General features: G+C 71.4%; 60 protein-coding genes and 3 tRNA genes (2 of these 63 only partly in view). 50 read left to right on the top strand and 13 right to left on the bottom strand.

From position 1 onward, the window contains the following. Window positions 1–29, bottom strand: the 5' portion of a protein-coding gene (locus NP048_RS13640; RefSeq protein WP_227576166.1) for a hypothetical protein. Its footprint begins 403 nt before the window's first position; 29 of the gene's 432 nt are visible here — the first part of the coding sequence; the start codon lies at window positions 27–29; its stop codon lies beyond the left edge, outside the window. A 160-nt stretch (window positions 30–189) separates the two neighbouring features. Between NP048_RS13640 and NP048_RS13635 the strand changes: the two genes are divergently transcribed. From NP048_RS13635 to NP048_RS13615, 5 genes are all read left to right on the top strand, one after another. Beyond that, window positions 190–262 (top strand) — tRNA-Thr (locus NP048_RS13635). Between the two features lie 57 nt (window positions 263–319). Continuing rightward, window positions 320–396 (top strand) — tRNA-Met (locus tag NP048_RS13630). A 94-nt stretch (window positions 397–490) separates the two neighbouring features. Beyond that, a complete protein-coding gene (gene rpmG / locus NP048_RS13625; protein WP_046529021.1) occupies window positions 491–661 on the top strand; it encodes a 50S ribosomal protein L33 in 171 nt (56 codons plus the stop codon). A 31-nt stretch (window positions 662–692) separates the two neighbouring features. Further along, window positions 693–1,145, top strand: a complete 453-nt coding sequence (locus NP048_RS13620) for a MaoC family dehydratase N-terminal domain-containing protein (RefSeq protein WP_227576165.1) — start codon at window positions 693–695, stop codon at window positions 1,143–1,145. Next, window positions 1,142–1,576, top strand: a complete 435-nt coding sequence (locus NP048_RS13615) for a MaoC family dehydratase (RefSeq protein ID WP_227576164.1) — start codon at window positions 1,142–1,144, stop codon at window positions 1,574–1,576. The genes NP048_RS13620 and NP048_RS13615 overlap by 4 nt, the downstream gene beginning before the upstream one ends. Before the next feature lie 10 nt (window positions 1,577–1,586). Here NP048_RS13615 and NP048_RS13610 read toward each other — a convergent pair whose 3' ends face one another. Further along, on the bottom strand, window positions 1,587–2,654 hold the full coding sequence (locus NP048_RS13610; protein ID WP_227576643.1) for a LacI family DNA-binding transcriptional regulator: 1,068 nt from the start codon (window positions 2,652–2,654) through the stop codon (window positions 1,587–1,589). Between the two features lie 166 nt (window positions 2,655–2,820). Between NP048_RS13610 and NP048_RS13605 the strand changes: the two genes are divergently transcribed. The 4 genes from NP048_RS13605 (at window position 2,821) to NP048_RS13590 (ending at window position 8,672) form a co-directional block, all read left to right on the top strand. Further along, window positions 2,821–4,242, top strand: coding sequence for an MFS transporter (locus NP048_RS13605; protein WP_227576163.1), 1,422 nt, complete (start codon window positions 2,821–2,823; stop codon window positions 4,240–4,242). Beyond that, window positions 4,239–5,507 carry an MFS transporter gene (locus NP048_RS13600; RefSeq protein WP_372456795.1) on the top strand — a complete coding sequence of 423 codons (1,269 nt, stop codon included), beginning with the start codon at window positions 4,239–4,241 and terminating at the stop codon, window positions 5,505–5,507. Before NP048_RS13605 ends, NP048_RS13600 begins: the two co-directional genes overlap by 4 nt. Before the next feature lie 9 nt (window positions 5,508–5,516). Further along, window positions 5,517–6,662 carry a UDP-N-acetylmuramate dehydrogenase gene (locus NP048_RS13595; protein WP_227576161.1) on the top strand — a complete coding sequence of 382 codons (1,146 nt, stop codon included), beginning with the start codon at window positions 5,517–5,519 and terminating at the stop codon, window positions 6,660–6,662. A gap of 198 nt (window positions 6,663–6,860) precedes the next feature. Continuing rightward, window positions 6,861–8,672 (top strand): alpha/beta hydrolase, encoded by a 1,812-nt coding sequence (locus tag NP048_RS13590; RefSeq protein WP_256769298.1) that lies wholly within the window; start codon window positions 6,861–6,863, stop codon window positions 8,670–8,672. A gap of 61 nt (window positions 8,673–8,733) precedes the next feature. On the opposite strand, the gene NP048_RS13585 is transcribed toward NP048_RS13590, so the two are convergent. The 8 genes from NP048_RS13585 to NP048_RS13550 form a co-directional block, all read right to left on the bottom strand. Then, window positions 8,734–9,762, bottom strand: a complete 1,029-nt coding sequence (locus NP048_RS13585) for an adenosine deaminase (RefSeq protein ID WP_227576642.1) — start codon at window positions 9,760–9,762, stop codon at window positions 8,734–8,736. 63 nt (window positions 9,763–9,825) lie between these two features. After that, window positions 9,826–10,500: a response regulator transcription factor gene (locus NP048_RS13580; protein WP_227576160.1), complete on the bottom strand. Its 675-nt coding sequence runs from the start codon at window positions 10,498–10,500 to the stop codon at window positions 9,826–9,828. Next, window positions 10,497–12,038, bottom strand: coding sequence for a sensor histidine kinase (locus tag NP048_RS13575; protein WP_227576159.1), 1,542 nt, complete (start codon window positions 12,036–12,038; stop codon window positions 10,497–10,499). The genes NP048_RS13580 and NP048_RS13575 overlap by 4 nt, the downstream gene beginning before the upstream one ends. A gap of 78 nt (window positions 12,039–12,116) precedes the next feature. After that, window positions 12,117–12,746 (bottom strand): response regulator, encoded by a 630-nt coding sequence (locus tag NP048_RS13570; RefSeq protein WP_284439705.1) that lies wholly within the window; start codon window positions 12,744–12,746, stop codon window positions 12,117–12,119. Continuing rightward, entirely contained in the window at window positions 12,743–14,035 is a 1,293-nt protein-coding gene (locus tag NP048_RS13565; RefSeq protein ID WP_227576158.1) for a sensor histidine kinase, read from the bottom strand. Before NP048_RS13565 ends, NP048_RS13570 begins: the two co-directional genes overlap by 4 nt. 43 nt (window positions 14,036–14,078) lie before the next feature. Continuing rightward, the gene (locus NP048_RS13560) at window positions 14,079–14,918 is read right to left on the bottom strand and encodes an ABC transporter permease (RefSeq protein WP_227576157.1); all 840 of its coding nucleotides are present in this window, start codon (window positions 14,916–14,918) and stop codon (window positions 14,079–14,081) included. Continuing rightward, complete coding sequence (locus NP048_RS13555) at window positions 14,915–15,820, bottom strand: ABC transporter ATP-binding protein (RefSeq protein ID WP_227576156.1); 906 nt, start codon at window positions 15,818–15,820, stop codon at window positions 14,915–14,917. The genes NP048_RS13560 and NP048_RS13555 overlap by 4 nt, the downstream gene beginning before the upstream one ends. A 93-nt stretch (window positions 15,821–15,913) precedes the next feature. Next, complete coding sequence (locus NP048_RS13550) at window positions 15,914–17,149, bottom strand: pyridoxal phosphate-dependent aminotransferase (protein ID WP_227576155.1); 1,236 nt, start codon at window positions 17,147–17,149, stop codon at window positions 15,914–15,916. Between the two features lie 242 nt (window positions 17,150–17,391). Between NP048_RS13550 and NP048_RS13545 the strand changes: the two genes are divergently transcribed. The 5 genes from NP048_RS13545 to rplA all read left to right on the top strand — a co-directional run bounded on the left by NP048_RS13545 (window position 17,392) and on the right by rplA (window position 20,172). Then, a tRNA-Trp gene (locus NP048_RS13545) sits at window positions 17,392–17,464 on the top strand. A gap of 160 nt (window positions 17,465–17,624) precedes the next feature. Then, complete coding sequence (secE, locus tag NP048_RS13540; RefSeq protein ID WP_227576154.1) at window positions 17,625–17,906, top strand: preprotein translocase subunit SecE; 282 nt, start codon at window positions 17,625–17,627, stop codon at window positions 17,904–17,906. A gap of 98 nt (window positions 17,907–18,004) precedes the next feature. After that, window positions 18,005–18,826, top strand: a complete 822-nt coding sequence (nusG, locus tag NP048_RS13535) for a transcription termination/antitermination protein NusG (protein WP_227576153.1) — start codon at window positions 18,005–18,007, stop codon at window positions 18,824–18,826. An 82-nt stretch (window positions 18,827–18,908) separates the two neighbouring features. Beyond that, window positions 18,909–19,340, top strand: coding sequence for a 50S ribosomal protein L11 (gene rplK, locus NP048_RS13530; RefSeq protein WP_227576152.1), 432 nt, complete (start codon window positions 18,909–18,911; stop codon window positions 19,338–19,340). Between the two features lie 115 nt (window positions 19,341–19,455). After that, the gene (gene rplA, locus NP048_RS13525; RefSeq protein WP_227576151.1) at window positions 19,456–20,172 is read left to right on the top strand and encodes a 50S ribosomal protein L1; all 717 of its coding nucleotides are present in this window, start codon (window positions 19,456–19,458) and stop codon (window positions 20,170–20,172) included. Between the two features lie 155 nt (window positions 20,173–20,327). Here the strand turns inward: rplA and NP048_RS13520 are convergent, their stop codons facing one another. From NP048_RS13520 to NP048_RS13510, 3 genes are all read right to left on the bottom strand, one after another. Beyond that, window positions 20,328–20,852 carry a hypothetical protein gene (locus tag NP048_RS13520; protein WP_227576150.1) on the bottom strand — a complete coding sequence of 175 codons (525 nt, stop codon included), beginning with the start codon at window positions 20,850–20,852 and terminating at the stop codon, window positions 20,328–20,330. Continuing rightward, the gene (locus NP048_RS13515) at window positions 20,833–21,474 is read right to left on the bottom strand and encodes an RNA polymerase sigma factor (protein WP_227576149.1); all 642 of its coding nucleotides are present in this window, start codon (window positions 21,472–21,474) and stop codon (window positions 20,833–20,835) included. The genes NP048_RS13520 and NP048_RS13515 overlap by 20 nt, the downstream gene beginning before the upstream one ends. Before the next feature lie 73 nt (window positions 21,475–21,547). Then, window positions 21,548–22,990: a S8 family peptidase gene (locus tag NP048_RS13510; protein ID WP_227576148.1), complete on the bottom strand. Its 1,443-nt coding sequence runs from the start codon at window positions 22,988–22,990 to the stop codon at window positions 21,548–21,550. Window positions 22,991–23,076: 86 nt separating this feature from the next. On the opposite strand from NP048_RS13510, the gene NP048_RS13505 reads away from it, so the two are divergent. The 36 genes from NP048_RS13505 to NP048_RS13330 all read left to right on the top strand — a co-directional run. Then, complete coding sequence (locus tag NP048_RS13505; protein WP_227576147.1) at window positions 23,077–25,812, top strand: CHAT domain-containing protein; 2,736 nt, start codon at window positions 23,077–23,079, stop codon at window positions 25,810–25,812. 295 nt (window positions 25,813–26,107) lie between these two features. Beyond that, the gene (rplJ, locus tag NP048_RS13500; RefSeq protein ID WP_227576146.1) at window positions 26,108–26,638 is read left to right on the top strand and encodes a 50S ribosomal protein L10; all 531 of its coding nucleotides are present in this window, start codon (window positions 26,108–26,110) and stop codon (window positions 26,636–26,638) included. A 94-nt stretch (window positions 26,639–26,732) separates the two neighbouring features. Next, on the top strand, window positions 26,733–27,122 hold the full coding sequence (rplL, locus tag NP048_RS13495) for a 50S ribosomal protein L7/L12 (RefSeq protein WP_227576145.1): 390 nt from the start codon (window positions 26,733–26,735) through the stop codon (window positions 27,120–27,122). Between the two features lie 500 nt (window positions 27,123–27,622). After that, the gene (gene rpoB, locus NP048_RS13490; RefSeq protein ID WP_227576144.1) at window positions 27,623–31,129 is read left to right on the top strand and encodes a DNA-directed RNA polymerase subunit beta; all 3,507 of its coding nucleotides are present in this window, start codon (window positions 27,623–27,625) and stop codon (window positions 31,127–31,129) included. A 118-nt stretch (window positions 31,130–31,247) separates the two neighbouring features. After that, entirely contained in the window at window positions 31,248–35,117 is a 3,870-nt protein-coding gene (locus NP048_RS13485; RefSeq protein WP_227576143.1) for a DNA-directed RNA polymerase subunit beta', read from the top strand. A gap of 143 nt (window positions 35,118–35,260) precedes the next feature. After that, window positions 35,261–36,715, top strand: coding sequence for a C2 family cysteine protease (locus tag NP048_RS13480; RefSeq protein WP_227576142.1), 1,455 nt, complete (start codon window positions 35,261–35,263; stop codon window positions 36,713–36,715). Further along, window positions 36,712–37,068 (top strand): hypothetical protein, encoded by a 357-nt coding sequence (locus NP048_RS13475; RefSeq protein ID WP_227576141.1) that lies wholly within the window; start codon window positions 36,712–36,714, stop codon window positions 37,066–37,068. The genes NP048_RS13480 and NP048_RS13475 overlap by 4 nt, the downstream gene beginning before the upstream one ends. A gap of 4 nt (window positions 37,069–37,072) precedes the next feature. Beyond that, on the top strand, window positions 37,073–37,426 hold the full coding sequence (locus tag NP048_RS13470; protein WP_227576140.1) for a hypothetical protein: 354 nt from the start codon (window positions 37,073–37,075) through the stop codon (window positions 37,424–37,426). A gap of 112 nt (window positions 37,427–37,538) precedes the next feature. Next, the gene (locus NP048_RS13465; protein WP_227576139.1) at window positions 37,539–37,889 is read left to right on the top strand and encodes a hypothetical protein; all 351 of its coding nucleotides are present in this window, start codon (window positions 37,539–37,541) and stop codon (window positions 37,887–37,889) included. 411 nt (window positions 37,890–38,300) lie between these two features. Further along, window positions 38,301–38,669 carry a 30S ribosomal protein S12 gene (gene rpsL, locus NP048_RS13460; RefSeq protein ID WP_013117883.1) on the top strand — a complete coding sequence of 123 codons (369 nt, stop codon included), beginning with the start codon at window positions 38,301–38,303 and terminating at the stop codon, window positions 38,667–38,669. Between the two features lie 5 nt (window positions 38,670–38,674). Beyond that, window positions 38,675–39,145 carry a 30S ribosomal protein S7 gene (rpsG, locus tag NP048_RS13455; protein WP_227576138.1) on the top strand — a complete coding sequence of 157 codons (471 nt, stop codon included), beginning with the start codon at window positions 38,675–38,677 and terminating at the stop codon, window positions 39,143–39,145. Window positions 39,146–39,238: 93 nt separating this feature from the next. Continuing rightward, window positions 39,239–41,341 (top strand): elongation factor G, encoded by a 2,103-nt coding sequence (fusA, locus tag NP048_RS13450; RefSeq protein WP_227576137.1) that lies wholly within the window; start codon window positions 39,239–39,241, stop codon window positions 41,339–41,341. A gap of 121 nt (window positions 41,342–41,462) precedes the next feature. Then, the gene (gene tuf / locus NP048_RS13445; protein WP_227576136.1) at window positions 41,463–42,656 is read left to right on the top strand and encodes an elongation factor Tu; all 1,194 of its coding nucleotides are present in this window, start codon (window positions 41,463–41,465) and stop codon (window positions 42,654–42,656) included. A gap of 393 nt (window positions 42,657–43,049) precedes the next feature. After that, window positions 43,050–43,358 carry a 30S ribosomal protein S10 gene (rpsJ, locus tag NP048_RS13440; RefSeq protein ID WP_013117879.1) on the top strand — a complete coding sequence of 103 codons (309 nt, stop codon included), beginning with the start codon at window positions 43,050–43,052 and terminating at the stop codon, window positions 43,356–43,358. A gap of 25 nt (window positions 43,359–43,383) precedes the next feature. Further along, complete coding sequence (rplC, locus tag NP048_RS13435) at window positions 43,384–44,043, top strand: 50S ribosomal protein L3 (RefSeq protein ID WP_191782349.1); 660 nt, start codon at window positions 43,384–43,386, stop codon at window positions 44,041–44,043. A 5-nt stretch (window positions 44,044–44,048) separates the two neighbouring features. Next, window positions 44,049–44,735: a 50S ribosomal protein L4 gene (gene rplD / locus NP048_RS13430; RefSeq protein ID WP_208195833.1), complete on the top strand. Its 687-nt coding sequence runs from the start codon at window positions 44,049–44,051 to the stop codon at window positions 44,733–44,735. Continuing rightward, window positions 44,732–45,034, top strand: a complete 303-nt coding sequence (rplW, locus tag NP048_RS13425) for a 50S ribosomal protein L23 (protein ID WP_227576135.1) — start codon at window positions 44,732–44,734, stop codon at window positions 45,032–45,034. Before rplD ends, rplW begins: the two co-directional genes overlap by 4 nt. Before the next feature lie 25 nt (window positions 45,035–45,059). After that, window positions 45,060–45,896 (top strand): 50S ribosomal protein L2, encoded by an 837-nt coding sequence (gene rplB, locus NP048_RS13420; RefSeq protein ID WP_227576134.1) that lies wholly within the window; start codon window positions 45,060–45,062, stop codon window positions 45,894–45,896. 15 nt (window positions 45,897–45,911) lie between these two features. Further along, complete coding sequence (gene rpsS, locus NP048_RS13415) at window positions 45,912–46,193, top strand: 30S ribosomal protein S19 (RefSeq protein ID WP_013117874.1); 282 nt, start codon at window positions 45,912–45,914, stop codon at window positions 46,191–46,193. A gap of 55 nt (window positions 46,194–46,248) precedes the next feature. Further along, window positions 46,249–46,617 carry a 50S ribosomal protein L22 gene (rplV, locus tag NP048_RS13410; protein WP_227576133.1) on the top strand — a complete coding sequence of 123 codons (369 nt, stop codon included), beginning with the start codon at window positions 46,249–46,251 and terminating at the stop codon, window positions 46,615–46,617. Continuing rightward, the gene (gene rpsC / locus NP048_RS13405) at window positions 46,617–47,450 is read left to right on the top strand and encodes a 30S ribosomal protein S3 (protein WP_227576132.1); all 834 of its coding nucleotides are present in this window, start codon (window positions 46,617–46,619) and stop codon (window positions 47,448–47,450) included. Before rplV ends, rpsC begins: the two co-directional genes overlap by 1 nt. 3 nt (window positions 47,451–47,453) lie before the next feature. Further along, window positions 47,454–47,870, top strand: coding sequence for a 50S ribosomal protein L16 (gene rplP / locus NP048_RS13400; RefSeq protein WP_013117871.1), 417 nt, complete (start codon window positions 47,454–47,456; stop codon window positions 47,868–47,870). Beyond that, complete coding sequence (gene rpmC, locus NP048_RS13395; protein ID WP_227576131.1) at window positions 47,870–48,106, top strand: 50S ribosomal protein L29; 237 nt, start codon at window positions 47,870–47,872, stop codon at window positions 48,104–48,106. Before rplP ends, rpmC begins: the two co-directional genes overlap by 1 nt. Window positions 48,107–48,113: 7 nt before the next feature. Beyond that, on the top strand, window positions 48,114–48,404 hold the full coding sequence (rpsQ, locus tag NP048_RS13390) for a 30S ribosomal protein S17 (RefSeq protein ID WP_227576130.1): 291 nt from the start codon (window positions 48,114–48,116) through the stop codon (window positions 48,402–48,404). A gap of 163 nt (window positions 48,405–48,567) precedes the next feature. Continuing rightward, window positions 48,568–48,936: a 50S ribosomal protein L14 gene (gene rplN, locus NP048_RS13385; protein WP_013117868.1), complete on the top strand. Its 369-nt coding sequence runs from the start codon at window positions 48,568–48,570 to the stop codon at window positions 48,934–48,936. A 2-nt stretch (window positions 48,937–48,938) separates the two neighbouring features. Further along, window positions 48,939–49,280, top strand: coding sequence for a 50S ribosomal protein L24 (gene rplX, locus NP048_RS13380; RefSeq protein ID WP_203671262.1), 342 nt, complete (start codon window positions 48,939–48,941; stop codon window positions 49,278–49,280). Then, on the top strand, window positions 49,280–49,852 hold the full coding sequence (gene rplE, locus NP048_RS13375) for a 50S ribosomal protein L5 (protein ID WP_227576129.1): 573 nt from the start codon (window positions 49,280–49,282) through the stop codon (window positions 49,850–49,852). The genes rplX and rplE overlap by 1 nt, the downstream gene beginning before the upstream one ends. A 1-nt stretch (window position 49,853) precedes the next feature. After that, window positions 49,854–50,039, top strand: coding sequence for a type Z 30S ribosomal protein S14 (locus tag NP048_RS13370; protein ID WP_046528982.1), 186 nt, complete (start codon window positions 49,854–49,856; stop codon window positions 50,037–50,039). 90 nt (window positions 50,040–50,129) lie between these two features. Continuing rightward, window positions 50,130–50,528, top strand: a complete 399-nt coding sequence (gene rpsH / locus NP048_RS13365) for a 30S ribosomal protein S8 (RefSeq protein WP_191782362.1) — start codon at window positions 50,130–50,132, stop codon at window positions 50,526–50,528. A gap of 25 nt (window positions 50,529–50,553) precedes the next feature. Further along, window positions 50,554–51,093 (top strand): 50S ribosomal protein L6, encoded by a 540-nt coding sequence (gene rplF / locus NP048_RS13360; protein ID WP_227576128.1) that lies wholly within the window; start codon window positions 50,554–50,556, stop codon window positions 51,091–51,093. A 2-nt stretch (window positions 51,094–51,095) separates the two neighbouring features. Beyond that, the gene (rplR, locus tag NP048_RS13355) at window positions 51,096–51,467 is read left to right on the top strand and encodes a 50S ribosomal protein L18 (protein WP_227576127.1); all 372 of its coding nucleotides are present in this window, start codon (window positions 51,096–51,098) and stop codon (window positions 51,465–51,467) included. Window positions 51,468–51,501: 34 nt separating this feature from the next. Next, window positions 51,502–52,143: a 30S ribosomal protein S5 gene (rpsE, locus tag NP048_RS13350; RefSeq protein WP_227576126.1), complete on the top strand. Its 642-nt coding sequence runs from the start codon at window positions 51,502–51,504 to the stop codon at window positions 52,141–52,143. Then, window positions 52,143–52,325, top strand: coding sequence for a 50S ribosomal protein L30 (gene rpmD / locus NP048_RS13345; protein ID WP_191782373.1), 183 nt, complete (start codon window positions 52,143–52,145; stop codon window positions 52,323–52,325). The genes rpsE and rpmD overlap by 1 nt, the downstream gene beginning before the upstream one ends. Before the next feature lie 2 nt (window positions 52,326–52,327). Continuing rightward, entirely contained in the window at window positions 52,328–53,029 is a 702-nt protein-coding gene (gene rplO / locus NP048_RS13340; protein ID WP_227576125.1) for a 50S ribosomal protein L15, read from the top strand. A 409-nt stretch (window positions 53,030–53,438) separates the two neighbouring features. Beyond that, window positions 53,439–55,634, top strand: coding sequence for a CshA/CshB family fibrillar adhesin-related protein (locus tag NP048_RS13335; RefSeq protein ID WP_227576124.1), 2,196 nt, complete (start codon window positions 53,439–53,441; stop codon window positions 55,632–55,634). Window positions 55,635–55,752: 118 nt separating this feature from the next. Further along, window positions 55,753–55,870 carry the beginning of an alternate-type signal peptide domain-containing protein gene (locus NP048_RS13330; RefSeq protein ID WP_227576123.1) on the top strand. Its footprint extends 515 nt past the window's final position, so the window shows 118 of its 633 coding nt (coding positions 1–118); it begins with the start codon at window positions 55,753–55,755; its stop codon lies beyond the right edge, outside the window.

Genomic DNA, 55,870 nt, shown 5'->3' with positions numbered 1-55,870 from the left:
CGGCCGGGACGGTGACGGGGGGTGCGCATGCGCCGGATCGTGGCACGTGACGCCGGGCGCCGCGACGAACTGAAACGCTTCGGCTGCCTCTCGTGGCACCCGCTCCCGCGGGTGCGGACGGGCTCCGCGCGGGCCGCGGCGGAGACGATTTCACGGGCACCCCGCGGCGCGTGTACTCTGGTCCGCGCTGCCCCGATAGCTCAGTCGGCAGAGCGTCTCCATGGTAAGGAGAAGGTCAAGGGTTCGATTCCCTTTCGGGGCTCTGTGGTGTGTCGCGGGTCGATCGTCCTGGACGATCGACCCGGGGCATGACCGCTGTGGCGGGATAGCTCAGGTGGTTAGAGCACACGGCTCATAATCGTGGTGTCGCGGGTTCGAGTCCCGCTCCCGCTACCACGTCCGGCGAACATCCGTCCCAGCAGCGCGCGTCGGCCGGCGCGCGCCAGGAGAAGAAACGCAGCCCCCGCGGGGCGCGAGAGGTGACATAGACATGGCCAGCAAGAGCGCGGACGTCCGCCCCAAGATCACTCTCGCCTGCACGGAGTGCAAGGAGCGGAACTACATCACCAAGAAGAACCGTCGGAACACCCCCGACCGGCTCGAGATGAAGAAGTTCTGCCCGCGTGACAACAAGCACACGGTGCACCGCGAGACCCGCTGACGCGGTTCGCGAACACGACTGACCTGCTGACGTGCCGGTCGACACCACTTTCGCCGGGCGGGTCTACCCGCCCGGCGATGTGTATGTGGTCGCATCCGAGAAGGTGCGGGAGTTCGCCGAGGCGACGGGTGCCACGCACCCGGCCCACACGGACCCCGACGCCGCCCGCGCGCTGGGCTACCCGGACGTCGTCGCGCCGCCCACGTTCGCCGTGGTGATCGCCCAGCGGACCGAGGCCCAGTACGTCGAGGACCCCGCAGCGGGCGTCGACTTCAGCCGCGTCGTGCACGCCGACGAGCGCTTCACCCACCACCGGCCCATCTGCGCCGGTGACCGGCTGCGGACCGCGCTGCACGTCGACGCGGTGACGCAGCGCGCAGGCCTGTCGATGATCACCACCCGGTGCGAGATCGCCGACGAGGACGGGGCACCCGTCGCCACGGTCGTCTCCACGCTCGCCGTGCGGCCCGAGGACGCGGCGTGAGCGGCGAGGTCCGCCCCGCGCCGGCCGACCTCACGGTCGGCCAGGAGGTGGCCCGCCGCACGATCACCGTCGACCGTGCGCGGCTGGTGCGGTACGCCGGTGCGTCGGGCGACTTCAACCCCATCCACTGGAACGAGCGCGTGGCCACGTCGGTCGGCCTGCCGGGTGTGATCGCGCACGGCATGTGGACCATGGGCGCTGCCGTCACCGTGGTCGTGGACTGGGTCGGCGACCCCGGGGCCGTCGTCGACTACCAGGCGCGGTTCACGCGGCCCGTGCCCGTGCCGGACCCGGGGGAGGCGTCCCTGGAGGTCGTCGCCACGGTCGGCTCGGTCGACGTCGACGCCGGGACGGCGCGGATCGACCTGACGGTGACGGTCGAGGGCGTCCGCGTCCTGGGCAAGGCGCAGGCGGTCGTCCGGCTGGTCTGACGCGGTCGCGTCAGCCGCGCTGCGGGACCGGCCCGGTCGTCGTCCCGGTGCGCAGCTGCACGGGCAGCACGCGCGGCTCGGGCATGCGGCCCGCGAGCAGCTCGGCGACGGCCTCGCCGATGGCGGCACCCTTCTGCGCGAGCGGCTGCGACACGCTCGTCAGGACGTCGGGTGCGAGCCACGGCAGGTCGAGACCGTCGAACCCGGCGACGGAGACGTCCTGCGGCACGCGCAGCCCGAGCTCCCGTGCGGCCAGCACCACGCCCGAGGCGAGCAGGTCCGACTGGCACACGATCGCGGTGGGACGGTCGGCCGTCGACAGCAGCGCGCGGCCGGCGGCAGCGCCGTTCTCGACGAGCGACGCCGGCGTCTCGTAGACGACGGTCGGGGTGACGCCCGCATCGGTGACCCCGGTGAGCCGGCGCCGGGTGATCTCCCAGGAGATCCGGGCGAGGCGGACCGGGTCGGCCGGGCCCTCGGAGCGCTCCCGGTCGAACGGCAGGGTCACCGTCGCGATGCGCGTGTGCCCGAGAGCGAGCAGGTGCTGCGTGAGCTCGGTCATCCCGCCGTGGTCGTCGATCCCGATGGCCGCCACGTCGGGCTGGGGCGTGCCCTCGACGAGGACCGTCGGGGTGCCGCGCCGTCGGAGCATCTCCAGGACCGGGTCGTCGGTGGTGCCGCCCCACATCTGCACGGCGACGTCCATCGCGGCGGACTCCAGCAGTGGGTCCACCGCGGGCTGCGACGGGTCGTCCGGACCGGGGATGAGGAGCACGCCGAGGCCGAGCGGTCCGAGCGTGGAGGTCAGGCCGTCGAGCACCTGGACGGCGACGGGGTCGCGGAACGCGCGGCGCAGCGCGTCACCCATGATGACGCCGACGATGCCGGATCGACCGCGGCGCAGCTGGCGTCCGAGAGGGTTGGGCCCGGCGTACCCGAGCTCGCGGGCCGCCTCCAGGACGCGCGCGCGGGTGGCGTCGGCGATGGGGCCGGAGCCGGAGAAGGCCAGGGAGGCGGTCGAGACCGACACGCCTGCGGCGGCGGCGACGTCGGCCAGGGTGGTGCGCTGCGCGGACAGGGCGGACCTCCGGGGCCGACGAGGCAGGCGAGGGGTGACGTTTGACGTCGCGGTCAGCGTACCCGCACTATGGACGGGCCCCCTCGAATCGATTCGAGACGCGCATGGACAGCCACTGACGCGCAGCGGGCCGTATCCCGGTTCCCCCTTGACACGGAGCTCTGCTGTGACCACCCCCGACCCGTCCGTGGTCGCCCGAGCCCGACTCCTGCTCGTCGGCCTCTTCGCCCTCGCCGGTGTCGCCTTCGCGAGCTGGCTGGCACGCATCCCGACGGTGCGGGACCTCCTGGACCTGAGCACGGCCGACCTGGGTCTGCTCCTGCTCGTCGGCTCGGTCGGGTCGCTGCTGACCGTCACGTCGTCCGGCATCGTGCTCCAGCGGCTCGGCACCCGCCGCGTCCTGCTCGTCTCCACATTCGTCCTCGCGACGGCCTTCGTGCTGCTCGGGGTCGGGCCGACCGTCGGGTCGCGTGCCCTGCTCGCCGCGGGCATCTTCCTCAACGGCGTCGCCGTCGCCCTGGGCAACGTCGCGATCAACGTCGAGTCGGCACGGATCGAGCGCGCGCTGGGGCGGACGGTCATCCCGCAGTTCCACGCGGCCTTCTCCATCGGTGCGGTCGCCGGCTCCGGAGCCGGAGCACTGGCGTCCGCCGGTGGCGTGCCGCTGGTCGTGCAGCTCCCCTTGACGGCTGCGGTGGTCATCGTGTGGCGGCTCGCCTCGCTGCGCGGTGTCGTGCTGCCGGTGTCCGCCGTCGAGGCGGGGGAGCGGCCCGTCACCCCCGCCCGCTCGGTGCGCACGGCCGCCGAGTCGCGCACCCGACGGGGCGCGCGGCGCCTCGCGACCGCACTCGACGCATGGCGCGAGCCGCGCACGCTGCTCGTCGGGGTCGTCGTGCTCTCTGCCGCGTTCTCCGAGGGCGCGGCCAACAACTGGCTCTCGCTCGCGGTGGTCGACGGCTTCGCACGGTCCGAGTCGGTCGGCGGTGCGGTGCTGGGGCTGTTCGTCGCGTCGATGACGGTCGTGCGTCTGCTCGGGACCCGGCTCATCGACCGGCTCGGGCGGGTCGCCGTCCTGCGGGCGTCCGGCGCGTCGTCGATCGTCGGGCTGCTGCTGTTCGGGTTCGCCCCGAGCTTCGTCCTCGCGTGCACCGGCGTCGTCCTGTGGGGCGTGGGTGCCGCCCTCGCGGTGCCCATCGGCATCGCCGCCGCGTCCGACGACCCCGTGCGTGCCGCCGGGCGCGTCGCCGTGGTCTCCGCCTTCGCGTCCATGGCGTCGCTCGTGGCTCCGCCCGTGCTCGGCCTGGCCGCGGAGTCGGTCGGCGCGCGCCACGCCCTCGTGCTCATCGTCGCCGCCATGGTCGCGAGCGTCGTCGTGGCGCCGGCGGTCGCCCGTGAGCAGCCCGACGTGCCCACGCGCGCCGCCGTTCGCGACCCCGCGGTCGGCGCACCGGCCGCCACGGCCGAGGTCGTCCCCGTGGTCGACCTCGAGGAGCTCGTCCACGCGCGTCACCACCACGCCCGGTCGGGGCGTGCCGGGAGGCGGCACGGACGCGAGGACCGACCCGTCGCACGCGGGGGCGCACGATGAGCGGCGTGACCGACGTCCGACCCGCCGCCGGTGCGCGGGACGTCCGGATCGCGTCCGCGGCGGTCTTCACCGTCTTCCTGCTGTCCGGCGTGAACTTCGCCTCCTGGGCCGCCCGCCTCCCCGCCGTGCGTGACGCTCTGGGGCTGACGCCCGAGCGGATGGGCGTGCTGCTCCTCATCGGGGCTCTGGGCTCGCTCGTGTCGTTGCCCCTGTCGGGCCTCGTCGTCGAGCGCTGGGGCGCGCGGCGCACGGTGCTGGCCTTCGCCGTCGCCAACGCGTCGGGCTTCGCGCTCGCGGCGCTGGGCGTGGCTCTCGGCCACGTCGTCCTCGTCGGTGCCGGGCTCGTCCTCGCGGGCATCGGGGCGGGGGTGTGGGACGCGGCGATGAACATCGAGGGTGCGGTCGTCGAGCAGCGGCTCGGGCGCACCGTCATGCCGCGTTACCACGCGGGCTTCTCCTTCGGGACGATGGCAGCAGCCGGGGTCGCCGCCGGTGCAGCGGCGCTGCACGTGCCGGTGCAGGTGCACCTGCCTGTCGTCCTGGTGCTCTCCACGGTCGCCGTCGCGGTGGCGGTGCGCGCGTTCGTCGACCGTCCCGCCCCGCGCGGCGTCGACACCGAGCACCCCGCGCCGCGCGACGGCGCTCGGGGGGCGCTCGGTGCGTGGCTCGAGCCGCGGACGCTGCTCATCGGCCTCGTGGTGCTCGCCGCAGCGCTCACCGAAGGCGCAGCGAACGACTGGGTGAGCCTCGCGGTCGTCGACGGCTTCGGCACCGCGCACGCGACGGGCGCGATCGCGTTCGGGCTCTTCGTCACGGCGATGACCGCGATGCGGCTGCTCGGCACGGCGCTGCTCGACCGCTTCGGGCGGGTCGCCGTGCTGCGGCTGTGCGCCGGTCTGGCGGGGGCCGGGCTGCTCGTCTTCGGCCTGGCCGACCAGCTGTGGCTCGCGATCATCGGGGTGGCCGCGTGGGGTGCGGGTGCGGCACTGGGCTTCCCCGTCGGGATGAGCGCCGCGGCTGACGACCCGCTGCGCGCCGCGCAGCGCGTCGCGGTCGTCTCGACGGTGGGGTACTCCGCCTTCCTCGCGGGGCCCCCGCTCCTCGGCCTGCTGGCGGAGCACGTGGGCTACCGGCACGCGCTCCTGGCGATCCTCGCCCCCGTCGCCCTCGGTCTGCTGGTCACGGGCGCGGCACGGCCGCTGCCGCGCGCCTTCGCGCCCGCCGGCGGCGGCGTCGCGGAACGTCCCGCGCCGCCCGCGGTCTAGCCTGGCCGGGTGGAGCCCGACACCTGCGCACTGCCCGGCCCGGCCCCCGCGCCGGCGTACCCGCCCGTCCCGACGCACCCCGGCACGCCCGCGCTCGCGGACCTGACGACCCTGCGCGTCGGCGGTCCCGTCGGCCGCTACGTGGAGACGACGTCCGAGGCGGGGCTGGTCGCGGCGGTGCGCGCGGCCGACGAGGCCGGCGAGCCGCTGCTGGTGCTCGGCGGCGGCTCGAACGTGCTCGCAGCGGACACCGGGTTCCCCGGGGTCGTCGTGCGTGACGTGCGCGGCGGCGTGGAGGTGCCTGACGCGTCCGCGTGCGGGGGCGTCACGCTCACCGTGCCCGCGGGGACCGTGTGGGACGACGTGGTCGCGTACGCGGTGGCCCACGAGCTCGTGGGGGTCGAGGCGCTGTCGGGGATCCCCGGGTCGACGGGCGCGACGCCCGTCCAGAACGTCGGCGCGTACGGCCAGGAGGTCGCGCAGACCGTCGCGCAGGTGCGCGTCTGGGACCGGGGGCGCGGTCGGGTCCGCACCCTGCCGTTCGTGTCCCTGGGCTTCGGGTACCGGACGTCCGTGCTCAAGCGCTCGTTGCGACCGGACCCGGCCGACCCCGCCGCGCCGTGGGGCCCCACGCCCCGGTACGTCGTGCTCGACGTGACGTTCCAGCTCAGGCAGGGCTCACTGTCGGCGCCCGTGGCCTACCCGGAGCTGGCCCGTGCGCTCGACGTGGCCGTGGGGGAGCGTGCACCGCTCGCGGACGTCCGCGCGGCGGTGCTCACGCTGCGGGCACGCAAGGGCATGGTGCTCGACGGCGCCGACCACGACACGTGGAGCGCCGGCTCGTTCTTCACCAACCCCGTCGTCGCGGCAGCGGACGCGGACGCGCTGCCCGGCGACGCGCCCCGGTGGCCGATGGCTGACGGCTCGGTGAAGACGAGCGCAGCGTGGCTGATCGAGCACGCGGGCTTCGGTCGCGGGCACGGGTCACCCGGCCCGGCGACGCTCTCGACCAAGCACACGCTCGCGCTGACCAACCGTGGCGACGCGAGCGCCGTCGACCTGCTCGCCCTGGCCCGCGAGGTCCGCGACGGGGTCCGCGACCGGTTCGGTGTCGTCCTGGAGCCTGAGCCGGTCCTGGTGGGCGTCACCCTCTGAGGCGCCGCGCGTGGCAAGGGTGCGCGCCGCGCGCGCGGGAACCTAGACGTTCCCCCCTGACCGGGACAACCCCCGCAGGTCGGGCACCGGGGTCCGCCCTGCGGCCGACGTCCTGCGCACCTCGCGGCCGTCAGGGTGGTGGGAGCGCCGACGGCCGGGTCGCAGGGGCACCGGCGGGCGCGATCCAGGGGGATCACCATGACGAAAGCACAGTTCCGCCGTGCGCTCGCCGTGACGACCGTCGCGGCCTGTCTGGCCACGACCGTCACGGCGTTCACGGCCACGGGCGCGAGCGCCCACGGCAGGCCGGGCGCCGGCCACGACCGCACGAGCCGCGCGGAGGCGGCGCGCGTCGACCGGGTCCCGACGCCCGACCCGGGCTGGTACGACTGCTCGTCCATCTTCATGCCGGGCAGCGAGTGCGGCACGGTCGAGCTCCCGCTCGACTACGACCAGCCGCGCAAGGGCACCACCGAGGTGGCGCTGCTGCGCGTGCGGGCCACGGACCCCGCGCAGCGGATCGGGTCGCTGTTCGTCAACCCCGGTGGGCCGGGAGGCTCGGGCGTGGAGATCGCGGCCTTCGCGCCGTACTTCCTGTCGCCCGAGGTGCTGGCGAGGTTCGACGTCGTCGGCCTCGACCCGCGCGGCACCAACTACTCGTCGAACGTGCAGTGCTTCCGCAACGTCGGCGAGCAGGACGCCGCGCTGTCCGGCATGTACGTGCCGTTCCCGCAGGGGCAGGGGCAGACCGCGGCATTCGTCGACTCGGCCTGGAAGCTCGGCAAGGCGTGCTCGACGACGGGCACCCCGCTGAGCGCGTCGATGTCGACCGCGCAGGTCGCACGTGACATGGACGTCGTGCGGCGGGCCGTCGGCGACGAGAAGCTGACGTTCCTGGGCTTCTCGTACGGCAGCTACCTGGGCCAGGTGTACGCCAACATGTTCCCCGACCGCGTGCGTGCGGTCACGATCGACGGGGTCCTCGACCCGCTCGCGTGGGCGGGTACCCGCGCGACCGCGAACATCCCGGTGACCGAGCGCCTCGCGTCCGGGACCGCCGCGTGGCGCGCCACGCAGGAGATCCTCGACCGTTGTGAGCAGGCCGGACCCGACCTGTGCCGCACGGCCGGGATCGGTGAGCCGCGGGCCGTGTGGGACGGCGTGGCCGCAGGTCTGCGCGCCACACCGATCGAGCTGCGCGACCCGGAGACCGACGAGCTGATCGTGACCGTCGACTGGCCGGTTTTCGTCAGCGCCGTGCTCGGGACGCTGTACGCGCCGGAGGCGTACCTCGGCGTCGACGCGCTCACGTGGGCGATCCACTGGCTGCTCCAGCCGGAGACGCCGGAGAACGCCGAGATCCGCGCCGAGGCGCTGGCGTCCCTGGTGGGCTACGAGCGCGCACAGCAGCAGAACGCCGCGGAGCACGCCGCCACCCGCACCGAGCGGGCGTCCGAGCTCGGGTTCGCGTTCCCGTACTACAACGGCACCGAGGCGTTCTCGGCGGTGCTGTGCACCGACTCCGTGAACCCCCGGCGGCCGGAGGACTGGATCGCGGCCTCCGAGCGGCAGGACGCGATCGCGCCGGGCTTCGGGCCGTCGTGGACGTGGGGGTCGGCGCAGTGCGCGAGCAAGGCCTGGACCGCGCGCGACGAGGACGCGTGGACGGGACGGTTCGACGCCCGTACCGCGTCGCCGGTGCTGGTCGTCGGCAACCTGTGGGACCCGGCGACCGCCTACGAGGGTGCCGTCGCGGCCGCGAAGGTGCTCCCGAACAGCCGCCTGCTGACCTCCGACAACTGGGGGCACACGGCGTACGGCACGTCCGCGTGCGCCACGGAGGCGATCGACCGCTACCTCATCGGCGGCGAGCTGCCGGTCGAGGGCACGCAGTGCACGGGCGACGTGCAGCCGTTCGTCGACCAGCCGATGTCCCGCGGCTCGCAGGCGCCGCGCGCCCTGCCGCCGGTGGTGCCGCCGGTGCCCGGTTCGACGCCGCGCTCGTCGTGACGCCGTGAGCGGATGAGGGGCGGGGGCTCGGCCACGACGGCCGAGCCCCCGCCCCGCGTCGTCAGGCTGCGGGATCCGTCGCGAGCCACGCGTCCACGCCGGCGAGCAGCCGCGCCCGGGTCCCGGGGGACGCCGCGCTCGCGGTGATCGACGCCCGGGCGAGGTCCGCCAGCTCGGCGTCGGTGAACCCGTGCTCGTCGCGGGCGATGCGGTACTGGTCGACGAGGCGGGAGCGGAACAGCAGGGGGTCGTCCGCACCGAGGGCGACGCGCGTACCGGCGTCGACGAGGGTGCGCAGCGGCACGTCGCTCAGGGTGGCGTACACCCCCAGCGACACGTTGGAGGCGGGGCAGACCTCGAGCGGGACGTCGTCCTCGAGCACGCGTGCCAGGACCCGGGGGTCCTCCGCGCTGCGCACGCCGTGCCCCAGGCGGTCGGGCCGCAGGTGCTCGAGGACCTCCTCGACGTGCGCCGGGCCCAGCAGCTCACCGCCGTGCGGGACGGACAGCAGACCGGCCCGGTGCGCGATCGCGAACGCACCGGCGAAGTCCGCAGTCGTCCCGCGCCGCTCGTCGTTCGACAGCCCGAACCCGACGACCTGGCCCGGGCCGTCCCCGGCGTGCTTCGCTGCGAGCCGTGCGAGCGTCCGCGCGTCCAGCGGGTGGCGCATGCGCGACGCGGCGACGACGACCCCGATCTCGACACCCGTGGCCTCCTGCGCCGCGCGTGCCTCGTCCAGGATGATCTCCAGCGCCGGCGTCAGCCCGCCGACGAACGGCGCGTACGACGTGGGGTCCACCTGGATCTCGAGGCGCCCCGACCCCTCGGCGGCGTCGTCGGTCGCGGCTTCGACGACGAGCCGGCGCATGTCCGCCTCGGAGCGCACGCACGCACGCGCCGCGTCGTACATCCGCTGGAACCGGAACCACCCGCGCTCGCCCGCGGGGACCACCAGCGGGTCGTCGTCGAGCAGGGCGTGGGGCAGCCGGATGCCGTGCCGGTCGGCGAGCTCCGCGAGGGTGGTGACACGCATCGAGCCGGTGAAGTGCAGGTGGAGGTGCGCCTTGGGCAGCAGGCTCAGGTCACGCATCGAGGCCAGTGTGCCAGCGGACGCCGCGGCAGGCGCGACAGGCACGCGTGACGTGGACGGACGTCACGCCGAGGCGTCGACGAGGCGGTAGCCGACCCCGCGGATGGTGTCGAAGTGCTCGGCGCCGAGCTTGCGGCGCAGGTACCGCACGTACACGTCGACGACGTTCGAGCCGGGGTCGAAGTCGTAGCCCCACACCTCCGACAGGAGCCGCTCGCGCGTCAGCACGTCGCCCGCGTTGCGCATGAACGTCTCCGCGAGCGCGAACTCGCGGGCCGACAGGTCGACCTCGGTGTCGTCGACCTTCATGCGGCGCGTGCGCAGGTCGAGCTGGAGCCGACCGTGCGTGAGGACGTTGCCGCGCGCGGTCGCGGCCGGCTGGCTGCGCAGCCGCAGCCGTACGCGCGCGAGGAGCTCCTCGAACCGGAACGGCTTGGCCATGTAGTCGTCGGCCCCGGACTCCAGGCCCGTCACGGTGTCGGTCACGGACGACCGGGCGGTCAGCAGGATCACCGGGAGCTCGTAGCCCTCGGTACGCAGGTGGCGCAGGACCTCGAAGCCGTCCATGTCGCCCAGCCCCAGGTCGAGCACGAGCAGGTCGATCCCGCCGGTCTCGATGCGCTCGAGGGCGGCTTCCCCGGTCAGCACGGCAGTCGCCTCGTACCCGTGGGCGCGCAGTCCCTTGGCGACGAAGGAGGCGATGCGCTCCTCGTCCTCGGCGATCAGGATGTGGGTCATCGGTGAGGCTCCACGAGCTCGAAGGACTCGGCCTCGCCGTCGACGAGGCCGACGGCGGGCAGGTCGAGGACGAAACCGACGCCGGGACCGGCGCCGGGCGGCGGGTGCTCGAGGAACACGCGTCCCCCGTGAGCGGCGGCGATCGCCGCGACGATGGGCAGGCCCAGGCCTGCACCATGCTGCACGCGGTCGGCCTGGCCGCGGTGGAAGCGCTCGAAGATGCGGGACTCCTCCTCGGGCGGGACGCCGGGTCCCTCGTCGCGCACCCACACCAGCAGGCGGCCGTCGGCCACCTCGCTCCCCAGGCGCACGACCGCCCCGGCCGCGGAGAAGCGCACGGCGTTGGCCAGCAGCTGCAGCCACGCCTGCGTGATGCGCTGGGCGTCGACGTCGACCACGACGTCGGCGCGCGCGACGACGACGAACCGGCGCTCGCCCAGGCCGCGGGCCTTCTCCAGCACGTCGTCCGTGAGCCGTCCGACGTCGACGGGCGCGCGACGCACGAAGTCCGGCCGGTCCACGGTCGCCAGGGTCACGAGGTCGTCGACGAGCCGCTGCATGCGGTCCAGCTCGTCGAGAGCGAGCGACTGCGTGGCGCGCACGTCGGCCTCGTCGCCCGGGTCGAGCAGCTCGAGGTGACCGCGCACGATCGTCAACGGCGTGCGGAGCTCGTGGCCCACGTCGTCCAGCAGCTCGCGCTGGGACCCGAACGCACGCTCGAGTCGCTGCAGCATCGAGTTCACGGACGCGGCGAGGTCCGCGAGGTCGTCCTTGCCGGTGACCTCGATGCGCTCCGACAGGTCGGACTCCGTGACGCGTCGCACGGTGTCGCGCAGCACCCGCACCGGACGCAGCATGCGTCCGACCACGAACCACGCGACGAGCGACGTCACGATCAGCGCCGCCACGCCGACCGCCGAGTACGTGAGGAAGATCCGCCACACGCCCGCGTTCTGCGCGGTGCGGTCCGACGCGACCACGAACATGCCTGCGACGGCGGGGTCCGCCTCCAGGTGCACGGGCACGGCGACCAGCCGGTACTCGGTGACCGACGTGCGCACGGTGCGGGGGAAGCCCGCGAGCGGGTCGCCGGTGGGCAGCGCGCGCAGCCACGCCATGAGCTCCTCGTCGGTGTCGAGGCGCACGGCGCGGGTCTCGTCGGCGGGGCGCATGAAGAACGTCCCGTCGAGCATCGAGAGCACGCCCTCGTGCTCGCCCGGGACGCGCGCCTCGACCGCCTTCTGCAGCAGCGTCTGCACGGAGGTCCACGGGACCCGCGACCCGTCGGGCTGCGGCTCTCCCTCGACCACGCTGGTCCGCAGCGCGCTCACCGCGCGGGTGAGGGACTCGTCGATGCGGGCGTCCGTCGCCCGCAGCTGCAGCGCGAGCCCCGTCACGCCGGAGATGGTCATGGCGGCGGCGGTCAGGGCGACGACCGACGTCATCAGCCGGCCGCGGACGGTGACGTGCGGCGCCGGCCGGCGTGCGGCGTCGGTGGGCACGGTGGGGGCTCGCCCCGTCGTCGGCCCGTTCCGCATGGGCTCAGTATGGTCGCGCGACCACCGGCGCAGTAGGCCCGTCCGAGCGCCGGTCCTCGGCGGCCGCACGGCGTCGGTTCACGCGCCCGGCAGGATCCCTCGCTCGATCGCGACCGTCACCGCGCGGGTGCGGTCGTCGACGCCGAGCTTCGCGAACGCGCGCAGCAGGTGCGTCTTGACGGTGGCCTCGGTGATGAACAGCTCACGTCCCACGCCGGCGTTGGACAGACCGCGTGCGACGCCCGCGAGCACCTCGCGCTCGCGCGGGGTCAGCCGCTCCCCGTGGTCGCCGCGCACCTGCTGGACCAGCCGGCGGGCCACCGACGGCGACAGCGCGGACTCGCCGCGTGACGCGGCACGCACCCCGGCCACGAGCTGGCCCCGCGGGGTGTCCTTGAGCAGGTAGCCCGTCGCACCGGCCTCGACCGCGCGCAGGATGTCCGTGTCCGTCTCGTACGTCGTCAGGACCAGGACGTGCACGCCCGGCAGCTCGTCGACGATCCGGGCCGTCGCGGTGGCGCCGTCCGTGCCGGGCATGCGCAGGTCCATGAGGACCAGGTCGGGCCGCAGCTCGTGCGCGAGGGCGACCGCCCGCGCGCCGTCACCGGCCTCGCCGACCACCTCGAGGTCGGGCTCGAGGGCCAGCAGCGCGACGATGCCCGCGCGCACGACGGGGTGGTCGTCGGCCACGATGACCCGCACGGTCACGACGACGCCCCCGTCAGGTGGGGGTCGGGTGGGGCACCCGCCGTGCCGGACGGTCCGGCGCGGTCCGGATCCGTGGTGGCGCGCCGACCGTCCGGCACCCGCAGTCGCAGTCGCGTCCCGACGCCCGGTTGCCCCGTCACCTCGAGCGTGCCGCCCGCCGCGTCCGCCCGCGCCCGCATGCCACGCAGTCCGTGGCCCTCGGCTACGTCCTGCGGCAACCCGCGACCGTCGTCGACGATCTCGAGGACGACCTCGTCGTCGACGCCCGCCAGCCCGATCCTCACGTGCGACGCCCCCGCGTGCCGGCGCACGTTGGCGAGCGACTCCTGCGCGGCCCGCAGCAGGACGACCTGCGCCTCGGCGCCCACGGCGTCGCCGGTGTCGTCGACGACGTCGACGCGGACGCCCGTCTCGTCGCCGAACCTGACGGCGAGCCGCACCAGCGCGTCTGCGAGGGTGCCGTCCTGGAGGTCGGGAGGTGCGGTCGCGGCGACGAGCGTGCGCGCCTCGGCCAGGTTGTCGCGGGCGACGCCCTCGATGTGCTCCAGCCTGGCCGCCACCCGGTCGACGTGCCCGCGGGCGTTCTCCACGGCCGCCGTCTCCGCGAGCATCACCACGGACGTGAAGCCCTGCGCGAGAGTGTCGTGGATCTCCGCGGCCAGGCGCTGGCGCTCCGCGACGACACCCGCCGCGTGGTGCGACGCCGCCAGGGCCTCCTGCGTGGCGCGCAGCTCGTCGAGCAGGTACGCGCGTTCCTCGCTCTGCTCCGCCACCCGCGTGATCCACAGCCCGAGCACCACCGCGAACAGCAGCGCGGTGCCGAACTCCGCGGCGATCTCCGCGACCTGCGGCCCGGTCGCCTGCACGCGCAGCACCGCGGCCGTCGTGATGCCCAGGGTGAGCGCCGCCGCCCACACGACGCCCGCGACGCGCGTGCGGCTGAAGAACCAGATCTGCAGGAAGCCGAGGAAGAGCAGCACCGAGCCGATGTCGCCGTCGGCGACCTGCACGACCACCACGACGAGGAGGACCACCAGGTACCCGTCCGCGAGCCGGGCGCTGCCACGCTGCGCGGCGCGGCGACCGACCACCGCGTACGCGAGCGCCAGCACGCTCATCGTGGTCAGCGGGACCGCGCCGTCGGCCAGGCTCGTCGCCTGGGTGAGGACCGCCAGCAGGTACACCGCCGTCATCCCGACGAAGACCAGGTCGTACATCAGCAGCGTCCGCAGCCAGAACCCGCGCCGGTCCACGGTCGGCGTCACGGGACGCGCGTCGGCAGGGCTCATGCCGGCGACTCTGCCACGAGCGCGGCCGGCGAGCGGGCGTGCGTCACCCGTCGTCCCGACGCCGCCAGCGGAACGTCCGCACCCCCACGACCAGCCCGACGACGAGCCAGGCGACGAGCACCGCGGCCGTCGCACCGTGCTGCCAGGACCCCGCGGGCTCGATCACCGCGAGCTCGTCGGGCAGGAACACCGAGCGCATGCCCTGGGCCATCCACTTCAGCGGGAACACCGAGGCGGCCTGTTGCATCCACGTGGGCAGCTCGTTGAACTGGAAGAACACGCCGGACACGAACTGCAGGACCAGGACCACGGGGATCACCACCGGGCTGGCCGACCGCCCGGTGCGCGGCACCGACGAGAACGCCACCCCGCACACCGAGCCCGTGGCGGTGCCGAGCACGAAGACCCACGCGAAGGTCAGCCAGCGTTGCGGGTCCGTCGGCAGCGGCACGTCGAACGCCAGCGCGGCGACGGCGAGCAGCAGCGCCGTCTGCACGGCGGCGGTGCAGAGCACCTGCCCGGTCTTGCCGAGGAAGTACGCCGTGGCGGGCAGGGGGGTCGACCGCAGGCGCTTGAGGGTGCCGTCGTCACGCTCGGCCGCGATCGCGATCGCGAGGTTCTGGAAGCTCGACAGCATGACGCCGGTGGCGACCATCCCGGGAAGGAAGTACTGCGGGAAGTAGACCCCGGTGCCCGGAGCCAGCTCCTCGTCGGAGCCGAACACCGTGGCGAAGATCGCGAGCATGAGGATCGGGTAGGCGAACACGAACACCACCGCGTCCCGCTCGCGGAAGAACACGCGGACCTCGAAGACCGTGCGTGACAACGCGAGGCGCGCCAGCCCGGGCAGCGGACGGGACGAGCGCGGGGCCGTCGCGCTCATCGCGCCGTCTCCTCGGGGGTGTCGTCCGTGGCGACGTCCGCCGCAGCCTCGCCGATCAGCCCGAGGTACACGTCCTCGAGGGTCGGGCGTAGGACCTGCAGGCCCGGCACCTCCCCGTCGGGGTGGCCGACCTGCGCGGCCAACCGCGCGACGAGCGCCGTCGGGGTGTCCGTGGCCTCCTCGTGGCCGACGCCGTCGACCGTCCAGCGCACGCGTGCGCGTCGTGCCTGCCGCCCGCCCAGGTCCGCCGGCGCACCGTCCGCCAGGACCCGTCCGTGCGCGACGACGACCACGCGGTCGGCGAGGCGCTCGGCCTCCTCGAGGTAGTGCGTGGTCAGCAGGATGGTCGTGCCCTCGTCACGCAGGCCCTCGACGAGGTCCCAGAACGCGTGCCGCGCCTGCGGGTCGAAGCCGGTGGTCGGCTCGTCGAGGAACAGCAGCTCGGGGTCGCCGACGATCCCGAGGGCGACGTCGAGACGGCGGCGCTGTCCGCCGGAGAGCGCGCGGACGCGGGCCGACCGCTTCTCGCGGAGGCCGACCTCCTCGATGACGGTCTCCGGGTCCCGCGGCGCGGGGTAGAAGCCGGCGACGTGCCGCACGATCTCGGCGACCGTGACCTCGGCGAGGTCCTGGTTGTCCTGCAGCACGACGCCGAGACGTGCACGCCACGCCCGGTCGCCACGGGCGGGGTCCTCGCCGAGCACGCGCACGTGCCCGGCGTCGGCGCGGCGGAACCCCTCGAGGGTCTCGACGGTCGTCGTCTTCCCGGCGCCGTTGGGGCCCAGGACCGCGACGATCTCACCGTGCTCGACGCGCAGGTCCAGGCCGTCCACGGCGCGCTTGTCGCCGTACCGCTTGTGGAGCCCCTCGACCAGCACGGCGGGGGCGTTCGTGGTCGCCATGCCACCAGCCTGTCGTGCCGACCCACCGCGAGGCCACGACCGCACGACGGTCTCCCGTGTCCACCGACCGGTGGACACGGGGCCGTCAGGAGGTCAGACGGCCTCGCCGAGCAGTGCCTGGATGCGGCCGACGCCCTCGGCCAGGTCGTCGTCGCCCAACGCGTACGACAGCCGCACGTAGCCGCTGGGACCGAACGCCTCACCGGGCACGACGGCGACCTCGACCTCGTCGAGGATCAGCGACGCGAGCTCGGCCGACGTCGTCGGCGTGACGCCGCGGATGGTGCGGCCCAGGACCCCCTCGACGGAGGGGTAGGCGTAGAACGCGCCCTGCGGCGCGGGGCAGCGCACGCCGTCGATCTGCTCGAGCATCCCGACCATGGTGCGACGACGGCGGTCGAACGCGGTGCGCATCGCGTCCACGGCGGACAGGTCACCGGTCAGCGCCGCCACGGCCGCGCGCTGCGAGACGTTGGCGACGTTCGACGTCAGGTGCGACTGCAGGTTGGTCGCGGCCTTGATGACGTCGGTCGGGGCGATCATCCAGCCGACGCGCCACCCGGTCATCGCGTAGGTCTTCGCGACGCCGTTGAGCACGATCGTGGTGTCGGCGAGCTCGGGCACGACGCGCACGATCGGCGTGAACACGGCGTCGTCGTAGGTCAGGTGCTCGTAGATCTCGTCGGTGACGACCCAGATGCCGTGCTCCAGCGCCCAGCGGCCGATCTCCTCGGTCTGCTCGGGGGAGTACACCGCGCCCGTGGGGTTGGACGGGGAGTTGAACAGCAGCGCCTTGGTGCGGGGCGTGCGTGCGGCCTCCAGCTGCTCGACCGTCACCAGGTACCCCTGGTCGACGCCCGCGAACACCTCGACCGGCTCGGCGCCCGTCAGGCGGATGGCCTCGGGGTACGTCGTCCAGTAGGGCGCGGGCAGCAGGACCTCGTCGCCCGGGTCCAGGATCGCGGCGAAGGCCTGGAAGACGGCCTGCTTGCCGCCGTTCGTGACGAGCACGTCCGACGCCTTGACCTCGTACCCCGAGTCCCGCAGCGTCTTGGCGGCGATGGCCTCGCGCAGCACGGGCAGGCCCGCGGCGGGGGAGTAGCGGTGGTTGACCGGGTCCTGCGCGGCCCGGACGGCGGCCTCGACGATGTAGTCCGGCGTCGGGAAGTCGGGCTCGCCGGCGCCGAAGCCGATCACCGGTCGGCCTGCCGCCTTGAGCGCCTTCGCCTTCGCGTCGACCGCGAGGGTCGCGGACTCCGCGATCGCGGCGACCCGGGCGGAGACCCGGGCGCGGGTGGACGTCGTCGTCGGGGCGCTGTGCTCGGTCACGCGGACATCCTCGCAGAGGGGCACGGGTGCGGGGCGACGGCATATCACGACGTGGTACGCGGCCGGTACCAGGGCCGGACAGGAACTGGGTCCGAGCGGGTTCGACCGTACGGCCCCGCGTCGCGTACAGTGATCCACCGGCGGTTGACGTCCGTCATGATGAAGCACGCCTTCAGGTCGAGCTCAGAGGAATCGAGCCCGGTCCGGCGGTGGTGCTGAGGTCATGACGACCCGGCCGTCGTAGGGCAGTGGCGCAATTGGTAGCGCAGCGGTCTCCAAAACCGCAGGTTGCAGGTTCGAGTCCTGTCTGCCCTGCGCACGCGGACCGGCTCGGCCTCGGGGCATCCCGAGGTCCGGGTCGGCGTCGTGAGCAGGACCGCCGGTCGGTCCGGCGCGTCGCGTCGGTCAGTCCGGGCGTCCTCGACACACGGCACCCACCCCGGGTGCCGCACCGATGACGAGACAGGGGCCAGACGTGAGCGATACCGCTGCCGCCGCGGCGTCCGACGCCGAGGGCTCGCACGTCAGCAGGAGCGAGCGTGCTCCGCGACGCGGCGAGGAGAAGCGCGGGCTGTTCGCGCGCATCGCGCTCTTCGTGCGCCAGGTCGTGGCCGAGCTCAAGAAGGTCGTCCGTCCGACCCGGCAGGAGCTGGTCACCTACACCAGCGTCGTGCTCGTGTTCGTCACGGTCGTCATGCTGTTCGTGACGGTGATCGACCTGGGGATCGGCAAGCTGGCGTTCTGGGTCTTCGGGTGACGCACGCCGGCTGACGCCGTCGCGTCACCCCACCCGCGCGGGTCGAGCCGCGCAACCACCGGCGCGCGCCGGTCCACAACGGAGAAAGCAGGTTGCACGTGTCGCAGGAGTCGCAGGAGCCCACGTCGGGCGCCGAGGCCGAGCTCGCGGACGCCCTGGCGTCGGTCGAGGCCGTCGAGGCGAGCGCGGGTGACGAGGTCGACGACACGGCCGCCACCGACGCGGACGACGTCGAGGCGGACGACGCCCCCGTCGACGACGACGCGCCCGCAGATGTGGACGCCGACGGCGCCTCCGAAGCGGACGAGGTCGATCCCGACGAGGACCCGGTCGCCGCGTTCAAGGCGCAGCTGCGCCGGATGCCTGGTGACTGGTTCGTCATCCACTCCTACGCGGGCTACGAGAACCGCGTGAAGGTGAACCTCGAGTCGCGCACGCAGAGCCTGAACATGGAGGACTACATCCACCAGGTGGAGGTCCCCATGGAGGAGGTCGTGGAGATCAAGAACGCGCAGCGCAAGGTCGTCAAGCGCGTGCGGATCCCCGGCTACGTCCTGGTCCGCATGGACCTCACCGACGAGTCGTGGGGCGCCGTGCGCCACACGCCGGGCGTCACCGGGTTCGTCGGCCACACGCACCAGCCCGTGCCGCTGACGCTCGACGAGGTCTTCTCGATGCTGGCCCCGACGATCGAGGCGAAGACGCCCGCGCAGCAGGCCGCCAAGGCGTCGAGCAAGCAGGTCGAGGTCGACTTCACGGTCGGCGAGTCGGTCACCGTCACCGACGGCGGGCCGTTCGACACGCTGCCCGCCACGATCTCCGAGATCAACCCCGAGAACCAGAAGCTCAAGGTCCTCGTCTCGCTCTTCGGCCGGGAGACCCCGGTCGAGCTGTCCTTCAGCCAGGTCTCGAAGATCTGACCTGCTGACCGCCCCGCGCCGCGGGGCCCTGCAACCGGGTCATCGCCCACGGCGTCGGCCCACGAGAAGAACGGAAGGCATCATGCCCCCGAAGAAGAAGGTCACCGGCCTCATCAAGCTCCAGATCAACGCCGGTGCCGCGACCCCCGCGCCGCCGATCGGCCCCGCGCTGGGTCAGCACGGCGTCAACATCATGGAGTTCTGCAAGGCGTACAACGCGGCGACCGAGTCGCAGCGCGGCAACGTCATCCCCGTCGAGATCACGGTGTACGAGGACCGCTCGTTCACCTTCATCACGAAGACGCCGCCGGCCGCCGAGCTGATCAAGAAGGCCGCGGGTGTGGCCAAGGGCTCGCCCACGCCGCACACCGTCAAGGTGGGCTCGCTGACGGCGGACCAGGTCCGCGAGATCGCCAGCACCAAGCTCGAGGACCTCAACGCGAACGACCTCGCGTCGGCCGAGAAGATCATCACCGGCACCGCCCGGTCGATGGGGATCAAGGTCGAGGGCTGAGCTTCCGCTCGGCACGCACGACGCGTCGGTGAGCGCGACCCGCGCTCACCGGCAGGTGGCAGGGCCCGTGTGCGGCCCGCATGACCACAACTGCTGACACAAGGAGAACAGGCAGATGCCCAAGCACAGCAAGGCGTACCGCGCCGCCGTCGAGAAGATCGACCCGGAGCGGATCTACGCGCCCCTCGAGGCAGTGCGCCTCGCCAAGGAGACGGCGACCACCAAGTACGACTCGACCGTCGAGGTCGCCTTCCGTCTCGGTGTCGACCCCCGCAAGGCCGACCAGATGGTCCGTGGCACGGTGAACCTGCCGCACGGCACCGGCAAGACGGCCCGCGTCATCGTGTTCGCCAACGGCGACCGTGCCGAGCAGGCCCGCGCCGCCGGCGCCGACGAGGTCGGCGGCGACGACCTCATCGCCAAGGTCGCGGCCGGCTGGACGGACTTCGACGCCGCCGTGGCCACCCCTGACCTCATGGGCAAGGTCGGTCGACTGGGCAAGGTCCTGGGCCCGCGTGGCCTCATGCCGAACCCGAAGACGGGCACCGTGACGATGGACGTGGCCAAGGCCGTGTCCGACATCAAGGGCGGCAAGATCGAGTTCCGTGTCGACCGGCACGCGAACCTGCACTTCATCATCGGCAAGGTGTCCTTCTCGGAGACCCAGCTGGTGGAGAACTACGCCGCCGCGCTCGACGAGATCCTGCGTCTGAAGCCCGCGTCGTCGAAGGGTCGCTACATCGCCAAGGCGACGCTGTCGACCACGAACGGCCCCGGCATCCCGCTGGACCAGAGCAAGACGCGCAACCTCACGGAGGAGGAGGCGGCCTGACGGTCGCTCCACCGCGTGACGACGGCCCGGCACCCGCGAGGGTGCCGGGCCGTCGTGCGTCCCCGGCGGGTTCCGCCGGACGCGGACGAGGCCCGGTCCCCCCTGCGGGCCGGGCCCCGTCCTCGCGCCGGGAGGTCTCCCGCGCCGTCAGCCCCTCACCAGGGCAGCCACTCGGTCACGCACGTGCCGTCCGTCGTCTCGCAGACCAGGCGCACAGGTCCTTCTGGACGGGCCACGAGGCGGAAGTAGCCCACCTCGTCGGTGTCGACCGCGGCGAGATCGCCGTCGGGTCGGCGCAGCACGACGCGTCCTGGTCGGGCCGGGATCAGCTGACCCTCGATCGCGCCGTCGGTCACCTCGACCTCGACCCCGACGCCCTCGCCCTCGAAGACGAGGGTCCGCGACGGCTGGCCGCTGCGGTCACGGACGCCCGTGAGCTCGCCGACGGCGCACGAGTCGTGCACGAGCGAGAGCAGCAGGAGGTCGGCCGCCAGCTCCTCGCGCAGCGCGAGCATCCCGCGGTGGGCGCCGAACGCCGTCGACGCCGCCGCGGCGACCCGCTGCACCGCCTCCTCCTCGCGGAGCGCCTCGACCAGGTCCGCGGCGAGCGCGTCGTCGTCCTCCCACCGGTCGGCGGGGCGGGGCTGGGGCAGGCTCACGTCATCCGAGTGCCAGGACATCGCGGCCTCCTTCGCCGAGCACGGCGCCGGAGGGCGTCGCGAGATAGGTGCGGATGGCCTCCGTCTGACGGAGCCGGGCCAGCCCGCGCTGGCGGGTGGGGCCGATGGACCCGACGGGGATGCCCAGCCGCGCGGACACCTCCTGGTAGCTCGGGGGAGGGTCGGTCGAGAGCAGGAGCAGCAGCTCGCGCTGGTGCGGTGGCAGCTCGGCCAGCGCCGCGCGGAGTGCCGCGTGGCGCTCGCTGCGCAGCAGCTCGCGGTCCAGCTCGACGTCGTCCTGGGCGTCGAGGCGGCCGGTCGTCGGGTCGACGGGGATCGAGCGTCGGGACAGGTTCGTCATGCGGATGCACTCGTGACGCGTCGCGGTCGAGATCCAGCCGGGCAGCGCCTCCGGCTCGCGCAGGTCGCCGAGGTGCTCCAGCAGATTGAGCCACACGGTCTGCGCGACGTCCTCCGCCTGCTGCGGCGTGAGCCGGAACTGCCGCACTCGCGCCATCACGAGGTTGGTGTGCCGCCGGACGATCTCCGACCACGAGCCGTCGTCACCGTGGAGGGCGCCCGCCACGAGCTGCGTCGCGGTGCGTTCACCGTACGGTCCGCCCAGCTGCTCTCGGCTTCTCACGGCGCGGCTCCTTCGCCTGTCGGGTTCGTCCCGAAGGCCATCATGACGCTCGACGAGGCATGTGCCCAGCACGTCAGGCTCCCGGCAGGATCTGCAGGGCCTTGCCGAAGCCCGCGACGGGCTTGCCGGCGGCGAGGAGCGCGTGGACGGCCTGCGGGCCGGGGACGCCGAGCTCGGTCATGGTGCGGGCGATCGACCCCGACACCTGCGGCGCGGCGAACGACGTGCCGACCCAGTGGGCGAAGGAGTTCGGCCCGAACTCGTGCGGGTCGGCGCTGAATGCGGGGTTCTGGCTGCCGTGCACGAACGTGGACAGGACACCCTCGGCCACCGTCGAGAAGTCCACCCACGCCCCCGAGCTCGACCAGGTGGTGGGGCGCAGGTCGGCGGTCAGCCCTCCCACGGCGACGACGCGCCCGAACGCGGCCGGCCAGGTGGGGGTGTCGTCCCCGTAGTTCCCGGCGGAGGACACGATCACGCTGGCCCAGCCACGCTCGTCCTCGATCTCGCGGACCACGTCGAGGGCCGCGGCCAGCGGCAACGACGGCTCGTCGAACAACGTCTGCGTGCCGAGCGAGAGGTTGACGACGTGCGCACCGTCCCGGACCGCGCGCACGAGCGCGCAGGCGACGTCCAGCTCGCTGCCCGCGCCGCCGGGACCGACGGCCCTGTAGGCGCGGATCTCGGCTCCCGGCGCGACCTGGGCGACGATGCCGGCGACGAACGTGCCGTGGCCCGCGTACACGTCGAGGTAGCCGTCGCGAGGCTCCGCGTCGAGCGGGTCGACGTTGGACTCGTCGCCGTGCGTCGCGGCGTCGTCCACCGCGGTGCGCCGGACGCGCGCGAGCCAGCCGTCGGTGCGTTCCTCGGCGGTGACACCCGTGTCGATGACCGCGACCACCACGCCCTGGCCGTACCGCGGGCCGGACTGCTCGTACTGGTCGAACGTCGCGACGCGCGGTGCGAAGGCGCCGGACGTCGGCTTCATGATGGGTCGCCCGCCCAGCGGCGTCACGTACGACGGGGCCACGGCGTGCCCGCGGGACCGCAGCGAGCTGATGAGTCCGGTGAGGCGGCGTGCCCGCCGAGGGTCACGGGCGCGAAGCCTGACGACCCGGCCCTCGAGCTCGGGATGACCGAGGTCGACGCGCTCGAGCCCTGCTGCCTCGGCCTCCGCACGGACGTCCTCCCACGTCGACGGAGGGAGCAGGACCTCACCGACGATGGGGAGCACGTCGGAGCCGTGCCGGTTGCGCACGACGTCGAGCTCCTCCCCGCGGGTCGACCAGCCGTCCTGGAGACGGGTCAGGACGGCGTCGCGCCGCGCCAGGACGTCCTCGGCCTCCGCGCCGGGGGAGAGGTCGGGGCGCAGCCGCTCCAGGTAGCCCGCGGCGGGCCGGGGCTGGGCGCGTGCGGCGAAGGCCGCCACGCGAGGCTGCTCGTGGCCCGCGGTCAGCCGGGTGTCGTAGTCGTCGCCGAACGGTCGACCGGGACCTCGGCCGGGGAATCGCGTCACGTCTCTGCTCCTCGTCATCGGGTGCCGTTCCCCTGCAGAGTGGGCGGAGGGCGCTCGTGATACACCGCGGAGCCTAGGATCCGAGAGTGCTGCCCGAGATGTCCCGCGACACCGCCCCGGGCGGCGCCCGCGCCGACCTCCTCCGCGAGGCGCGTGCCCTGCGGACCGCACTGGACACCGACCCGGCCGGGGCTCGGTCGGACGCCGTGCGCGTCGTGGCGGCGGCCCGGACGCTGGGCGAGCCGGAGGCGCTCGCCTGGGGACTGCGTGCGGTCGCCGTGCTGCACCGTCACGACGGGGACCCGGAGTCCGCCGAGCGGCTGCTCGGTGAGGCGGCACGCGTCGCGCGCCGCGCAGGCCTCGCCGCAGTCGGCGCCTGGGTGCTGGCCAGCCGCTCGGTGGCCCGCCTGGAGCTCGGTCGGACCGCGCAGGCGCGGTCCGACGCCATGGCCGCCCTCGCGGTGGTCGAGCAGCACGGTGCGGACGACCCGCGGGTGGACGGGCTCCGTGCCCGCCTGCATCTGCAGCTCGCCGTCATGGACCACAACGCCGGGCGGCTCGCCCGGGCCGAGGCACGTTATCGAGCCGTGGCACGCGACGTCGCCGCGGACAGCCCGGACCTGGTGCGTGCTGCGAACAACCTGGCGCTGGTGCTCGTCGCCCGCACGTCGTACGTCGAGGCGCTCCACTGGGCGCAGCTCGCGGTTGACGGAGCCGCGCGGCTGGGGCCGGCGCTGCGGTCCTGGCCGTACCTCACGCGGGCCCTCATCAAGGTCCACACCGGGCGGCTCGCCGAAGGGCTGCGTGACCTCGAGGCGGCCGCCGCCGCGTCCCAGCGGGCCGGCCAGTCGTCCGGGGAGTACTACCTCGAGTACGCCGACACGATGCGCGAGCTCCGACTGCTCCCGGAGGCGGCGGTCGCGGGCCGCCGGGCGCTCGACGAGCTCGCACGCGCCGGTGACGGCCTGGTCGAGGTCGACGCGCGGATCTCGCTGGCCGAGACCCTGCTGCTCTCCGGTGACGCGGAGCACGCGGCCGAGCACGCGGCGGCCGCGCGGGACGGTGCCCGTCGGCAACGACGCCCCGGTGCGCACGACCGCGCGGTCCTCGTCACGGCGCAGGCGCTGGCCCGGTCGGAGCGCGCAGGCGTCCCCGAGCTCGCGTCCGTGCAGCGGGCGGCGATCCGGCTGGCTGCCTCGGGCGAGCTGGCAGCCGCCGCGGAGGCCCACCTCGTCGGGGGCCGGATCGCCGTCGCGGTCGGGGCGCGTCGGCGTGCCGCGGCGAGGTTCGCCGCAGCAGCCGACCTCGCGCGCGGCGGGCCGTTGTCGGTGCGGCTGCGAGGCCGGGTGGCGGCGGCCATGGCCGCCCGGCTCGCGCGGGCTGACGACAGGGTGCTCGCCCAGTGCCGAGCCGGGCTGCGGGACCTCGCGCGCCACCGTGCCGCGCTGCCGACGATGGAGCTGCGTGCGCTCGCGTCGGGGCACGGAGCCGAGCTGGGGGAGCTCGGGCTCGAGGTCGTCGTCCGCGGTGGGTCCCCGGCGGCCGTCCTGCGGTGGATGGAGCAGACGCGGGCCGCTGCCCTCGGGCTGGCCGTGCCGGACGACCGCGTCGGGGTCGCGGTGGGTAACCCCGAGGGGGCGTCGGACGCGCCCGGGTCGGTCGGGTCGGCGTTCGCCGTCCCGTCCCGGGACCCCGACGTTCCCGACGGCGCGACGCCGCCGGAGGACGTCCGGCCCGTCGTCCGGCAGCGCTCCGTGATCGTCGCGGACGACGAGGGAGCTGCTCACGCTCGGCGTTCCGCGTGGCTCGACGACGTGGAGCCACGGCATCCGGCACGTGCGGTCCCCGGGCTCTCGACGGTGCGGTCCGCGCTGGAGGGGCGCCACCTGGTGGAGCTGGGCCGGTACGGAGGGGACCTCGTCGCGGTGGTCGTGGGTCCTGCCGGCGCGCGGGTCGTCGAGCTGGGACACGTCGAGGCGGAGGTGGCGGGTCACCTCCGTGCGCTGGTGTTCGCGCTGCGCAGGATGGTCGAGCCGAGCAGCGCGGCGGCGGCGGCAGCCTCCCGTCGGAGCGCGGACATGCGCATCGCACGGCTGCGGGCGCTGCTCGTCGAGCCGCTGTCGCTGCCACCCGACGCCGAGCTCGTCGTCGTGCCGGTCGGCGTGCTGCACGGAGCCCCGTGGTCGGCGCTGCACGACGGCCCGGTCGCTCTCGCGCCCTCGGCCGCCACCTGGATGCGGACGTGCGAGCGCCCGGCGAGGTCGGGCCTGCCCGTCGTGCTCGTGGCGGGGCCCGATCTGCGGGGCGCGCAGGACGAGGTCGAGGCGCTGCGGTCGCTGCACCCTGACGTGCGTGCACTGGGTTCCGGGCGGAGCCGGGCCCAGGACGTCGTCTCGGCCGTCGCGGACGCCGACCTCGCCCACCTCGCGTGCCACGGGTCCCTGCGCTCGGACAACCCGATGTTCTCCTCGGTCCTGCTCGCCGACGGTCCCGTGACGGTGCAGGAGCTGCACCGCGCGGGCGTCGCCCCGCGCCGCCTCGTGCTCGCCTCCTGCCACTCCGGCGCGGACGTGGCGTACGCGGGCGACGAGGTGCTGGGCCTGGTGTCGGCGATGCTGTCGCAGGGGACCGCCGGTGTCGTCGCGTCCATCGCCGCCGTGCCCGACGTCGAGGTCGTGGACCTCATGCTCGCGCTGCACCGTCGGCTGGCGGCGGGGGAGACGATGGCGAGGGCCCTGCACGGTGCGCGGGGCGAGATCGACCGTGACACCCCGGCCGGGTTCGTCAACTGGTGCACGTTCAGCGCGCACGGCGCGGCGTGACGCCCGGGCCCGTCCGGTGCGGCCGGCGCTCCCCGTGATTTGGAGCCACACCCGGGTGTGTCGTACTGTGGGCGAGCCCAAGACCGCCGGTCGTCGGTCCGCTCGTCGGACCGGCCGAAGCTCCGCATGACGCGGGGGCCTGCGCAGGTGAGAGTTCGTCGCACGTGATCGTGCTGCTCGTGGCCCCGGCCCGGGTGGTGGTCCTTGTCCGAGCCCCGCGCCTGCGCGGGGCTCTTGTCGTCTTCGCGGCAGCGACGGAAAGACGCCCGGTGGCACCACCACCGGAAGGAATGCCATGGCGAGGCCGGACAAGGCTGCAGCTGTCGCGGAGCTGACGGAGCGCTTCCGCGGCTCGAACGCGGCCGTGCTGACCGAGTACCGCGGGCTCACCGTCGCGCAGCTCAAGACCCTGCGCAAGGCGCTCAGCGGCAACGCGAACTACGCCGTGGTGAAGAACACGCTGACCGCGATCGCGGCCAAGGAAGCCGGCTTCGACGGCCTCGACGACGCGCTCGAGGGCCCGTCGGCGATCGCCTTCGTCACCGGGGACCCGGTCGAGGCGGCCAAGGGACTGCGTGACTTCGCCAAGGCGAACCCCGCACTGGTCATCAAGGCGGGCGTCCTCGACGGCCGCCCCGTGACCGCTGCGGACATCACCAAGCTCGCGGACCTCGAGTCCCGCGAGGTCCTGCTGGCCAAGGCGGCCGGCGCGATGAAGGCCAAGCTCTACCAGGCCGCGTACCTGTTCACGGCTCCTGCCTCGCAGGCCGTGCGCACCGTCGAGGCCCTGCGCGTCAAGCGCGAGGAGTCCGACGCCGCAGCCTGAGCCCGACGCTCCGGCCGCACGCTCTCGTAGCAAGCCCAGCATCTCCCGCCGCCCGACCACCGGACGGCGGGTCCGAACGGAAGGAACCGCCACCATGGCGAAGCTCACCACCGACGAGCTCATCGACGCGTTCAAGGACCTCACGCTCATCGAGCTGTCCGAGTTCGTGAAGGCGTTCGAGGAGACCTTCGAGGTCACCGCTGCAGCCCCGGCCGCCGTCGCGGTCGCCGGCCCGGCCGGCGGTGGCGCCGAGGCCGAGGTCGAGGAGGAGAAGGACTCGTTCGACGTCGTTCTCGAGGCCGCCGGTGACAAGAAGATCCAGGTCATCAAGGAGGTGCGCACGCTCACGAGCCTCGGCCTGAAGGAGGCCAAGGACCTCGTCGACGGCGCGCCGAAGCCGGTCCTGGAGGGTGTCAACAAGGAGACGGCCGAGAAGGCCAAGGCTGCCCTCGAGGGCGCCGGCGCGACGATCACCCTCAAGTGATCCGGGCCCGGTCGGCCGTCTGACGCGAGTCGGGCGCCCGCCGGGGCCAGCCACGCACGACGAAGCCCGCACCCCGCGAGGGTGCGGGCTTCGTCGTCGTCGAACAGGTTCGACCGCACGAGGTCGTCGACGGGGTCGCAGGCCGACCGCGACGCGCGCGGACGGCATCCGACGCGCCGTCCGGGTTCACGGTCGCGGGCGGGTGTGCCACCATGTGCGGGTCGGTGAGGATGCCGAGCACGAGGACGGACCTCCGACGGAGGTGCGTGCGTAGCCTGTGGGTCGGGCGGGCGGTGACGTTGCCGCTACGAGCAGACCCGCGGGGGTTTACTTGGCACGCCCGTGCGGGTATGCTAGCGCTTTGCGCTGGCCTGTGCCCGCGATCTCAGATATCCCGACCCCGGTTCTGACGTACGTGCGCGTCGAACCTCGTGTCGTGGCGGGGGATTGCGCCATGCCAGGCGGCGCAGCGTGCCACGATCCGCAGGGAAGGACCCCTCTTGGCTGCCTCGCGCATCCCTCATGCACCGTCCGCCGACGCCATCGCGAACCGCACCGCATCCCGTCGCATCTCGTTCGCCAAGATCCACGAGCCGCTCGAGGTCCCCGATCTGCTCGGCCTGCAGACCGAGAGCTTCGACTGGCTGCTGGGCAACGAGCGCTGGCAGGCCCGCGTGGCCGCCGCGCTCGAGGTCGGTCGCAACGACGTGCCGGAGACCGCGGGCCTCGAGGAGATCTTCGAGGAGATCTCCCCGATCGAGGACTTCGGCGGGACCATGTCCCTCTCCTTCCGCGAGCACCGGTTCGAGCCGCCCAAGTACACGGCCGAGGAGTGCAAGGAGAAGGACTTCACCTTCGCCGCGCCCCTGTTCGTCACGGCGGAGTTCGTCAACTACACGACCGGCGAGATCAAGTCGCAGACCGTCTTCATGGGTGACTTCCCCCTGATGACCGAGCGCGGCACCTTCATCATCAACGGCACCGAGCGTGTCGTCGTCTCGCAGCTCGTCCGCTCCCCGGGCGTGTACTTCGAGCGCACGGCCGACAAGACGTCCGACAAGGACGTCCTCACGGCCAAGATCATCCCGAGCCGCGGTGCGTGGCTCGAGTTCGAGATCGACAAGCGCGACAACGTCGGCGTCCGCGTCGACCGCAAGCGCAAGCAGAACGCGACCGTGCTGCTCAAGGCGCTCGGCATGACCGAGAGCGAGATCCGCGAGGAGTTCGCCGAGTACCCCGCGGTCATCGACACGCTCGAGAAGGACCACGTCCAGACGCAGGACGAGGCGCTGCTCGACCTGTACCGCAAGATCCGTCCGGGCGAGCCGCCGACCGTCGAGGCCGGCCGCGCGCTGCTCGAGAACTTCTACTTCAACTCCAAGCGCTACGACCTGGCGAAGGTCGGCCGCTACAAGCTGAACAAGAAGCTCGGCCAGGACGCGCCGCTGTCGGACTCGGTCCTCACGCTCTCGGACGTCGTCGCGACGATCAAGTACCTCGCGGCCCTCCACATCGACAAGCCCACGCTGCCCGGCACGCGCGGCGGGGAGTCGATCGAGATCCGCGTCGAGCCCGACGACATCGACCACTTCGGCAACCGTCGCATCCGCGCGGTCGGCGAGCTCATCCAGAACCAGGTCCGCACCGGCCTGTCCCGGATGGAGCGCGTCGTGCGCGAGCGCATGACGACGCAGGACGTCGAGGCGATCACGCCGCAGACCCTCATCAACATCCGCCCCGTCGTGGCCTCCATCAAGGAGTTCTTCGGGACGAGCCAGCTGTCGCAGTTCATGGACCAGAACAACCCGCTCGCGGGCCTGACGCACAAGCGGCGTCTGTCGGCCCTCGGCCCGGGTGGTCTGTCCCGCGACCGCGCCGGCATGGAGGTCCGTGACGTCCACACCTCGCACTACGGCCGCATGTGCCCGATCGAGACCCCTGAGGGCCCGAACATCGGCCTCATCGGCTCGCTCGCGACGTACGGCCGCATCAACCCGTTCGGGTTCGTCGAGACCCCGTACCGCCGGGTCAAGGACGGCAAGGTGTCCGACGAGGTCGACTACCTGACCGCCGACGACGAGGACCGGCACATCATCGCCCAGGCGAACGCGCCGCTGACCGACGACGGCTCGTTCGTCGAGGACGCCATCCTCGTGCGCACCAAGGGCGGGGAGCCCGACCTGGTGCCGCCGTCGAGCGTCGACTACATGGACGTCTCGCCGCGCCAGATGGTCTCGGTCGCGACCGCGCTCATCCCGTTCCTCGAGCACGACGACGCCAACCGCGCCCTCATGGGCGCCAACATGCAGCGCCAGGCCGTGCCGCTGGTCCGCTCCGAGGCTCCGCTGGTCGGTACCGGCATGGAGCGTCGTGCGGCCGTCGACGCGGGTGACGTGGTCGTGGCCACCAAGCCCGGCGTGGTCACCGAGGTGTCCGCCGACCTGGTCGTCGTCGCCAACGACGACGCGACCACGTCGACGTACCGCATCGCGAAGTTCCGTCGCTCCAACCAGGGCACCTGCTACAACCAGCGCGTGCTGGTCGAGCACGGCGCCCGCGTCGAGCCCGGCTCGGTGCTGGCCGACGGCCCGGCGACGGACGACGGCGAGCTCGCGCTCGGACGCAACCTGCTGGTCGCGTTCATGTCGTGGGAGGGCCACAACTACGAGGACGCGATCATCCTGTCGCAGCGCCTCGTGCAGGACGACGTCCTGTCCTCGATCCACATCGAGGAGCACGAGGTCGACGCGCGCGACACCAAGCTCGGCCCGGAGGAGATCACGCGGGACATCCCGAACGTCTCCGAGGAGGTCCTGGGCGACCTCGACGAGCGCGGCATCATCCGCATCGGTGCCGAGGTCGCGGCGGGCGACATCCTGGTCGGCAAGGTCACGCCCAAGGGTGAGACCGAGCTGACCCCGGAGGAGCGTCTGCTCCGTGCGATCTTCGGTGAGAAGGCGCGCGAGGTCCGCGACACGTCGCTCAAGGTGCCCCACGGTGAGTCGGGCACGGTCATCGAGGTGCGCACGTTCAGCCGCGACGACGGCGACGAGCTCCCCGCCGGCGTCAACGAGCTGGTCCGCGTGTACATCGCGCAGCGCCGCAAGATCACGGACGGCGACAAGCTCGCCGGCCGTCACGGCAACAAGGGCGTCATCTCGAAGATCCTGCCGGTCGAGGACATGCCGTTCCTCGAGGACGGCACGGCGGTCGACGTGGTGCTCAACCCGCTCGGCGTCCCGGGACGCATGAACGTCGGTCAGGTGCTCGAGACGCACCTGGGCTGGGTCGCGAAGCAGGGCTGGGACATCCAGCTCGCCGAGGGCGAGGCCACCTGGCGCGAGGGTGTCCCCGACGCCGTCGCGAGCTCGAAGCCCGGCAACCCCGTCGCCACCCCGGTGTTCGACGGCGTGCCGGAGCAGACCCTCACCGGTCTGCTCAGCTCGACGCTGCCCAACCGGGACGGCGAGCGCATGGTCAAGGGCGACGGCAAGGCGCGGCTGTTCGACGGCCGTTCCGGGGAGCCGTTCCCCGAGCCCGTGTCGGTCGGCTACATGTACATCCTCAAGCTCCACCACCTCGTGGACGACAAGATCCACGCCCGGTCCACCGGCCCGTACTCGATGATCACGCAGCAGCCGCTGGGTGGTAAGGCGCAGTTCGGTGGCCAGCGGTTCGGCGAGATGGAGGTGTGGGCCCTCGAGGCGTACGGCGCCGCCTACACGCTGCAGGAGCTGCTCACCATCAAGTCCGACGACGTCCCGGGCCGCGTCAAGGTCTACGAGGCCATCGTCAAGGGCGAGAACATCCCGGACTCCGGCATCCCTGAGTCGTTCAAGGTGCTGCTCAAGGAGATGCAGTCGCTCTGCCTGAACGTCGAGGTGCTGTCCTCGGACGGCGTCTCGATCGACATGAAGGAGAACGACGACGAGGTCTACCGCGCTGCGGAAGAGCTCGGCATCGACCTGTCGCGGCGCCCGAACGCCAGCAGCGTCGAAGAGATCTGACGTCGAGCCCCGGTCCGGCTGCACACACACGTGATGCCGGACCGGGTGCCCGCACCCCTCAGCACGATTTCCGTTCCGCTGGTTCTCGAAACCGGCAAGCGAAGGAAGTAGGACCCCCTTGCTCGACGTCAACGTCTTCGACGAGCTGCGCATCGGCCTGGCCACGGCCGACGACATCCGTGCCTGGTCGCACGGCGAGGTGAAGAAGCCCGAGACCATCAACTACCGCACCCTGAAGCCGGAGAAGGACGGGCTCTTCTGCGAGAAGATCTTCGGCCCCACCCGGGACTGGGAGTGCTACTGCGGCAAGTACAAGCGCGTGCGCTTCAAGGGCATCATCTGCGAGCGCTGCGGCGTCGAGGTGACGCGCTCGAAGGTGCGCCGTGAGCGCATGGGCCACATCGAGCTCGCCGCGCCCGTCACGCACATCTGGTTCTTCAAGGGTGTGCCGTCCCGACTGGGCTACCTGCTCGACCTGGCGCCGAAGGACCTGGAGAAGGTCATCTACTTCGCGGCCTACATGATCACGTGGGTCGACGTGGACGGTCGCCAGGAGGACCTCCCCAACCTCCAGAACGAGATCGACCTGGAGAAGAAGGAGATCTCGGACCGCCGCGACAACGACATCAACACCCGCGCCCAGAAGCTCGAGGCCGACCTGGCCGAGCTCGAGGCCGAGGGTGCCAAGGCCGACGCGCGCCGCAAGGTCCGTGACTCCGCCGAGCGCGAGATGGCGCAGATCCGCAAGCGTGCGGACGCCGAGCTCGACCGTCTCGAGCAGGTCTGGGACCGGTTCAAGAACCTCAAGGTCGCGGACCTCGAGGGCGACGAGATGCTGTACCGCGCCCTGCAGGACCGGTACGGCAACTACTTCGAGGGCTCGATGGGCGCCGCGGCGATCCAGAAGCGCCTCGAGGCGTTCGACCTCGAGGCGGAGTCCGAGTCGCTGCGCGACACCATCAAGAACGGCAAGGGCCAGCGCAAGACGCGCGCGCTCAAGCGGCTCAAGGTGGTCAACGCGTTCCTCACGACGAACAACTCGCCGACGGGCATGGTCCTCGACGCGGTCCCGGTCATCCCGCCGGACCTGCGCCCGATGGTCCAGCTCGACGGTGGCCGCTTCGCCACCTCGGACCTGAACGACCTGTACCGCCGCGTCATCAACCGGAACAACCGCCTCAAGCGGCTCCTGGACCTGGGCGCGCCGGAGATCATCGTCAACAACGAGAAGCGGATGCTCCAGGAGGCCGTGGACTCGCTGTTCGACAACGGCCGCCGCGGTCGCCCCGTCACGGGCCCCGGCAACCGTCCGCTGAAGTCGATCTCCGACATGCTCAAGGGCAAGCAGGGCCGGTTCCGCCAGAACCTGCTCGGCAAGCGCGTCGACTACTCGGGCCGTTCGGTCATCGTCGTCGGCCCGCAGCTCAAGCTGCACCAGTGCGGTCTGCCCAAGCAGATGGCGCTCGAGCTGTTCAAGCCGTTCGTGATGAAGCGCCTGGTGGACCTCAACCACGCGCAGAACATCAAGTCGGCCAAGCGCATGGTCGAGCGCGCGCGCCCGGTCGTGTGGGACGTGCTCGAGGAGGTCATCACCGAGCACCCGGTGCTGCTGAACCGTGCACCCACGCTGCACCGTCTCGGCATCCAGGCGTTCGAGCCGCAGCTCGTCGAGGGCAAGGCGATCCACCTGCACCCGCTCGTCTGCGCCGCGTTCAACGCGGACTTCGACGGCGACCAGATGGCCGTCCACCTGCCCCTGAGCGCGGAGGCGCAGGCCGAGGCCCGCATCCTCATGCTCTCGAGCAACAACATCCTCAAGCCGTCCGACGGCCGCCCGGTGACCATGCCCTCGCAGGACATGATCATCGGACTGTTCCACCTGACCTCCGACAAGGAGGACCCGCTGGGGCAGGGCCGTGCGTTCAGCTCGGTGGCCGAGGCGATCATGGCGTTCGACCAGGGCTCGCTCGACCTCAACGCGGTCGTGAAGATCCGGTTCGACGACCTGGTCCTCTCCGAGGAGCAGGCGCCCGAGGGCTGGGAGCCGGGGCAGACGCTCCTGTTCGAGACCACGCTGGGCCGCGCGCTGTTCAACGAGCTGCTGCCCGTCGACTACCCGTACGAGAACGGTGTCGTCGACAAGAAGCGGCTGTCGGTCATCGTCAACGACCTGGCCGAGCGGTACCCGAAGGTCGAGGTCGCCGCGTCGCTCGACGCCCTGAAGGAGGCCGGCTTCCGCTGGGCCACCCGCTCGGGCGTGACGATCGCGATCTCCGACGTCGCGACGCCTGCCGAGAAGCAGGACATCCTCGACGAGCACGAGGCGCGCGCGGCGAAGGTGCAGGGCCAGTACGAGAAGGGCCTCATCACCGACGACGAGCGTCGTCAGGAGCTCATCGAGATCTGGACGAACGCCACCGACAAGGTCGCCAAGGCCATGCAGGCCAACTTCCCGCCCCGCAACACCGTGTTCCGCATGGTCGGCTCGGGTGCGCGAGGCAACTGGATGCAGGTCCGCCAGATCGCGGGCATGCGTGGCCTCGTCGCCAACCCGAAGGGCGAGATCATCCCTCGCCCGATCAAGGCGAACTACCGCGAGGGCCTGTCCGTCCTCGAGTACTTCATCGCGACGCACGGCGCCCGCAAGGGTCTGGCGGACACCGCTCTGCGGACCGCCGACTCGGGCTACCTCACGCGTCGTCTGGTGGACGTCTCGCAGGACGTCATCGTCCGTGAGGACGACTGCGGCACCGAGCGCGGCCTCACCATGCCGATCGGCGTGGAGGGTGCGGACGGCAAGCTGCGCCGCCACGACAAGGTCGAGACGTCCGTGTACTCGCGGACGCTCGCGACCGACATCGAGGTGGAGGGCGAGGTCATCGGGCGCTCGGGCGACGACGTCGGCGACGTCCTGCTCGACCGGCTGCTCGAGACGGGCGTGACCGAGCTCAAGATCCGCTCGGTGCTCACCTGCGAGTCCCGCGTCGGTACGTGCGCCAAGTGCTACGGCCGCTCGCTGGCCACCGGCAAGCTCGTCGACATCGGCGAGGCCGTCGGCATCATCGCGGCCCAGTCGATCGGTGAGCCCGGCACGCAGCTGACGATGCGCACGTTCCACACCGGTGGTGTGGCCTCGGCGGACGACATCACGCAGGGTCTGCCCCGTGTCCAGGAGCTCTTCGAGGCGCGCACCCCCAAGGGTGAGGCGCACATCGCGGAGTTCTCGGGCCGGATCACGATCGAGGAGACGGACCGCGCGCGTGCGCTCGTCCTGACCCCGGACGACGGCTCGGAGGAGATCCGGTACGCGATCACCAAGCGGTCGCGTCTGCTGGTCCAGGACGGCGACCACGTGTCGGTCGGGACCCAGCTGGTCGTGGGCGCCGTCGACCCGAAGAAGGTGCTGCGCATCCTCGGCCCGCGTGCCACGCAGAAGCACCTGGTGGACGAGGTCCAGGAGGTCTACCGCTCCCAGGGCGTGGACATCCACGACAAGCACATCGAGGTCATCGTGCGGCAGATGCTGCGGCGCGTGACGGTGCTCGACTCCGGTGAGACCGGCCTCCTGCCGGGCGAGCTGGCCGAGCGCGGTCGCTTCGAGGACTTCAACCGCAAGGCGGTCTCCGAGGGCGGTCAGCCGGCCTCGGGTCGTCCCGAGCTCATGGGCATCACGAAGGCGTCGCTCGCGACGGACTCGTGGCTCTCGGCGGCCTCCTTCCAGGAGACGACGAAGGTGCTCACCGAGGCCGCGATGTCGAGCCGTTCGGACCCGCTGCTGGGTCTGAAGGAGAACGTCATCCTCGGCAAGCTCATCCCCGCCGGCACGGGCCTGCCCCGGTACCGGAACGTGGCGGTGGAGGCGACCGAGGAGGCCAAGGCCGAGCTGTACCCGGCGTTCGGCTACGACGAGATCGACTTCCCGGCGCTCGGTCTGGGCTCCAGCGAGGCGATCCCGCTCGAGGACATCGACTTCGGCGACTACCGCTGAGGTCAGTCCTCTCCCAGCACGACCCCGAGGGGCCCGTCGGTTCGCCGACGGGCCCCTCGGGCGTCCCGGGGCCGGAGGTCTGGGCCCAACCGTGGGTCGCCGGGCCCTGGGAACGACGGGCAGGTGCGGACAGGATTCGGCCCGTGACCGATCGACGAGCGAGACGCGTCAGGGACGAGCGCGGCGCCGGGACGTTGGAGTACCTCGGCGTCGTCGTGGTGGCGGCGCTCCTCGTCGTCGCCGTGATCACGGGGGTGCGGTCGGCGGCTGTGGCGCAGCACGTGACGGCGGCCCTGTGCGACATCCGGTCCGCCTTCTCCCAGGCGGGCGACTGCGGTGACGAGGACGTCCCCACGACCTACGACGGCCAGGACGGTGACGGGCTGACCGCCGGCGCTCCCGGTCGGTCGGGCGAGGCGCCGGCGGGCGACGGGCAGGAGCAGGACGACACGTCGTCCCCCGACTACGTCAACGCCGCGGACGATCGCGAGGAGGCGGACCCCGAGCGGGTCGCGGACGCTCTCGCGGAGGTGCGCGACGCGCTCGAGGGCGGGTTCTTCGGCGTTCGCGCGGGTGACCTCGAGGACGCGCGCGAGGCCGTCGAGGACCTCAACGGTCGTGAGATCGACGCGCTCATCGCCTCGATGGACGACGAGGAGCTCAAACGCTGGGTCAGCCAGATGGAGGACGGCTGGCTGCTCGGCGGGTGGTCGCGGGAGGAGCGCCGCGAGCTGTGGGAGCTGCTGGCGTCACGGGCGTCGAAGGAGACCCTGGACCGGCTCGCGCAGCACACTGAGGAACTGCAGCCGAGCTTCCACGGCGTGGGTGGGGACGGCGCACGCGAGAGCCCGGCGAGCCCCGCCAACAGCGGTCGGTACGGCGAGGTCCCGCACGACCTGGTGATCGACGGCGTGGCGCCGTCGGACGTCATGCAGGGGGCGTTGGGGGACTGCTGGTTCCAGGTCGGGCTCATGGCGGTGGCCCAGGCGGACCCGACGCTCATCGAGGAGGCGATCACCCGCAACCCGAACGGCTCGTACACCGTGCGGCTCTTCGAGGACGGCGAGCCGGTCCACGTCACCGTCACGCCGGAGATGGTGCTCATGCCGGACGGCTCGACCGCGTTCAGCCACGCCGGCCCGCGGCTGCTCGACGACAACCGGACCCTCGCCCACGAGCTGTGGCCGTTGGTCATGGAGAAGGCCCTCGCCGTGCACTGGGAGAACGACTACGCGGCGCTCGAGTACAACCACCCGTCGGTGGCCTTCGAGCTGCTGACCGGGACGCCGGCGCAGATGGCGCGGGTCGACGCGGGCCAGGTCGCGCCGCAGGACCTCGCCCGCGTCCTCGACGGCGGCGGTCTGGTCGCCGTCGGCACGCCCGCCGACCGCGGCGACCTGCCGGACATCTTCGACCGGCCCGCCGAACAGGGCGGGCTCGTCGGCCAGCACGCGTACGTCCTGGCCGCTGCCGACGCCGAGGCGGGGACGTTGACGTTCGTCAATCCGTGGTCGTGGAGCCTGCCGCACGTGACCGTGACCTACGCTGAGTACGAGCAGTACTTCTCCGGCGTCTACGTGAGTGAGGCGACACGATGAGGCGCCGACAGGTGGGCCGCGCGGCACTGGCGGCCGCGATCGCGCTGATGGTCGCCGGGTGTGGCGGACAGGAGGGCCCCGACGTGCCCGAGGATGCCGTCCGGCTCGTCGCGAACCAGCCCGTGTCCGTGGACGGGACCGTGGTGACGGCGTACCACATCCGCGAGGACAGCGCGAAGATCCTTGTCCGGATCGGTGAGGAAGCGGAGACCGCCACGGTCGACGTCGGTTCCCACGCGGAGGCGCTCGGATTCGCCTTCCGGCTCGTGGCCGTGTCGGTCGACGTCGGCGACGACGACGTGCCGGGTGGCGATCGGTCCGTCGCGTGGATCGTCGCGGAGTCGGCGGCCTGAGCGGATGCCGGCACGACGATCCACGACCGTGCTCTCGGCCGTCGGGCTGGCGGCGGTTCTCGCGCTGGCAGGATGTGACGACGCGCCTGAGCGCCCTGAGGGCGCCGTCGAGCTGCGGGAGAACCAGCCGGCCTCCGTCGGGGACGTGCGCCTGGTCGCCAGCAACATCTGGGACGACTCGGCCGTGCTCGTGGTCGCCGACGGAGACGGCCCGGCGGACAACGCGGGCGTCGAGGTCGGTGAGCGTGTGACGATCAAGGGCCACACCTTCGAGCTGGTGTCGATCTACGAGGACACGAGCGACGCGCCGCCGGGAGGGTCGCGCAGCTACGCGTGGGTGCTGCCCGTCGACGACTGACGTCGGGCGGGCGCCCTGTCGGCGCGCTCGCCCGGAGCGGCTAGCATCGGGCGCGGTCTGCACGTGACGTGCAGCGCACATCGAGCCGCAACGAGACGAACGGGGCCCGCTGATGGGACGAGGTGGACGAGCGGTCCGGGCCGCTCTGGTGGTCGCAGTGGTCGCGCTGCTCGCAGCCTGCGGCGCGCAGGAGCCCGACGTGCCCGAGGGCGCTGTGCACCTCAAGGCGGGGGAGCCCGTCGAGGTGGACGGCCTGACGCTCACGGCCGCCAACTTCGGCGAGGACAGCATCTCCCTGATCGCGTCGGACGGGAAGGACTTCGATGACGCGGTCGACCTGATCATCGGGCGGCCCGGTGAGGTCAAGGGGCGGAGCTTCGAGCTCGTCGAGGTCCAGGTCGAGGGCACGGGTGACGACGTGGTCGAGGAGTCCGGCGAGGCGTGGGTGCTGCCCGCCGAGTGACCGGGCGGCGGCGCGGGCGGTCGCCGGTGGCGGCGGCCGCCTGACCCGGGACGGGTGCGGCTCCCCGGATGCACGGCACCCTCTGCACCACGGCCTTTGACGCCTCCTCCGGCGGAAGGTAGCGTAGGACACCGTGCCCGCGCCGTCGGGCCCTTGCGCGTGCATTCGGTGAACCACCTCCTGAGGGGGTGCGGCCGAGATGCACCGGGTGGTCCCCCCACCTCTACCGGAACGGTCCCTCGCGGGATGGTCGCCGTGCAGAGGGCGCGGGCGACACGCCCGGGCGCGGGGGTCGGTTCGGGACTCGAGACCTCCGGGGTAGTCGCGCGACGGGCGACGATCCGGGCCGAGCCGGCCGTCCAGGGTGACGGGTGCCGGTCAGACCAGAGAACACCGACAGACGGAGACGTAGTGCCTACGATCCAGCAGCTGGTCCGCAAGGGCCGGCAGGCGAAGACGAACAAGTCGAAGACGCCTGCCCTCAAGGGCTCCCCCCAGCGACGCGGTGTGTGCACCCGTGTCTACACGACCACCCCGAAGAAGCCGAACTCGGCGCTGCGCAAGGTGGCGCGCGTGCGCCTGTCCTCGGGCATCGAGGTCACGGCGTACATCCCGGGCGTCGGCCACAACCTGCAGGAGCACTCCATCGTGCTCGTGCGCGGCGGTCGTGTGAAGGACCTCCCCGGTGTCCGTTACAAGATCGTGCGCGGCGCGCTCGACACCCAGGGTGTCAAGAACCGCAAGCAGGCACGTTCCCGCTACGGCGCGAAGAAGGGCTGAGACAGATGCCTCGCAAGGGTCCCGCTCCGAAGCGGCCGCTGATCGTCGACCCCGTCTACGGCTCGCCGGTGGTCACGCAGCTCATCAACAAGGTCCTCCTCGACGGCAAGAAGACCGTCGCCGAGGCCATCGTCTACGGCGCCCTCGAGGGCGTCCGTGAGAAGACGCAGTCCGACCCGGTCGTCGTGCTCAAGCGCGCGCTGGACAACGTGCGTCCCGCCATCGAGGTCAAGTCCCGCCGCGTCGGTGGTGCGACCTACCAGGTCCCCATCGAGGTCCGCCCCGTGCGCTCCACGACGCTGGCCCTGCGTTGGCTGACGGACTTCTCGCGCGCTCGTCGCGAGAAGACCATGACCGAGCGCCTCATGAACGAGATCCTCGACGCCTCCAACGGCCTGGGCGCTGCAGTCAAGCGTCGCGAGGACATGCACAAGATGGCCGAGTCCAACCGGGCGTTCGCGCACTACCGCTGGTGATCCCGGCGCTCGCCGCGGGTCGCCTGGTGACAGGCAGACCCGCGGCGACGCGAACGGCTCCCACCTCTAAGCCAACCGACAAGGGGCTACCACGTGGCACTGGACGTGCTGACGGACCTCACGAAGGTCCGCAACATCGGCATCATGGCGCACATCGATGCCGGCAAGACGACGACCACCGAGCGGATCCTGTTCTACACGGGGGTCAACTACAAGATCGGTGAGACGCACGACGGCGCCTCGACGATGGACTGGATGGAGCAGGAGCAGGAGCGCGGCATCACGATCACGTCGGCCGCGACGACCTGCTACTGGAAGAACAACCAGATCAACATCATCGACACGCCCGGCCACGTCGACTTCACGGTCGAGGTCGAGCGCTCGCTGCGCGTCCTCGACGGTGCCGTCGCCGTGTTCGACGGCAAGGAGGGCGTGGAGCCCCAGTCGGAGACCGTCTGGCGCCAGGCCGACAAGTACGACGTCCCGCGTATCTGCTTCGTCAACAAGATGGACAAGCTCGGCGCGGACTTCTACTTCACGGTCGACACCATCGTGAACCGTCTCAAGGCCAAGCCGCTGGTCATCCAGCTGCCGATCGGCTCCGAGAACGACTTCATCGGCGTCGTGGACCTGGTCGAGATGCGTGCGCTCGTCTGGCGCGGCGAGACCGCCCTCGGCGAGAAGTACGAGATCGAGGACATCCCGGCGGACCTGCAGGAGAAGGCCGAGCAGTACCGGGCCGAGCTGCTCGAGGCCGTCGCGGAGACGAGCGACGAGGTGCTCGAGAAGTTCCTCGGTGGCGAGGAGCTGACGGTCGCCGAGATCAAGGCCGGCATCCGCCAGCTCACCATCTCGTCGCAGGCGTACCCCGTGCTGTGCGGGTCGGCGTTCAAGAACAAGGGCGTGCAGCCCATGCTCGACGCCGTCATCGACTACCTGCCGACGCCCCTGGACGTCGCCGCGGTCGCGGGTCACGACGTCAAGGACCCGGAGCTCGTCGTCGAGCGTCACCCGGACGCGACCGAGCCGTTCTCGGCTCTCGCGTTCAAGGTCGCCACGCACCCGTTCTTCGGCAAGCTGACGTACGTGCGCGTGTACTCGGGCAAGGTCGAGTCGGGCGCCGCGGTGCTCAACTCGACCAAGGGGAAGAAGGAGCGCATCGGGAAGCTCTTCCAGATGCACTCCAACAAGGAGAACCCCGTCGCCGAGGCGCAGGCCGGTCACATCTACGCGTTCATCGGGCTCAAGGACGTCACCACCGGTGACACCCTGTGCGACCCGAGCGCGCCGGTGATCCTCGAGTCGATGACGTTCCCGGAGCCCGTCATCGACGTGGCGATCGAGCCGAAGACGAAGGCCGACCAGGAGAAGCTCTCCACGGCCATCCAGAAGCTCGCCGAGGAGGACCCCACGTTCCGGGTCCGCCTGGACGAGGAGACCGGCCAGACCGTCATCGGCGGCATGGGCGAGCTCCACCTCGACATCCTCGTCGACCGCATGCGTCGCGAGTTCAAGGTCGAGGCCAACGTCGGCAAGCCGCAGGTGGCCTACCGCGAGACGATCCGTCGGGCCGTCACGAAGATCGACTACGTGCACAAGAAGCAGACCGGTGGCTCGGGCCAGTACGCCAAGGTGCAGATGACCTTCGAGCCGCTGGACCCCGCCGAGGGCGAGCTGTACGAGTTCGACAACAAGGTCACCGGTGGCCGCATCCCGCGCGAGTACATCCCGTCGGTCGACGCCGGCATCCAGAGCGCGATGCAGCTGGGCGTCCTCGCGGGCTACCCGCTGGTGGGCGTCAAGGCGATCCTGCTCGACGGTGCGGCGCACGACGTCGACTCCTCGGAGATGGCGTTCAAGATCGCCGGCTCGATGATCCTCAAGGAGGCGGTGCGCAAGGCGGACCCGGCCCTCCTCGAGCCGATCATGGCCGTCGAGGTGCGCACGCCCGAGGAGTACATGGGCGAGGTCATCGGCGACATCAACTCGCGCCGCGGCATCATCCAGTCCATGGAGGACGCGACCGGCGTCAAGGTCGTCCGCGCCCAGGTGCCGCTCTCCGAGATGTTCGGGTACGTCGGCGACCTGCGGTCGAAGACCCAGGGTCGTGCCGTGTACTCGATGCAGTTCGACAGCTACGCCGAGGTTCCTCGGGCGGTTGCCGAAGAGATCATCAAGAAGACCCGGGGCGAGTAGTCCCACAGGTCGAACCCTGCAGTTCCAGCTACACATCCGACCCGTAGGACCGCACGTCGAGCAGGTACCGTGAGGTGGCTGCCGTCGGGCAATCTCTACCAAGTCCTGAGGAGGACACCCAGTGGGCAAGGCGAAGTTCGAGCGGACGAAGCCGCACGTCAACATCGGGACCATCGGTCACGTCGACCACGGCAAGACGACGCTGACGGCCGCGATCTCGAAGGTGCTGCATGACAAGTACCCGGACCTGAACCCCTTCACGCCGTTCGACCAGATCGACAAGGCGCCTGAGGAGAAGCAGCGCGGTATCACGATCAACATCGCGCACGTCGAGTACCAGACCGAGAAGCGTCACTACGCGCACGTCGACGCCCCCGGTCACGCCGACTACATCAAGAACATGATCACGGGTGCGGCGCAGATGGACGGCGCCATCCTCGTGGTCGCGGCGACCGACGGCCCGATGGCCCAGACCCGCGAGCACGTCCTGCTCGCCCGTCAGGTCGGCGTGCCGTACCTGCTCGTGGCGCTCAACAAGGCCGACATGGTCGACGACGAGGAGATCCTCGAGCTCGTCGAGATGGAGGTCCGCGAGCTGCTGTCGTCGCAGGACTTCGACGGCGACAACGCGCCCGTCGTGCGCGTCTCGGGCCTCAAGGCCCTCGAGGGCGACCCGCAGTGGGTCAAGTCCGTCGAGGACCTGCTCGACGCGGTCGACGAGAACGTGCCGGACCCGGTCCGCGAGATCGACAAGCCGTTCCTCATGCCGATCGAGGACGTCTTCACGATCACCGGCCGTGGCACGGTCGTCACCGGTCGTGTCGAGCGCGGCTCGCTCAAGGTGAACGAGGAGGTGGAGATCGTCGGCATCAAGGAGAAGGCGATCAAGACCACCGTCACCGGTGTCGAGATGTTCCGCAAGCTGCTCGACTACGCCGAGGCGGGCGAGAATGTCGGCCTGCTCCTGCGCGGCACGAAGCGTGAGGAGGTCGAGCGTGGGCAGGTCGTCGTCAAGCCCGGCTCGATCACGCCGCACACCGAGTTCGAGGGCCAGGTCTACATCCTGTCCAAGGACGAGGGTGGCCGTCACAACCCGTTCTACGGGAACTACCGTCCCCAGTTCTACTTCCGGACGACGGACGTCACCGGTGTCATCACGCTGCCCGAGGGCACCGAGATGGTCATGCCCGGCGACAACACGGAGATCTCCGTGACGCTGATCCAGCCCATCGCGATGGAGGAAGGCCTCGGCTTCGCCATCCGCGAGGGTGGCCGCACCGTCGGCTCGGGCCGCGTCACCAAGATCACCAAGTGATCTCCGCCCCTCTGGGCTGATCCACCACGCAGGGCCTGGGAGCTTCGGTTCCCGGGCCCTGCGTCGTCTCCCCGGCCGGCGTGGCGAGGGCCGCACGGAGCCGTCGACAGCCGTGCGGGGAGCGACCTCCGACCCCGACTTGGTCTTTTCCGGGTTCGTCTGGCAGACTGTCGGGGTTGCCCGCCGGGGTGTGCGTTCACGCGCGCCTATCGGCTGGGCGAACAGACGTGGCGAACGCTCGGACCCCGGGGTCACCCGGTGGGGGGCGTTCGACGACAACCACGGCCCCTTTCCGGGAACGGAACACGCACAAAGGTGCGTCGCGCAGAGCGACACGCCCGAGTGCGGGGGTCGGACGGACCGGTATTTCGAGAGAGAGAAGTAGACGACGCCATGGCGGGACAGAAGATCCGCATCCGGCTCAAGTCCTACGACCACGAGGTCATCGACAGCTCGGCGCGCAAGATCGTCGACACGGTGACTCGCGCTGGTGCGTCGGTCGTGGGTCCGGTGCCGCTGCCGACGGAGAAGAACGTCTTCTGCGTCATCCGGTCGCCCCACAAGTACAAGGACAGCCGCGAGCACTTCGAGATGCGCACGCACAAGCGGCTCATCGACATCATCGATCCCACGCCGAAGGCCGTCGACTCGCTCATGCGTCTCGACCTGCCTGCGGACGTGAACATCGAGATCAAGCTCTGAAACCGCTGGGAAGGGACTGATCTTCATGGTTACCCAGCAGAACGCGCGCCCCGTCACGGCGCTGCTCGGCACCAAGCTCGGCATGACGCAGGTGTGGGACGAGGCAGGCCGCCTCGTTCCCGTCACCGTCGTCGCCGTGGGTACGAACGTCGTGACGCAGGTCCGCTCCGCTGAGAGCGACGGCTACAGCTCGGTCCAGCTGGCCTACGGCCAGATCGACCCGCGCAAGGTCACCAAGCCGCTCAAGGGCCACTTCGAGAAGGCGGGGGTCACCCCCCGTCGGCATGTGGCCGAGATCCGTACGTCCAACGCTGCCGAGTACACGCTCGGGCAGGAGATCACGGCCGGTGCCTTCGAGGCCGGCCAGGTCGTGGACGTCACCGGTACCACCAAGGGCAAGGGCACGGCCGGTGTGATGAAGCGTCACGGCTTCCACGGCGTCGGCGCCTCCCACGGTGCGCACCGCAACCACCGCAAGCCCGGCTCGATCGGTGGCGCATCGACGCCGTCGCGCGTGTTCAAGGGCATCAAGATGGCCGGTCGGATGGGCGTCGCCCGTCAGACCACCCAGAACCTGACCGTGCACGCGATCGACGTCGAGAGGGGTCTGCTGCTCGTCAAGGGCGCGGTTCCCGGCCCCAAGGGCGGCGTCGTGGTCGTGCGTTCCGCTGCGAAGGGTGCGTGACCTCGATGAGCGACACGCTGACCGTCGACGTCCTCGACGAGAAGGGCAAGAAGGCCGGAACGGCCGACCTGCCCGGTGACGTCTTCGACGCCACGACGAACGTCCCGCTGATCCACCAGGTCGTCGTCGCCCAGCTCGCCGCGGCGCGCCAGGGCACCCACGACACCAAGAGCCGCGGCGAGGTCCGCGGTGGTGGCAGGAAGCCGTACAAGCAGAAGGGCACCGGCCGCGCCCGTCAGGGTTCGACCCGTGCACCTCAGTTCGCCGGTGGTGGTGTCGTCCACGGCCCCACCCCGCGTGACTACTCGCAGCGGACCCCGAAGAAGATGAAGGCCGCGGCGCTCCGCGGTGCTCTCTCGGACCGCGCGCGTGCCGGTCGCGTCCACGTCGTCACGGGCTTCGCCCCGGGTGAGGTCCCGTCGACGAAGTCCGCGATCGCGGTCCTCGACAACCTCTCCGGCCGCAAGCACGTCCTCGTGGTCGTCGAGCGTCAGGACGAGATCACCTGGAAGTCGCTGCGGAACGTCGAGCGGGTCCACCTGCTCGTCGCCGACCAGCTCAACACCTACGACGTCCTCATCTCGGACGACGTGGTCTTCACGCAGGGCGCGCTCGACGCGTTCCTCGCCGGCCCCGTCAAGGGCGCGAAGGCTGTCGCTTCCGAGTCCGAGGCCAACGAGGAGACGAAGTGACCGCCGTCGGCAAGGACCCGCGCGACATCCTGATCGCGCCGGTCGTCTCGGAGAAGAGCTACGGCCTGCTCGACGAGGGGAAGTACACCTTCCTCGTCGACCCGCGGGCCAACAAGACCGAGATCAAGATCGCCGTCGAGCACGTCTTCGGCGTCAAGGTCGAGTCGGTCAACACCGCGAACCGTCAGGGCAAGGCCCGCCGGACCCGCTTCGGCATCGGCCGCCGCAAGAACACGAAGCGTGCGATCGTCACCCTCCGCGAGGGCTCGATCGACATCTTCGGCGGACCGGTCGGCTGACCGAGAGCGAAGAGGACTTACTTTCATGGGAATCCGCAAGTACAAGCCGACGACGCCTGGCCGCCGTGGCTCGAGCGTCGCCGACTTCGTCGAGATCACGCGCTCGCAGCCGGAGAAGTCGCTCGTCCGTCCGCTGCACAAGACCGGCGGTCGTAACTCGACCGGTCGCATCACGACGCGTCACCAGGGCGGCGGGCACAAGCGCGCCTACCGCGTGATCGACTTCCGTCGTCACGACAAGGACGGCGTGCCGGCCAAGGTCGCGCACATCGAGTACGACCCGAACCGCACCGCGCGCATCGCGCTGCTGCACTACGCGGACGGCGAGAAGCGGTACATCCTCGCCCCCAACAAGGTGTCGCAGGGCGACATGCTCGAGGCAGGCGCCGGGGCGGACATCAAGCCCGGCAACAACCTGCCGCTGCGCAACATCCCGACCGGTACGGTCATCCACGCCATCGAGCTCAAGCCCGGTGGCGGCGCGAAGATCGCACGTTCGGCCGGGGCGTCGGTGCAGCTCGTCGCCAAGGACGGGCCGTACGCGCAGCTGCGCATGCCCTCCGGTGAGATCCGCAACGTCGACCTGCGCTGCCGCGCCACGGTCGGCGAGGTGGGCAACGCCGAGCAGTCGAACATCAACTGGGGCAAGGCCGGCCGCATGCGGTGGAAGGGCAAGCGCCCCACCGTCCGTGGTGTGGCCATGAACCCGATCGACCACCCGCACGGTGGTGGCGAGGGCAAGACGTCCGGTGGACGTCACCCCGTCAGCCCGTGGGGCCAGTCGGAGGGCCGTACCCGTCGTCCGAACAAGCCGAGCGACAAGCTCATCGTGCGCCGTCGGCGCACCGGCAAGAAGCGCTGATAGGAGCCCGAGAGAATGCCTCGCAGCCTCAAGAAGGGCCCGTTCGTCGACGGCCACCTGCAGAAGAAGGTCGACGCTCAGAACGAGGCCGGCACGAAGAACGTCATCAAGACGTGGTCTCGTCGTTCGATGATCACGCCGGACTTCCTCGGCCACACGTTCGCGGTGCACGACGGCCGCAAGCACACCCCGGTTTTCGTGACGGAGTCGATGGTCGGGCACAAGCTCGGCGAGTTCGCCCCCACGCGGACGTTCCGCGGCCACGAGAAGGACGACCGGAAGGGCCGTCGCCGCTGACCCCCGGGTCAGCCTGGTGACGCCCTGACGGCAGAGACAAGAGAGCAGGACAGCGATGGAAGCCAAGGCGAAGGCGCGGTTCGTCCGCGTCACGCCCCAGAAGGCCCGCCGCGTCGTGGACCTCATCCGTGGCAAGCAGGCGGCGGAGGCCGTGGCGGTGCTGAAGTTCGCGCCGCAGGCCGCGGCAGAGCCCGTCTTGAAGACGGTGCAGTCCGCGGTCGCGAATGCGGTCGAGGGGGCCAAGCGCAACAGCGAGCGACTCGACGAGGCAGACCTCTACATCTCGGAGGTCTTCGTCGACGAGGGTCCGACGCTCAAGCGGTTCCGTCCGCGGGCGCAGGGTCGGGCCAGCCAGATCCTCAAGCGCACGAGCCACATCACCGTGGTCGTCGCTGAGCGTGAGACGAAGGGACGGGCCCGATAGTGGGACAGAAAGTCAACCCGCTCGGGTACCGCCTGGGCATCACGACCGATCACCGTTCGCGGTGGTTCGCCGACTCGACGAAGCCGGGTCAGCGCTACCGCGACTACGTCCGCGAGGACGTGCAGATCCGCAAGCTCATGAGCACGGGTCTCGAGCGCGCCGGTATCGCCAAGGTCGAGATCGAGCGCACGCGTGACCGTGTGCGCGTCGACATCCACACCGCCCGCCCGGGCATCGTCATCGGGCGTCGTGGCGCGGAGGCCGACCGCATCCGCGGCGAGCTCGAGAAGCTCACGGGCAAGCAGGTCCAGCTGAACATCCTCGAGGTCAAGAACGCCGAGATCGAGGCTCAGCTGGTCGCCCAGGGCATCGCCGAGCAGCTGGCGAGCCGCGTCTCGTTCCGTCGTGCCATGCGCAAGGGCATCCAGTCGGCCCAGCGTGCGGGTGCCAAGGGCATCCGCGTGCAGGTCTCCGGCCGCCTCGGCGGCGCGGAGATGAGCCGCACGGAGTTCTACCGCGAGGGTCGTGTGCCGCTGCACACGCTGCGCGCGAACATCGACTACGGCTTCTTCGAGGCCCGCACGACCTTCGGCCGCATCGGCGTGAAGGTCTGGGTCTACAAGGGCGACATGACCGAGAAGGAGTGGGCGCGCGAGCAGGCCTCGCAGGCTCCCCGTCCTTCCCGCGGCGGCCCGCGTGGAGACCGTGGCGACCGTGGCGACCGTGGTCCCCGCACCGGTGCACGTCGGCCGGAGCGTCAGGACGCACCCGCCCCGGCTGCCGAGGCGGCGCCCGCGGCGGACGCTCCCACCGAGTCCGGAACGGAGGCCTGAGCCGTGCTGATCCCGCGCAGGCTGAAGCACCGTAAGCAGCACCACCCGGGGCGCTCCGGCGCCGCGACGGGTGGCACCGTGATCTCGTTCGGTGAGTACGGCATCCAGGCTCTCGAGCCGGCGTACGTCACCAACCGGCAGATCGAGGCTGCACGTATCGCCATGACCCGCCACATCAAGCGTGGTGGGAAGGTCTGGATCAACATCTACCCGGACCGTCCCCTCACGAAGAAGCCCGCCGAGACCCGCATGGGTTCCGGCAAGGGCTCGCCCGAGTGGTGGATCGCCAACGTCAAGCCGGGCCGAGTTCTGTTCGAGCTCGCCGGTGTCCCGGAGCCGCTCGCGCGTGAGGCCATGCGTCGCGCGCAGCACAAGCTCCCGATGAAGACACGTTTCATCGTGCGCGAGGGTGGTAACTGATGGCTATCGGAACCAAGGATCTGGCTCCCACGGAGCTGGACACCTTCGACGACGAGAAGCTGGTCGCCGAGCTGAAGAAGGCCAAGGAGGAGCTGTTCAACCTCCGCTTCCAGTCCGCGACCGGTCAGCTCGAGAGCCACGGGCGCCTCAAGGCCGTCCGCCGCGACATCGCGCGCATCTACACGATCCTGCGCGAGCGTGAGCTCGGCATCCGTACCGCCCCGAGCGCGGAGTGAGGCAATCATGACCACGAAGCACGAGCAGACGACGGCGACGTCGGACCCCCGCGCGTACCGTAAGACCCGCCGCGGCTACGTCGTGTCCGACAAGATGGACAAGACGGTCGTCGTCGAGGTCGAGGACCGCGTCAAGCACCCGCTGTACGGCAAGGTCATCCGCCGTACCAGCAAGGTGAAGGTGCACGACGAGCTGAACGCCGCCGGCGTCGGCGACCTGGTCGAGATCATGGAGACCCGGCCGCTGTCGGCAGCCAAGCGCTGGCGCCTCGTCGAGATCCACCAGAAGGCCAAGTAACCCTGCCGACGGCCGCGAGGCCCCGGCAGCACAGCACCACGACAGTTGCCCACGACGCGGGCGGGTCTCCCGCCCGCGGCGTGTGCACCACGGCAACCATCCGGATGGCCAGGCTCGTCGCCGCCGTGCGAGCGAGAACCCGCCAGACGACAGGAGTAGGTAGATGATCCAGCAGGAGTCGCGACTGCGTGTCGCCGACAACACGGGTGCCAAGGAGATCCTTTGCATCCGTGTGCTCGGCGGCTCCGGCCGCCGGTACGCGGGCATCGGTGACGTCATCGTCGCCACCGTGAAGGACGCCATCCCCGGCGGCAACGTGAAGAAGGGCGACGTCGTCAAGGCGGTCATCGTCCGTACCCGCAAGGAGCGTCGGCGTCCCGACGGCTCGTACATCAAGTTCGACGAGAACGCGGCCGTGATCCTCAAGAACGACGGAGAGCCTCGTGGCACGCGCATCTTCGGCCCGGTGGGCCGGGAGCTGCGTGACAAGAAGTTCATGAAGATCATCTCGCTCGCTCCGGAGGTGATCTGACCATGGCGAAGATCAAGAAGGGCGACCTCGTCCTCGTGATCTCGGGTCGTGACAAGGGCCAGCAGGGCCGTGTGCTCGAGGTCCTCCCCGAGACGCAGCGCGTCGTCGTCGAGGGCGTCCAGCGTGTGCAGAAGCACACGAAGGCCGGCCAGACCTCGCGCGGCACCCGCACCGGCGGCATCGAGACGATCGAGGCCCCCATCCACATCAGCAACGTGATGCTCGTGGACCCGGAGACCAAGAAGGGCACCCGGGTCGGCTACCGCACCGAGCAGGTCGAGCGCGACGGGCGCACGCGCACTGTGCGCGTCCGCGTCGCCAAGCGCTCCGGTAAGGACATCTGATGACCGAGACCACCATCGAGGCCCCGGCTCTGCCGCGGCTCAAGTCGCGCTACAACGACGAGATCCGTTCGGCGCTCTTCGAGCAGTTCAGCCACGAGAACATCAACCAGGTGGCGCGACTGGTCAAGGTCGTCGTCAACATGGGTGTCGGCGATGCTGCGAAGGACTCCAAGCTCATCGAGGGCGCGATCCGCGACCTGACGCAGATCACGGGTCAGAAGCCGCAGGTCACCAAGGCCCGCAAGTCCATCGCGCAGTTCAAGCTGCGCGAGGGCATGCCGATCGGTGCGCACGTCACGCTGCGCGGCGACCGTGCCTGGGAGTTCCTCGACCGCCTGCTGTCGACGGCGCTGCCGCGCATCCGTGACTTCCGCGGCCTGTCGCCCAAGCAGTTCGACGGCCACGGCAACTACACGTTCGGCCTCGTGGAGCAGTCCGTGTTCCACGAGATCGACCAGGACAAGATCGACCGTGTCCGCGGCATGGACATCACGATCGTGACCACCGCGACGACGGACGACGAGGGCCGCGCGCTCCTCAAGCTCCTCGGCTTCCCGTTCAAGGAGAACTGACATGGCGAAGACCGCCCTCATCAACAAGGCGGCTGCGAAGCCCAAGTTCGCGGTCCGTGGTTACACGCGCTGCCAGAAGTGCGGGCGACCGCACTCGGTGTACCGCAAGTTCGGCCTGTGCCGGATCTGCGTGCGGGAGATGGCCCACCGTGGCGAGCTCCCCGGCGTGACCAAGAGCAGCTGGTAACACCAGCACCTGCAACACCCTCCTGACGTCGGTAGGTCCGCGGCCCTGTACAGGGCCGCGGATACCCCGGCGAGAAAGGGCTGACGCCCGATGACCATGACCGACCCGATCGCAGACTTCCTGACGCGTCTGCGCAACGCGAACTCGGCGCACCACGACACGGTGACGATCCCGTTCTCGAAGCTGAAGAGCCACGTCGCCGAGATCCTGCAGGCCGAGGGCTACATCTCCGGCTGGACCGTCGAGGACGCGCCCGTGGGCAAGAACCTCACGATCACCCTGAAGTACGGCCCCAACCGCGAGCGTGCGCTCGCCGGCGTCAAGCGCGTGTCCAAGCCGGGCCTGCGCGTGTACGCCAAGTCGACCAACCTGCCGAAGGTGCTCGGCGGCCTGGGAGTGGCGATCCTGTCCACGTCCTCCGGGCTGCTGACCGACAAGCAGGCCGCCAAGAAGGGCGTGGGTGGGGAAGTCCTCGCCTACGTCTGGTAAGTCCGAGACGGAGAGGAGAACAGCCATGTCTCGAATCGGCAGGATCCCCGTCCCGGTGCCGGCAGGCGTCGATGTCGCCATCGACGACCAGGTCGTGACGGTCAAGGGTCCCAAGGGCACGCTCAGCCACACGGTTGCCGCGCCCCTCACGGTGGACCGCGACGACGCGGGCGCCCTCGTGGTGACGCGTCCCGACGACGAGCGCAACTCGCGCTCGCTGCACGGCCTGACCCGCACGCTGCTGGCCAACCTGGTCACCGGTGTGACGGAGGGCTACACCAAGAAGCTCGAGATCGTCGGCACCGGTTACCGCGTGCTGGCGAAGGGTGACAACCTCGAGTTCGCACTCGGCTTCAGCCACCCTGTGGTCGTCGAGCCCCCCGCCGGGATCACGTTCGCGGTCGAGTCCGCGACGAAGTTCTCGGTCCAGGGCATCGACAAGCAGCAGGTGGGCGAGGTCGCCGCGAACATCCGCAAGATCCGCAAGCCGGAGCCCTACAAGGGCAAGGGCGTGCGGTACGCGGGCGAGAACGTGCGCCGCAAGGTCGGAAAGGCTGGGAAGTAGCCATGGCTATCGGCATCAGAGGCAAGGGCACGACCGTCGCTCGTCGGCGTCGTCACCTGCGCCTGCGCAAGAAGGTGGTCGGCACGGCTGCTCGTCCCCGCCTCGTCGTGACGCGCTCCGCGCGTCACATGACCGCACAGGTCGTGGACGACGCGCTCGGCAAGACGGTCGCGTACGCGTCGACCCTCGAGGCCGACCTGCGCGCCGACGACGGCGACAAGACCGCCAAGGCCCGGAAGGTCGGCGAGCTCGTGGCCGCCCGTGCCAAGGCTGCCGGCGTCGAGGCGGTCGTGTTCGACCGCGGCGGCAACAAGTACCACGGCCGTGTGGCCGCGGTCGCCGACGGCGCACGCGAGGGCGGTCTGAACCTGTGACGACGAACTCCGCATCGAAGAAGAGGACTCTCTGATGGCTGCTCCTCAGCGCAGCAACACCGGTGCCGGTGGCACCGGCGGCGACCGCCGGGACGGCGGCCGTCGTGACGGCGGGCGGCGCGGTGACGCCGCCGAGAAGAGCGCGTTCGTCGAGCGCGTCGTGACGATCAACCGTGTCGCCAAGGTCGTCAAGGGTGGCCGCCGGTTCAGCTTCACCGCGCTCGTCGTGGTGGGCGACGGCGACGGCACGGTCGGCGTCGGCTACGGCAAGGCCAAGGAGGTGCCCGCGGCGATCGCCAAGGGTGTCGAGGAGGCGAAGAAGAGCTTCTTCCGCGTCCCCCGCATCCAGGGCACGATCCCGCACCCCGTCACGGGTGAGAAGGCCGCCGGTGTCGTCTTCCTGCGTCCCGCCTCGCCGGGTACCGGTGTGATCGCCGGTGGTCCGGTGCGTGCGGTGCTCGAGTGCGCCGGCATCCACGACGTGCTCAGCAAGTCGCTCGGGTCGACCAACGCGATCAACATCGTGCACGCCACGGTCGAGGCCCTGCGCTCCCTCGAGGAGCCCGAGGCCGTGGCCGCCCGTCGTGGGCTGCCGCTCGACCACGTCGCGCCGCACGCGCTGCTGCGCGCGCAGGCCGAGGGTCGTGCCGCGGCGTCCGCGAAGGCAGGTGCATGATGGCCCGCCTCAAGGTGACCCAGACCCGGTCCGCCATCGGCGGAAAGCAGAACCAGCGCGACACGCTGCGCACCCTGGGCCTGAAGCGGATCGGCGACGTCGTCGTCAAGGAGGACCGCCCTGAGATCCGCGGCATGGTCAACACGGTGACGCACCTGGTTGCGGTCGAGGAGGTCGAGTGACCATGGCCGACGACAAGAAGGCTGACAAGAAGGCTGCCGACACGACGGAGACCGAGGCGCCGAAGGCTGCCAAGAAGGCTCCGGCGAAGAAGGCTGCCGCCAAGACGGAGTCCGCTCCGGCTGCGGAGAAGAAGGCGTCGACCAAGGCGGCTTCGTCCACCAAGGCCGAGTCCTCTGCCAAGGCTGAGAAGGCTCCGGCGAAGAAGGCCCCGACGGCTGCCGCGAAGGCTGCCGCCGAGGCCGCTGCCCAGCCCGGCGCGGGTGGCACCCTCAAGGTGCACCACCTGCGTCCGGCCCCGGGCGCCAAGACCGCCAAGACCCGTGTGGGTCGTGGTGAGGCGTCCAAGGGCAAGACGGCCGGCCGCGGTACCAAGGGCACCAAGGCCCGGTACCAGGTGCCGGACCGCTTCGAGGGTGGGCAGATGCCGCTGCACATGCGGCTTCCGAAGCTCCGCGGCTTCAAGAACCCGTTCCGCGTCGAGTACCAGGTCGTCAACCTGGACAAGCTCTCGGCGCTGTACCCCGACGGTGGCGACGTGACGGTTGCCGACCTGGTCGCCAAGGGCGCGGTCCGCAAGGGCCAGCGCGTCAAGGTGCTGGGTGACGGCGAGCTGACCGTCAAGGTCTCCGTCGACGTGGACGCGTACTCCGCGACCGCGAAGGACAAGATCGAGGCTGCCGGCGGGAGCGTCGCGCAGGGCTGACACCCTGCAGACGTCCGCACGGCCGGACCACCCGAAGCGGGCGGTCCCGGGAGAGATCCCGGGACCGCCCGCTTCGTCGTTGTGGGGGTGCTCCCGGGCCGCGTGGCTGCGCCGCGTGGTGACCTGTAGCCAGTGACGACGACGTCGACGAGGTAGCGGCAGGCAGGGCTCGCGCGTGGCAAGCGCTTCGACTTTCGGGCGCTCGGGTGAAAGTTGTCGGGCGGGTGGGGGATAGCACCTGTCGTTGTGGGGCCGTAGGCCCCGATGTGACCGGTGTCGCCCAGTCTGTGCAAGTGGACGCCCGTCCAGGACGGGTGACCTACTAGCCCTGCACGCGGTCCTCGGAGTGAGCGTGCGCTCGCCAGGAGCGCGCACCGACGATCGCCAGGGGAACCCCCAGGAGCCGGTCATGCATGCAGTCGCGCGCACGCAGCGTGGAGGTGGCGCACGTCGCGCCGCCCTCGGCGCAGCGCTCGCGCTCGTGCTCGGTCTCGGGCTCGCGCCGGTCGTCGACGCCATGACCGCGACGCCCGCTGCGGCGGCGGTCGGTGACCTCGCCACGAGCACGAACAGCGGGTCGGCCCTCATGGCCACCGAGGGCGCGGGGCGCTACAAGGACCGCATCGTCTGGATCAACTGGGGAACCCCCGGTCAGGTGCTCCCAGGTGGCGCCAGTGCCGGCACCCAGGCGACCACGACGGTCACCACCCGGCAGGACCTCAGCGCCGACGCCCGCCTGGAGGTCGCGTGCACGATGACGCGCGGGCACCAGCAGGACGTCGACGTCTACCGCCCCGGGACGTGGACGGCGGACGGGCTGCCGCAGCTGTACCGGACCGCACAGGGCGCCGCCAACAACCTCATCGCCGGCTTCAGGGCGCCCTTGGGCACCGACCGCGACGTCACCGTGTCGTGCGTCGCCGAGCTGGCCACCTACGCGGCCGCCGGCTTCACCGGAACGCGCACGGCCCAGACGGTCCCGCTCGCCGGCCTGGTGGTGGCGGACGCCGAGTCGACCAAGGCCGAGGAGTCCATCAGGGCGACCGGCACGACCGCGACCACGTGGCGCGTCATCGACCGCTATGCCGGGACGTGCGGCACGCAGTACCGCGCGGCGGTGTCGGGCAACGCGCTGACGTTCTCGGCGAACGGGGAGTGCCCGGCCGGGCAGTACTCGGCGACTGCCGTGGCGCTGGCACAGGGTGCCACGACGCTGAACCTCCACCTCGACGGGAGTGCGGGGCAGACCGCAGCGGCCGTCGGGTACGTCCTGGGCGCCGACTACGGCGACGCCGCCGAGACCTACGGGCACGGCCCCGCCGTCGTGCAGCCGACGTGGACCGCCGGTACGACGGTCGGCGCGACGGTCACCAACGTGCTGGCCGCGAACTTCACGCTCGCCACCATGGCGGCCCCGGCCACGCGCCTGGGCGCCCAGGCCTTCCCCAACCGCACGGTGCCGCACAGCGCCGACGCGACCGGTGACACCGGCTGGGCGGTGCCCAACGGCACCACCGGTGCGACGACGGTCAGGCCCGACGAGGACGCCTTCGCGGCGGCGCCGAGGCTCACGGCGCGGGTGGGGGTCGCGTCGACGTACACCCTGTCCGTGGCATGCACCGGCGGACGTGTCCGGGGCTGGCTCGACTGGAACGCCAACGGCGTCTTCAACACGGGCGAGCAGACGAACACCGCGGCCTGCACGGGTGGCGCGACCACCCTGACGTGGTCGGGCGTGACCGTCACGGCGTCGCAGCTCGGCCTGCGGACGCTGCGCGTGGCGGCGGCCACCACCGATGCTCAGCTCCTGACCGCCACGACGCCCATCGTCGCCGGCGAGGTCGAGGACTGGCAGGTCACCCTGACCGCCACGGTGCGGGTCACGAAGACGGCGAACGCCGTGACGATGCCCGCGGGCGGCACGGTCAGGTACACCGTGACCGTCTCGAACGCGGGCGCGGGGGCGGTCACGGCGTACCTCGTCGACGACTACGCGGGCGCGCTCGACGACGCGACGCTCGGGACGGTGACGCGGCCCGCGGGCTCGACGTTCACCGACAACGGCACCGGCCGGTTCGCGTGGAGCGGCACGGTGGCGGCCAACGGCTCGGTGACGCTGACGTACGACATGACGATGAGATCGAGCGCAGGTGGCCCGGGCGACCAGGTCCTGACGAACGTCGTGGCGGTGTCGACCGCGGCGATCAACGGCGGCGTCACCTGCGTCGCGGGCTCCGACGAGCAGCTCACCGGGCAGTGCGCGCGGGTGGACCTCTACCGGCCCGGCATGACGATCGACAAGCAGGCCTACCGCGCGACCGATCTGTCGACGGAGCTCGCGAGCGGCGTCGAGCTGGCTCCCGGGACCGCGGTCGTGTGGCACTACGTCGTGCGCAACACCGGCTCCGTCCCGCTGGCCGGCGTCGTGGTCTCGGACACCTGGTCGCAGATCCGCACGACGGTCGCCGGTTCCACGTCGACCGGCGGCACGACCACCCTCACCTGTCCCGGCCGTACGCCTGGCACGTCCGTGGATCTCGGCACCCTCGCGGTCGGTGCCACCGTCACCTGCACGGCCACGGGGACGGTGGTGCCGTATCCCTGACGCAAGGGACCACGCTCCGCAGCCCCACCCGTCCCACCCGTCCCACCAGAAACCCGCAGACGCCCGCCCGGACGCGCTGCTCCGCCCTCCGGGCGACCACCCTCAGAAAGGCACGACCATGAAGAACAAGACCAAGGGCATCATCGCCGGCGTCGCCGGTATCGCACTGCTCAGCGGTGGTTCGACCTTTGCGCTGTGGAGCGCGCAGGACACGGTTGAAGGCGGCACGATCGTCA

This window comes from Cellulomonas xiejunii, from assembly GCF_024508315.1.
Lineage (GTDB): Bacteria > Actinomycetota > Actinomycetes > Actinomycetales > Cellulomonadaceae > Cellulomonas > Cellulomonas xiejunii.
This window is presented reverse-complemented; position numbering and strand designations above follow the sequence as displayed.

Bases quoted from the DNA above. Each gene is read 5' to 3' on its own strand.
- rpmG (WP_046529021.1), top strand. From the start codon at position 491: ATGGCCAGCAAGAGCGCGGACGTCCGCCCCAAGATCACTCTCGCCTGC.
- NP048_RS13600 (WP_372456795.1), top strand. From the start codon at position 4,239: ATGAGCGGCGTGACCGACGTCCGACCCGCCGCCGGTGCGCGGGACGTC.
- NP048_RS13590 (WP_256769298.1), top strand. From the start codon at position 6,861: ATGACGAAAGCACAGTTCCGCCGTGCGCTCGCCGTGACGACCGTCGCG.
- NP048_RS13585 (WP_227576642.1), bottom strand. From the start codon at position 9,762: ATGCGTGACCTGAGCCTGCTGCCCAAGGCGCACCTCCACCTGCACTTC.
- NP048_RS13580 (WP_227576160.1), bottom strand. From the start codon at position 10,500: ATGACCCACATCCTGATCGCCGAGGACGAGGAGCGCATCGCCTCCTTC.
- NP048_RS13575 (WP_227576159.1), bottom strand. From the start codon at position 12,038: ATGCGGAACGGGCCGACGACGGGGCGAGCCCCCACCGTGCCCACCGAC.
- NP048_RS13565 (WP_227576158.1), bottom strand. From the start codon at position 14,035: ATGAGCCCTGCCGACGCGCGTCCCGTGACGCCGACCGTGGACCGGCGC.
- NP048_RS13560 (WP_227576157.1), bottom strand. From the start codon at position 14,918: ATGAGCGCGACGGCCCCGCGCTCGTCCCGTCCGCTGCCCGGGCTGGCG.
- NP048_RS13555 (WP_227576156.1), bottom strand. From the start codon at position 15,820: ATGGCGACCACGAACGCCCCCGCCGTGCTGGTCGAGGGGCTCCACAAG.
- rplK (WP_227576152.1), top strand. From the start codon at position 18,909: ATGCCCCCGAAGAAGAAGGTCACCGGCCTCATCAAGCTCCAGATCAAC.
- rplA (WP_227576151.1), top strand. From the start codon at position 19,456: ATGCCCAAGCACAGCAAGGCGTACCGCGCCGCCGTCGAGAAGATCGAC.
- NP048_RS13520 (WP_227576150.1), bottom strand. From the start codon at position 20,852: ATGTCCTGGCACTCGGATGACGTGAGCCTGCCCCAGCCCCGCCCCGCC.
- rplJ (WP_227576146.1), top strand. From the start codon at position 26,108: ATGGCGAGGCCGGACAAGGCTGCAGCTGTCGCGGAGCTGACGGAGCGC.
- rplL (WP_227576145.1), top strand. From the start codon at position 26,733: ATGGCGAAGCTCACCACCGACGAGCTCATCGACGCGTTCAAGGACCTC.
- NP048_RS13475 (WP_227576141.1), top strand. From the start codon at position 36,712: ATGAGGCGCCGACAGGTGGGCCGCGCGGCACTGGCGGCCGCGATCGCG.
- NP048_RS13470 (WP_227576140.1), top strand. From the start codon at position 37,073: ATGCCGGCACGACGATCCACGACCGTGCTCTCGGCCGTCGGGCTGGCG.
- NP048_RS13465 (WP_227576139.1), top strand. From the start codon at position 37,539: ATGGGACGAGGTGGACGAGCGGTCCGGGCCGCTCTGGTGGTCGCAGTG.
- rpsG (WP_227576138.1), top strand. From the start codon at position 38,675: ATGCCTCGCAAGGGTCCCGCTCCGAAGCGGCCGCTGATCGTCGACCCC.
- rpsJ (WP_013117879.1), top strand. From the start codon at position 43,050: ATGGCGGGACAGAAGATCCGCATCCGGCTCAAGTCCTACGACCACGAG.
- rplC (WP_191782349.1), top strand. From the start codon at position 43,384: ATGGTTACCCAGCAGAACGCGCGCCCCGTCACGGCGCTGCTCGGCACC.
- rplD (WP_208195833.1), top strand. From the start codon at position 44,049: ATGAGCGACACGCTGACCGTCGACGTCCTCGACGAGAAGGGCAAGAAG.
- rplB (WP_227576134.1), top strand. From the start codon at position 45,060: ATGGGAATCCGCAAGTACAAGCCGACGACGCCTGGCCGCCGTGGCTCG.
- rpsS (WP_013117874.1), top strand. From the start codon at position 45,912: ATGCCTCGCAGCCTCAAGAAGGGCCCGTTCGTCGACGGCCACCTGCAG.
- rplV (WP_227576133.1), top strand. From the start codon at position 46,249: ATGGAAGCCAAGGCGAAGGCGCGGTTCGTCCGCGTCACGCCCCAGAAG.
- rpmC (WP_227576131.1), top strand. From the start codon at position 47,870: ATGGCTATCGGAACCAAGGATCTGGCTCCCACGGAGCTGGACACCTTC.
- rpsQ (WP_227576130.1), top strand. From the start codon at position 48,114: ATGACCACGAAGCACGAGCAGACGACGGCGACGTCGGACCCCCGCGCG.
- rplN (WP_013117868.1), top strand. From the start codon at position 48,568: ATGATCCAGCAGGAGTCGCGACTGCGTGTCGCCGACAACACGGGTGCC.
- rplX (WP_203671262.1), top strand. From the start codon at position 48,939: ATGGCGAAGATCAAGAAGGGCGACCTCGTCCTCGTGATCTCGGGTCGT.
- rplE (WP_227576129.1), top strand. From the start codon at position 49,280: ATGACCGAGACCACCATCGAGGCCCCGGCTCTGCCGCGGCTCAAGTCG.
- NP048_RS13370 (WP_046528982.1), top strand. From the start codon at position 49,854: ATGGCGAAGACCGCCCTCATCAACAAGGCGGCTGCGAAGCCCAAGTTC.
- rpsH (WP_191782362.1), top strand. From the start codon at position 50,130: ATGACCATGACCGACCCGATCGCAGACTTCCTGACGCGTCTGCGCAAC.
- rplF (WP_227576128.1), top strand. From the start codon at position 50,554: ATGTCTCGAATCGGCAGGATCCCCGTCCCGGTGCCGGCAGGCGTCGAT.
- rplR (WP_227576127.1), top strand. From the start codon at position 51,096: ATGGCTATCGGCATCAGAGGCAAGGGCACGACCGTCGCTCGTCGGCGT.
- rpsE (WP_227576126.1), top strand. From the start codon at position 51,502: ATGGCTGCTCCTCAGCGCAGCAACACCGGTGCCGGTGGCACCGGCGGC.
- rpmD (WP_191782373.1), top strand. From the start codon at position 52,143: ATGGCCCGCCTCAAGGTGACCCAGACCCGGTCCGCCATCGGCGGAAAG.
- rplO (WP_227576125.1), top strand. From the start codon at position 52,328: ATGGCCGACGACAAGAAGGCTGACAAGAAGGCTGCCGACACGACGGAG.
- NP048_RS13335 (WP_227576124.1), top strand. From the start codon at position 53,439: ATGCATGCAGTCGCGCGCACGCAGCGTGGAGGTGGCGCACGTCGCGCC.